The sequence below is a fragment of the Variovorax sp. 01T432 genome, assembly GCF_056398605.1.
Window position 1 is genome coordinate 54,067 of the sequence record NZ_JBFTPS010000007.1, and the last position, 54,399, is coordinate 108,465.

The window sequence follows — 54,399 nt, forward strand, 5'->3', positions numbered from 1 at the left end:
CGCCGCGCGCACCTTCGTCGTGCCGGCGGTGGTGTGCGCGGTCTCGGCCTGGGCCGGACCGCGCAACTTCCCGCTGATGGTCCAGGCGCTGCTCACCCTGTGCATCGTCACGGCCTATGGCCCGCTGGTCTACCGCGTGGCCTACCAGTCGCTCGCGGGCGCCAGCTCGCTGGTGCTGCTGATCGTCTCGGTCGGCGTGCATTTCGCGATGACCGGGCTCGGCCTGCTCTTCTTCGGCGCCGAGGGCTTTCGCAACCCGCCCTTCTGGGACGAGCGCTTTTCGCTCGGCCCGCTCAACCTCAACGGGCAGACGCTGATCATCTTCCTCGCCTCGGCCGCGCTGATCGTGCTGTTGTGGCTGTTCTTCGAGCGCAGCCTGTACGGCAAGGCGCTGCGCGCCACCGCCGTCAACCGGCTGGGCGCGCGGCTGATGGGCATCTCCACGCAGGCGGCGGGCCAGCTCACCTTCGCGATGGCGGCGCTGATCGGCGCGCTCTCGGGTCTGCTGATCGGGCCGACCACCACCGTGTTCTACGACTCCGGCTTCATCATCGGACTCAAAGGTTTCGTAGCGGGCGTGATCGGCGGCTTGGCAAGTTATCCCGGGGCGCTGACCGGCGCGCTGGCGGTCGGCGTGATCGAGTCCTTCGGCTCGTTCTGGGCCAGTTCCTTCAAGGAGGTGATCGTGTTCACCATCATCCTTCCCGTGCTGTTGTGGCGTTCGCTGCTCGCCGGCCCTTCGGAGGAGCACTGATGATGGACGCACTGCTGAATCCCTCCGCCGCTTCAATGGCCGCCGCGCCGGGCAAGAAGAGCGCGCTGCGCGCCTGGGGCCCGCTCGCGCTGGTCGTGCTGATCGCGGTCCTGCCGCTTCTGCCGCTGCCCGATTTCTGGATCATCCAGCTCAACTACATCGGCCTCTACACGCTGCCGGTGCTGGGCCTGGTGCTGCTCACCGGCGTCGGCGGGCTCACCTCCTTCGGGCAGGCGGCGTTCGTGGGCATCGGTGCCTACACCACCGCCTATCTCACCGTGAACTTCGGCCTCTCGCCCTGGCTCACGCTCTTCATCGGCCTGGCGCTCACCGGCGTGAGCGCGGCGGTCATCGGCGCCATCACGCTGCGCATGTCGGGCCACTACCTGCCGCTCGCCACCATCGCGTGGGCGCTCTCGCTCTATTACCTGATGGGCAACCTCGACGCGCTCGGCAAGTACGACGGCATCCTGGGCGTCAGGGGGCTGACGCTGTTCGGCCTGGAAGTCGGCCAGCAGCGCATCTTCTACGCGCTGACCTGGGCCTTCGTGCTGGCCGCCGCCCTCGCGGTGATCCGGCTGCTCGACTCGCGCAGCGGCCGCGCCATCCGAGCACTGGCGGGCGGCTCGCAGATGGCCGAGGCGATGGGCGTCGACACCCTGCGTCACAAGGTGGGCATCTTCGTGCTGGCGGCCTTGCTGGCGTCCGTCTCGGGGTGGCTCTTCGCGCATTTCCAGCGCACGGTGAATCCCTCGCCCTTCGGCATCAAGATGGGCATCGAGTACCTCTTCATGGTGGTGCTGGGCGGCGCAGCGCACGTGTGGGGCGCGATCGCCGGCGCGGGCATCGTCAAACTGCTCGAAGACCAGCTCCAGGTGCTGCTGCCCAAGCTGATCGGCACCAGCGGCAACTACGAGCTGATCGTCTTCGGGATCATGATCGTGCTGGTCCTCAAGTACCTGCCCGACGGCGTGTGGGCCTTCGTCGACCGGCGCCTGCCCCGCCCCTGGCGCGCGGTGGACTGGCGCGACGCGGCGGCGCTGCCGGCGCGCGTCAAGCCGGCCGCCGGCGAGGTGGTGCTCGACGTGCGATCCATCCGCAAGACCTTCGGCGGCCTGGTGGCGGTGAACGACATCAGCTTCCAGACCCGGGCCGGGCAGATCGTCGGCCTGATCGGCCCCAACGGCGCCGGCAAGTCGACCACCTTCAACCTCGTCACCGGCGTGCTGGCCCTGTCGGGCGGCGCGGTGAACTTCCGCGGCAAGCCCATCGGTGGGCTGAAGTCGCGCGCGATTGCCGAGCGCGGCGTCTCGCGCACCTTCCAGCACGTGAAGATGGTGCCCGACATGACCGTGCTGGAGAACGTGGCGCTCGGCGCCCACCTGCGCGGGCGCAAGGGCGCGATCGCGGCGATGCTGCGCACCGACCGCGGCGAGGAGCGCCAGCTCCTGCGCGAAGCCGAGCGCCAGTTGCAGCGCGTGGGCATGGGCGACTACCTGCACGAACCCGCAGGCAACCTGGCGATGGGCCAGCAGCGCCTGCTCGAAATCGCCCGCGCGCTGTGCGCCGACCCCGCGCTGCTGCTGCTCGACGAGCCGGCCGCGGGCCTGCGTCACAAGGAGAAACAGGCCCTGGCCGAGGTGCTGCGCACCCTGCGCGGCGAGGGCATGAGCATCCTACTGGTCGAGCACGACATGGGCCTGGTGATGGACATCTGCGACCACATCGTGGTGATGGAGTTCGGCACCCACCTGATGGAGGGCACGCCCTCCGAGGTGCAGCGCAGCGACAAGGTCCGCGCGGCCTACCTGGGCACGGAGCATTGACGCGATGAAAGCCACTTCCACCCCCCTGCTTCGCATCCGCGGCCTGCACGCCGGCTACGGCCGCGCCGAAGTGCTGCATGGCATCGACCTCGAAGCCGGCGAAGGCAGCGTCGTGACCGTGATCGGCCCCAACGGCGCCGGCAAGTCGACCCTGCTGAACGCGCTCATGGGCGTGCTGCCGTCCAGGGGCGCGATCGAATTCCAGGGCCTGGCGATCGACGCGCTCTCGCTCGAGGAGCGCGTGATGCTCGGGATTGCGCTGGTGCCCGAGAAGCGCGAACTCTTCACCACCATGCCGGTGGAGGACAACCTCGTGCTAGGCGCCTTTCGCCAGGTGCGCCTGCGCAACAAGGAGTGGCGCGACCAGATCGAGCAGGTCTACACGCTCTTCCCGCGCCTCAGGGAACGCCGCACCCAGCTCGCCGGCACGCTTTCGGGCGGCGAACGGCAGATGCTCGCGGTCGGCCGCGCGCTGATGTCGCGGCCCAGGCTGCTGATGCTCGACGAGCCGAGCCTGGGCTTGGCGCCCCTGGTGGTGCAGGAGATCTTCCGCACCGTGAGCGCCCTGCGCGCGACCGGCGTGACCATCCTGCTGGTCGAGCAGAACGCGAAGGCGGCGCTCGACGTTGCGGACCACGGCTACGTGCTGGAGATGGGCAGCGTGAGCGCCGAGGGCGCGGCGCGCGAACTCGCGGACGACCCGCGCGTGATCGACACCTACCTCGGCGCGGCGCGCGCCTGACAAGCCGGCATCCGTCACCAGGGAGCAGACACGATGAACAAGGTAAATGCAGCCAGACGCGCGCCGGCTTGTGCCGTGGGCCTGGCCCTCGCGGCACTGCTCGCGGCCTGTGCCGGCGCGAACCGCTCGGCGGGCACGCCGCCGCGGCTCGCGCCGGCGCACCCCGGCGCGCTGCTCTCCTGCACGGACCTCGCGGCCAAGGCTGCGCTGGCCGGCACTGTCTACACGAACGTCGCCTCGGTACCCGCGGGCATCGTCATGGTCGGCAATGCGAGTGTGCCGGCGCCGGCCCACTGCCTGGTGCAGGGCCGCATCAACGAACGCGTCAGCGCGGTGGACGGCAACCGCTATGCCATCGGCTTCGAGATGCGGCTGCCGCTCGCATGGAATGGCCGCTTCTTCTACCAGGCCAACGGCGGCCTCGATGGTGTCGTGGTCCCGGCCGTGGGCGGCATCGGTGGCGGCGGCCCCGCGAGCAGCGCGCTGCGGATGGGCTTCGCCGTCATCAGTTCCGACGCCGGGCACGCCGGCTCGCTCGGGCCACGCTTCGGCATCGATCCGCAGGCGCGCCTGGACTACGGTTACAACGCGGTCGCGCAGCTCACGCCGATGGCGAAGAACCTGATCGCCAAGGCCTACGGCCGCGCGCCGGACCGGTCCTACTTCGGCGGCTGCTCCAACGGCGGGCGCCACGCCATGGTGGCGGCGGCACGCGCGGCCGGCGACTACGACGGCATCATCGCCGGCGACCCGGGCTACAACCTGCCGCGCGCCGCGGTGGCGCAGCTCTACGGGGCGCAGCAGTACGCCAAGGTCGCGACGGCGAACACCCCGGCCGGCCTGCCCGATATCCAGACCGCATTCACGCCCGCCGAGATGAAGCTGGTCGCCGACCGGGTGCTCGCGCGCTGCGATGCGCTGGACGGCCTGGCGGACGGCATCGTCGCGGATGTCCGGGCCTGCAAGACGCGCTTCCACCTGGACACCGACGTGCCCACCTGCACCGGCGCGCGCGATGGCCGCTGCCTGAGCGCACCGCAGAAGACGGCGCTCGCCAACGTGTTCGCCGGTGCGCGCAACAGCGCCGGCAAGCCGATCTACAGCGGCTTCCCCTTCGATGCCGGCATCGCCGGCAGCAACTGGCGCGACTGGAAGTTCGCGAGTCCGCCGACGCGCGATGCTGGCGCGGTGGGCTTCATCTTCACCACGCCGCCGCTCGGCGAGCGCCCTGGCGGCCTGGCCTTCGCGCTCGGCTTCGACATGGACCGTGACGCGCCGCTGATCGATGCCGCGAGCGGCATCTACCGCGAGTCGGCGATGGCCTTCATGGCGCCGCCCGACGCCGCGAACCTCGCCAGGCTGCGGGACCGGGGCGCGAAGATGATTGTCTACCACGGCACCAGCGACCCGGTGTTCTCGTCGGACGACACGGCCGCGTGGTACGAGCGTCTGCAGGCGGCCAACGACGGCGACGCCTCCTCCTTCGCGCGCTACTTCCCGGTGCCAGGCATGAACCATTGCGCGGGCGGACCGGCCACTGACCAGTTCGACATGCTGACGGCACTCGTCGCCTGGGTCGAACAAGGCCAGGCGCCGCAGTCGGTGACGGCGAGCGCGCGCGGCCCGGGCAGCGCGGTGGTCAACCCTGAGGTGCCAACCACGTGGTCGGCCAGCCGCACGCGCCCCCTGTGCCCCTATCCACGCGTCGCGGTCTACACCGGCGGCGATCCCGAGAGCGCCGCCAGCTTCTCATGCCGCGTCAACACACCCTGAGTCCTTCGGATCGATGAACTACCGGCCCCGCCCCGACGATGTCCGCTTCCTGTTGAACGCCGTGCTCGACGCGACACCGCGCCTGCGCGCGCTGGCGCCCTTCGCGGAAGTGGACGACGCGCTGCAGGCGCAAGTGCTCGACGAAGCGGCCAGGTTCGTGGCCGAGGTGGTCGCCCCGCCGAACCGCGATGGCGACGAGATAGGCTGCCGCTTCGTCGACGGCAGCGTCACCACGCCGCCGGGATTTCGCGAGGCCTACCGTGCCTTCGTCGACGGCGGCTGGCCCGCGCTCTCCGCCGCCCCCGAAGACGGCGGCCAGGGCTTGCCCGCCGTGCTCGATGCCATCCTGTACGAGTGGCTGAGCGCCGCCAACCACAGCCTCACGATGGCGCCCGGCCTGCTCCATGGCGCTTACGAGTGCATCAGGCACCACGGCAGCGACGCCCTCAAGCAGCGCTACCTGCCGAAGATCGCCAGCGGCGAATGGCTCGCCACCATGTGCCTGACCGAAGCCCACGCCGGCAGCGACCTGGGCCAGGTGCGCACGCGCGCCACGGCGCAGGCGGACGGCAGCTTCCGCGTGGCGGGCGGCAAGATCTTCATCTCCGGCGGCGACCACGACCTGACGGACAACATCGTCCACCTCGTGCTGTGCCGGCTGCCGGATGCGCCCGCCGGCCTCAAGGGCCTGTCCCTGGTGCTCGTGCCCAAGTGGCTTCCCGACGGATCGCGCAACGCGGTGCACTGCGAACGCATCGAGGAAAAGATGGGCCTGCACGGCAGCTCCACCTGCGTCATGCGCTTCGACGACGCGACCGGGTGGCTGATCGGCGAAGCGAACCGCGGGCTGGCCGCGATGTTCGTGATGATGAACGCGGCGCGGCTGCATGTGGCGCTGCAGGGCATCGGGCTGCTGGACGCCGCCTGGCAGAAGGCCGACGCCTATGCCCGCGAGCGGCGGCAGATGCGCGCGCCCGGTCCGGCACGCGCCAGCCGCGCCGGCGAAGCCGCCGACCTGATCGCCGAACACCCCGCCATCCGGCGGATCCTCGACACGCAGCGAGCCTGGATCGAAGGCGCACGGCTGATCGCCTACCGGACCGCCCTTCAACTCGACGTCGCCAGGCACGACGGCGACGCCAGGACCCGGGAACGCGCGCAACGCTGGTGCGCGCTCGTCACCCCCGTGCTCAAGGCCGCCGCCACCCAGCAGGCCTTTCATGGCGCCAGCGAGTGCCTGCAGGTCTTCGGCGGCCACGGCTACATCCGCGAATGGGGCATCGAACAAGTGGTGCGCGATGCGCGCGTGACCATGATCTACGAGGGCACCAACGAGATCCAGGCCATCGACCTGCTGGTGCGCAAGGTGCTGGCGGACGGCGGCAGCGGCATGTCGGCGCTGCTGGTCGAGTTGCGCGACGAGCTCGAAGCCTCGCGCGACAACGAGGCCGAGGTGCAACGCCGCCTCGCGCAACTGCGCTACCTCACCACCACGGTCGTCATGGCGGCACAGGCCGACGCCGCGCTGCCTTTCGAGGTCGCCGACGACTACCTGCGCGTCGTCATGCTGGCATTGATGGCTTGGGCCTGGGCCCGCATCGAACGCGCGGCGCCGCGGGAAGCTCGCTGGTCCGCGCCCGCGGCTGCCTTCCACCGCTGGGTGCTGCCCGAGTTCGAGATGCGACTGGGCATCGTCAAGCGCGCCTGCGAGGCCGCCGGCTCGGCTCCGTCCGCCGCCTGAGCCACACGCCGGGCCGCGAGCCAGTTACCCTTGGGGCATGGCAGACTCCCGCAAGAAATCCACCCCCGCGACCGGCGCGCAGCCCCTCCGCTCCGACCGGCTCGATACGCACGTGCTCGAAGGCCTCGTCGGTTACAACGCGCGCCGCGCCTGGCTCACCATCAGCGAGGTGTTCTCGGAGCGCATGACGGCCTACGGACTCAAGCAGGTCGACTTCTCCGTGCTGTCCCTGCTCGCGCACAACCCCGGCGCCACTTCGCGACAGCTTTGCACGACGCTCGACATCCTGCCGCCCAACCTCGTGAGCCTGATCGCCGCGATGGATGCCCGCGGGCTGATCGAGCGGCGGCCGCATCCGCACGATGGCCGCGCCATCGGCCTCCACCTGACGCCGGCCGGTGAAGAACTGGTGCGGGAAGCCGAGCGGACCGTGATCCAGCTGGAAGCCGACGCGAGCGCGCGTCTTACCCCCCGCGAGCGCGAGACACTCATCCGATTGCTGCAGAAGATCTACCAGTAGCTCAGAAGCGCTCGGTCAGCACCAGCAGCGCATGCGCGGCACCGGACACCTCGACGGGGTTCGGATAGTAGAGCTCCCCGTCCAGCTCGCTGCGGGCGACGGCGGCGCGGGCCTCCAGGTAGCGAGAGCGCGTGGCCTCGAACACCTGCCGACGCCAGGTCGGCTGCGCTGCCTCGAGCCGCGCCCAATGCGCGGCCGTCAACGTCGGACCCAGCGGAATGGGCGCCGCGCGTTCCTGCAACAGCAACTCACGCGCTTCGAGCGTGATCGCGTCGAAGCTGAAGGATCTGTCGCGCCGACGCGCAATGAAGTTGGAAAGAAAGGTCGCTGCGAAGAGACTGAGCAGCGCAAGAGCGATCGGGAAGTCCATCGGGGGATCACCAGAATTTCCACCATGGTGCCACCACCGGCGGGTGCTCGGGCGGAAGCGCCAGCAGGCCGGTGTCGCGGATCCGCCGGCGCTGCTCGGCTTCGAGCGCCTGGGCCATGCGATGGGCGAGCTGGTCGCCTTGCATGGCGCGGATTCGCCACTGCGCCGCGAGACTCTGGAGCTCTTCGTCCTGAAGCGCGGCGGGCGTGGTCATCGGTTGAGCCATCGTGAAATTCTGCACACGCCCAGCGGGCTCGGCAACGTAGAGGAAAGACTACATTGGGCATGCGCGCAACACCACCTCGCCACGAACCCCCATGAAGAACCTCGACGCCGACGACACCCGCGCCCACCTCGACTTCGCGCGCCTCGTCCCGGCCTTGCGCGAAGCCTTCGCCGGCGATGCCACGGTGCCGCCGCGCCATGTGCACGCGGTCGAGGCGGGCGCTGACCGTGGCACGGTCCTGATCATGCCGGCATGGAGCGACGCGGGCTATCTCGGCATCAAGACCATCAACATCTTTCCGGGCAACGGTGCGCGCGGCCTGCCCGGCCTGCACGCCACCTATGTGCTGTACGACGCCCACACCGGCGTGCCGCTGGCCTCGATCGACGGCAACGTGATCACGGCGCATCGCACGGCGGCGGCGGCCGCCCTCGCTGCCTCGTTCCTGGCGCGAGCCGACGCCCGGCGCCTGCTGGTCCTCGGCACGGGCCGCGTCGCGCGCCTGCTGCCGGCGGCGCATGCCAGCGTGCGCGGGATCGAAGAGATCGTGGTCTGGAACCATCGGCCCGAGAGCGCGCAGGCACTGGCCGCGCAGTGGCGAAACGAAGGCTGGAACGCACATGCCGCGGGGTCGCTCGAAGCGGCGGTGCGCCAAGCCGACATCGTGAGCTGCGCCACCCTTTCCACCGCCGCGCTGGTGAAGGGCGAGTGGCTCGCGCCGGGATCGCACCTGGACCTGATCGGCAGCTTCACACCCACGATGAAGGAGGCGGATGCGGCCTGCTTCGCCGGTGCGCGCGTGTTCGTCGACACCGAGGAGGCGCTGGCGAAGGCAGGCGATGTGCTCGACGCGATCGCCGCCGGCGCGCTGGGGCCGGGCGAGATCCAGGCGACGCTGGCTCAGCTCTGCAAGGGCGAGCGCGCGGGGCGCGCCAGCGAGAGCGAGCGCACGGTGTTCAAGGCCGTGGGAAGCGCCCTCGAAGATCTCGCGGCCGCCACACTGGCATGGGAGAGCAACCTGGGGACCAGGCCGCAGGCCTCAATCGGGCGTGGCGCCTGAGACCTTCACGATCTCGGCCCATTTCGCGCTCTCCCTGGCGATCAGCGAGGCGTAGTCCGCCGAACCGCCGAGCAGCGGCACGGCGCCTTCCACATCCAGCCGCGACTGGAACTCGGGTGTCGCCGCCACCTTGAGCATCTGCGCCGACAGCTCCTTCACGAACGCATCGGGCGTGCCGCGCGGCGCAAGGATGCCGTAGGTGAGGGTGCTCTCGAAGTCCGCGAGGGCGGGAACGCCGGACTCGGCGACCGTCGGCACTTCGGGCAGCGATGGCAGCCGCCTGGCGCCGGTCACGGCGATGGCGCGCAGCCTGCCACCCTTGACCAGTGCCAGCGCCGGAGGAATGACGCTGAACATCATCTGCACCTGGCCGCCGGCGAGATCGGTGAGCGCCGGGCTCGTGCCCTTGTACGGGATGTGGTCCATCTTCACGCCCGTTCGCTGCGCGAAGAGTTCGCCCGTCAGGTGGCCGCCCGTGCCGCTACCGCTGGAGGCGTAGTTGAACGCGCCCGGCTGGGCCTTCGCCGCCGCCACCAGGTCGGCGACCGTGCGGACCTTCGAGGAGGCCGGCACCACGAGCACCAGCGCCGAGGAGGCGAACATCGCCACCGGCACCAGGTCCTTGCGCGCATCGAACTTCAATCCCTTGTAGAGCACCGGATTGATCGAGACCGTGCCCGTGTGACCCAGCAGCAGCGTGCTGCCATCCGGCACGCTGCGCGCCACCTGCTCGCTGCCGACATTGCCTCCCGCGCCGGGGCGGTTGTCCACGATGACGCTCTGCTTGCGCAGTTCGCCGAGGCTCCTGGCCATCTGGCGCGCGAACACGTCGTTGCCGCCGCCCGGCGCGAAGGGCACGACGATCCGGATCGGCCTGGCATCGGCCTGTGCCCAGGCCGGCGCGCTGGCCGCGGCCAGCGAACCCAGGAGCAGAAGGCGCCGCGTGGCGCCCATCAGACGCGTTCCAGGATGACGGCGATGCCCTGGCCCACGCCGATGCACATGGTGCACAGCGCGTAGCGTCCACCGCCCCTGTGCAGCTGGTTGATGGCCGTGGTCGCGAGGCGCGCGCCGCTGGCGCCCAGCGGGTGACCCAGCGCAATCGCGCCCCCGTTGATGTTGACGCGCGCGTCGTCGTCCTTCAGGCCCAACAGGCGCAGCACGGCCAGGCCCTGGGCGGCGAAAGCCTCGTTGAGTTCGATCACGTCGATCTGGTCGAGCCTGAGGCCGGTGAGCTTGAGCACCTTCTCGGTCGCCGGCGCGGGGCCGATGCCCATCACGCGCGGCGGCACGCCGGCCGTGGCCATGCCGACCACGCGGGCGCGCGGCGTGAGGCCGTACTTGGCAGCGCTCGCCTCGTCGGCCAGGAGCAGGGCGGCGGCGCCGTCGTTCACGCCGCTGGCATTGCCGGCCGTCACGGTGCCGTCGGGACGCACCACGCCCTTGAGCTTGGCGAGCGCCTCGAGGCTGGTGTCGCGCGGATGCTCGTCCTTGCCGACGACGATCGCCTCACCCTTCTTCTGCGGCACGGACACCGGCACGATCTCGGCGTCGAAGAAGCCCGACTTCTGCGACGCCACGGCGCGCTGCTGCGAGGCGAGCGCCATGCGGTCCTGGGCTTCGCGCTCGATCTTGTAGTCGGTGGCCACGTTCTCGGCCGTCTCGGGCATCGAGTCGACGCCGTACTGCGCCTTCATCAGCTTGTTGACGAAGCGCCAGCCGATGGTGGTGTCGTAAACGGCGTTGGCGCGGCTGAAGGCGCTCTCGGCCTTGGGCATGACGAAAGGCGCGCGGCTCATGCTCTCGACGCCGCCCGCGATCATCAGGCCGGCCTCGCCGGCCTTGATGGCGCGCGCCGCGCTGCCGACGGCATCCAGCCCCGAACCGCACAGGCGGTTGATGGTGGCGCCGCCCAGTTCGAGCGGCAGGCCCGCCAGCAGCGCCGACATTCGCGCCACGTTGCGGTTGTCCTCGCCGGCCTGGTTGGCGCAGCCATAGAGCACGTCGCCAACGGCCTGCCAGTCGACGTTCTTGTTGCGTTCCATCAGCGCGCGCAGCGGGATGGCGCCGAGGTCGTCGGCGCGCACGCTCGCAAGGGCGCCGCCGTAGCGGCCGAAGGGAGTGCGGATGGCGTCGCAGATGAAGGCTTGATTCGTCATGGTGTGTCTCTCAGTCGATGATTCAGAGGGCGATCGGCAGGCCGACCAGCTTTTCGAGTTCGCCATGCGCGAGGCCTTCGACCTTGTCGATCAGCTTCAGGCCCGAGGGCGTGCATTCGAGGGTGGCAAGGTCCGAGTAGACCCGCTTCACGCAGCCGATGCCGGTCAGCGGGTAGCTGCATTCCGTGACGATCTTGCTCTCGCCCTTCTTGGTCAGCAGGTCCATCATGACCCAGGTCTGCTTGGCGCCGATGGCCAGGTCCATCGCGCCGCCTACCGCGGGGATGGCGCCCTCCTCGCCCGTGCTCCAGTTCGCGAGATCGCCGGTGGCGGAGACCTGGAAGGCGCCGAGCACGCAGATGTCCAGGTGGCCGCCGCGCATCATCGCGAAGCTGTCGGCATGGTGAAAGTACGCGCCGCCGGGCAGCAGCGTCACCGGCTGCTTGCCGGCGTTGATGAGGTCGTAGTCCTCGCTGCCCGCGGCGGGCGCGGGGCCCATGCCGAGAATGCCGTTCTCGCTGTGCAGGATGACCTCCCGGCCGGCGGGCAGGTGGTTGGCAACCAGCGTCGGCTGGCCGATGCCGAGATTGACGACAGCGCCGTCGAAGATGTCCTGGGCGACCCGGGCGGCGAGCTGGTCCTTGGTGCGACGTTGATAAGTCATGTTCATGCTGCCTTCTTGAAGCCGCCTGCCTGGGTGGCGACGCGGTCGATCTTGACGATCTGGTGAACGAAGATGCCGGGCGTGACGATGGCTTCGGGGTCCATCTCGCCGAGCTCGACGATCTCGTGCACGGTCGCGATGGTCCGCGAGGACGCCATGGCCATCACGGGCCCGAAGTTGCGCGCGGCCTTGCGGTAGACCAGATTGCCCCAGCGGTCGCCCCGCTCGGCCTTGATCAGCGCCACGTCGCCGTGGATCGGGTACTCCAGCACGTATTCCTTGCCGTCGATCTCGCGCGTCTCGCGGTCGCCGGCTAATTGCGTGCCGAAGCCCGTCGGGCAGAAGAAGGCGCCGATGCCGGCGCCGGCGGCGCGGATGCGCTCCGCCAGATTGCCCTGGGGCACGAGTTCGAGCTCGAGCTTGCCGGAGCGGTAGAGGCCGTCGAACACCTGGCTGTCGGCCTGGCGCGGAAAGCTGCAGATGATCTTGCGCACGCGGCCCGCCATGAGCAGCGCCGCGAGCCCGGTCTCGCCGTTGCCGGCATTGTTGTTGACGACCGTGAGGTCCTTGGCGCCCTGTTCGATGAGGCCGTCGATGAGCTCGTTGGGAATGCCGGCGGTGCCGAAGCCGCCGATGAGAACCGTGGCGCCATCCTGGATGCCGGCCATGGCATCGGCGACCGAGCGCGCGATCTTGTTGATCATGGAATCTGTCTCCGGGGAATGAGAGGAAGCAAGGAACTGACTGGACGCCTCGGCTCGCGCCTTGGCAAGAGGATTTCCGGGTATCGAAAATGTTCGTATATCGAACAATTGTTCGTATAATGAATTCTAGAGAAAATCACGCCCCATGGCAACCCAAGACATGCAACCCGTTTCCCCGGCCCCCGGCGACAGCTACGTGCAGTCCTTCGCCCGCGGGCTCCAGGTGATCCGTTCCTTCAGCGCGAGCGCGCCGCGGCAGACGCTCAGCGAGGTCGCGGCAGCCAGCGGGCTCACGCGGGCCGGCGCGCGCCGCATCCTGCTCACGCTGCAGACGCTCGGCTATGTCGAGACGGACGGCAAGCTCTTCAGCCTGACCCCGCGCATCCTCGATCTCGGCTTTGCCTACCTGTCCTCGATGCCGATCTGGAACCGCGCCGAGCCCGTCATGGAGGCGCTGGTGCGGGAGGTGCAGGAATCCTGCTCTGCCGCCGTTCTTGACGCGACCGACATCGTCTACGTCATGCGCGTGCCCACGCACAAGATCATGCGCATCAGCCTGGGCGTCGGCTCGCGCCTGCCGGCCTATTGCACTTCGCTGGGCCGCCTGCTGCTGGCCGGCCTGGACGACGCCGAGGTGCGCGCCCGGCTCGAAGCCTCGGCACCGCAGGCCTTGACGCGCCACACCGTGACCGACATCGATGCGCTCCTCGCCAAGGTCGTGCAGGCACGGCGCCAGGGCTGGTGCCTGGTCAACCAGGAACTGGAAGAAGGCCTGACCTCCATCGCCGCGCCGATCGTCGACCGGGCCGGCCGCACCATCGCGGCGCTGAACATCAGCGGGCAGACGAACCGCACGAGCGCGAAAGTGATGCAGGACACCATGCTCCCGCCGCTCCTGGCGGCCGCGCGGGAGATCTCGCGCCTGCTCTGAGCGCGCTGGGCTCAGGCCTCGGACTGGATGCCGCGCATCAGGATGACGCCGCCCAGCTGCGAGGTGTCGCTTCGCATGCGATAGGCCAGTTGCTGCGGCGTGCCGGCCCGGGCCTGCCAGCCGGCGGCGAGCAGGCCGCGTTGCACTTCGGCCGAGCCGAGGACATCCACCAGGGCCGCGTTGAGCTTGGCCACCGCCGTCGGCGGCAGGCTGGCCGGCGCCGCGATCGCCGTCCAGATCTCGAGGTCGGCTCCCCGCACATTGGCTTCGCGCAGCGTGGGCAGTTCGGCGTACAGCGGGCTGCGCTCGGGCGAGGTGACGCCCACGGCCTTGAGCTTGCCTGAATTGACATGCGGCCGGGCCAGCCCGGGCGGCAGCAGCGCCAGCTGGATCTCGCCCTTGAGCATCGCGGCGATGACCTGCGGATTGCCGGTGAAGGGAACGTGCCTGGCAGTGATGTTGGTGCGGCTCTTGAGCAACTCCATGCCGAGATGGCCGACCGTGCCGACGCCCGGCGTGCCGTACTTGCCCTTGTCGCTGAGGTTGCGCGCCCAGAGCAGCAGTTCGACGGGGCTCGAGCCGACGGCATCGGGCGTGACCGCCAGCACCAGCGGCGCGGTGCCGACCATGCTGATCGGCGCGAAGTCCTTCTCGGGGTCGAAGGGCGTCTTCGGATTGAGCAGCTTCGCGATCGTGAGGTTGCCGTTGATCAGCGCGCCGATGGTGTGATCGTCCTGGGCCTTGGCCACCTGGTCGGCCGCGAGGTTGCCGCTCGCGCCCGGCCGGTTCTCGACCAGGACCGGCTGGCCGAGCAGCCTGGAAAGCGGCTCGGCGATGGCGCGGGCCGCGAGGTCCGGCGATGCGCCGGCCGGAAAGCCGACGAGCAGGCGCACCGGCTTGCTCGGCCAATTGGCGGACCCGGCACCGCCGGCGGTGCGGGTGGATCTGGTGTTCCCGGCGGGTATGGCCTGTTGAGCCCACGCGGCCGGCGCGCAAAGTGTCGCGGCGAAGGTTTCGAGCAGGCGGCGTTTGGTGATCATCAAGGCGCAAGAGGGGTGAAATAAGTTACATGACGTTACGCGTCGGGCCCGGCGCGCGCAAGTCAACGAAAGGCTTCGTTCACTCCCCTCGGCGAGCCACCTTCGCGCTCATCATTTCGGAGTAGACCGTACCAATGGCTAGTAGACGCACGCCGCGGCCGACCCAGAGAATTCATTCACTGAGTTCCGGGAGTCGTCCATGCAACCTGCAGTCGAAATCACCAAGCGCGGAGAGCGAAACTTCAATTCCTACGTGGGCATCGGCGACGGCACGCGGTGCTACGAGCGCGAGGGCCTGCCGTCGATCGCCGAGTGCCTTCAGGACGCCGCCGCTGCGCTCGGCTCCGAGTTCTGCTACGCCACCATCACCTACGACAGCATGATGATCGGCAGCTATCCGGTCGCCGTGATGGGGCATCGGGCGATCGAGGTCGCCGATGAACTGATGCTGAGGCGTTCCAACCGCAGGGCGTACGCTTGAGAACCGCGAGCCGTCTTTCGCCGGCAAAAGGAAGACTTTTTACTTCTTTTCGGGACCCATTCCTACCTCTGCGGCCGGGCGTGCGACGCAGTCTCACCTCCCTGACAAAGTCCAGGGAGGTCCAAATGCCATCGATGGGGGTGTCTGTCGACGCCCGGGCGCCGACAGATCTTGAATCTGCGGACCGCAAACGAAATGCGTTTGTCCGGTCGGCACGTTTTCGCCAATGGTTCGCGGGAAGCCACGTGACGCACGATGGTGCACCCACGGGCAGGCCGATCATGGTCTTTCGCGGCTGCCCCGTCGACGATGACCTCCGCCGGGAGGCGATCTTCTGGTTGACCAGTTCGCGGCTGAACGCCAGCTTCTTCGAGGACGGCGAGTTGCAGAATGTCTTCGTCCGGCTCACCCGGCCGCTCATCATCACCGAGTCGGAATTCCGGCAGAGCCGCACGAGCACCGGACGCATCGCGCAGGACGCATGCCGCCAGGTGGGCATGGGCCTGGCCAACTGGGACGGTGTGATCTTCGAGGACATCGTCGACGGCTCGCATCCATCCACCGTCTATGCCGTCTTCCCGCGCGAGGGCTCCGTGGCGCACGCGGTGCTCGTGGTCGGACGCACCACCTATGGCGAGGACGGCATGCCCTGCTTCACCGGCCTGCAGCCCGGCGCCGCGCCGGTGAGTTTCGGCCGCTTCGACGAAATCGGGCGCAACGCGGCACGGTCGCGGGCGCCTCGCGGCGGGTCGAGGCCGATCGCGCTGGACACTGGGCTCTCGGAGGGTAGACTTTCCTAGCCCTTGGAGACCCCCTTGGCCGTTGCCCCCCGCGCCCAACCTGAAGATTTCTTCACTGCCGACGAATGGGCCGGGCTGACAGCGCGCTCCTCCTGGAAGGGCTTGTGGCTGGTGGCGCATTGCTGGCTGGTCATCGGAGCGGCAATGGTCGTGGGCGTGCTTTGGCCGGTGACGATTCCGCTGGCGGTGGTGATCATTGGCACGCGTCAGCTGGGACTCTTCGTGCTGATGCACGACGCGGCGCACGCCGGCCTGCATCGCCACCGCGGGATCAACGACTGGGTCGCCACATGGCTGTGCTCCTCGACGCTGCGCGACTACCGCCCCTACCATCTCCAGCATCACCGCTTCGTGCAGCAGTCCGAAGACCCGGACCTCGTTCTGTCCGCGCCCTTTCCCATCACGCGCGCCTCGTTGCGGCGCAAGGTGTTGCGCGACTTGAGCGGACGGACATTTCTCAAGCAGCGCTTCGGCCACGTCGGCGAGCGGATCAAGGCGCGCGCCGACGGCGAATCCGCGGTCGCGCTGTTCGCACAGGAGCTCTGGAAGGAGCGCCGCTTCCTGGCGGGCAATGCGCTCGGCTTCCTGCTCTTCGCGGCGGCCGGCTTCTGGTGGGTCTGGCTCCTGATGTGGTTGCTGCCGATGGTGACCTGGCTGCCCCTGGTCAGCCGCGTGCGCAACATCGCGGAGCACGCCCTGGTGGCGCAGAACGAGCCCGACCCGCTGCGTCAGGCCCGCACGACACATGCCAACCCGCTGGAACGTCTGCTGGTCGCGCCCTACTGGGTGAACTACCACTGCGAACACCACATGTTCACCAGCCTGCCGTGCTGGAGTCTGCCCAAGGCCCATGCGCTGCTGCGCCGCAACGGCACCGTCGCACGCATGGAAACCCAAGCGGGCTATGTAAGCCTGCTGCGGCGAGCCGCGGGGGCGTGAAGCCGATGCCGCAAGCGCGGTTTCAGGCGCCGAGGCCCTTCATGCCTTCTTCGGTGTAGCGTTCGCCGGCCGCAATGCCGAGCGGAAGCGCTACCGCGATCCGGCGCAAGTCCTGCGGGCCGAGCGTCACGCTCAACGCGCCGAGGTTGTCGTCCAGGCAGCGGATACGCTTGGTGCCGGGGATGGGGATCACGCCCTCGCCCTGGGCCGGAAGCCAGGCCAGCGCCAACGGGGCCGGCGTGCATGACTTCTCCGCCGCGAGGGCCCGCACGCTGTCCACGATGCGCATGTTGGCCCACAGGTTGGCCTCGGCAAAGCGCGGGTTCGAGCGGCGGAAGTCCTTGGCATCGAGCGCCTCACCCTGCTCCTGGCCAGTGAGAAAGCCCCGGCCCAGCGGGCTGTAGGCGCAGAACGATGCGCCGACCTCGCGCACCTTGCCCTCGCGAACCAGCTCGGCCAGCGTGCCGATCGACTCCTCCAGCGGCGTCTTGGGGTTGAGGCGGTGCGCGTAGTACAGGTCAATGGTCTCGACGCCCAGGCGGCGCAGTGAGGCTTCGCACGCGCTGCGGATGTAGGCCGCCGAGTCCGGTCTCGCCATAGAACTCCGACATGCCCATGCAGCCGAAGCCGAGCGCTCCGACCGTCAGTCCACGGGTTCCGATGGGACCTTGCTTCAAGGTGATCGCTCGTGCATGCGCGTCGCCATAGGTACGCACGAGATGCACGGCCACGCAAGGCCTCGGCCGAGCTTCGCTCCTTGTAGGTCATCGTCATGGCTCCGTCTCGCGGGGCCATCCTATGCGGTCTCGGCAACGGCGATGCCGACCTCCCCAATGCGGGGGAAGCGCCGCGAAGCGCCGCACGCCACACTGCGCCCGATTCCCCCCTTCACGAGGAGAAGCCACGAACAAGAAGAAGACGGGCGGTCCCCTCTCCCTCCGGAGAGAGAGGGGACCGGCTACTTCACCTGCGCAGCCGGCTCCAGCACGAAGTCGAAGTTCAAGCTGTGGAAGGGCTTCGACTGCTCGCTGCCATCGGGCGCCCTGCCCGCCGGGTGCGACACGAAGTCGCCGATCAGCGAGCTGCGCACGCCGAAGACCGCGTCGCTGTCGAGATAGACGTCGCCATCGCGAAACACGTGCGTGATGAGCGTCTCGTAGCCCGGCGCCTGGATCATGAAATGCACATGCGCCGGCCGCCAGGGGTGGCGCTTCGTCGCCCTGAGCATCTGGCCCACCGGCCCGTCCGTCGGGATCGGATAGGCCACCGGCATCACGCCCCGGAACCACAGCCGGCCCTGAGCGTCGGTGCGGAACACAGCGCGGCCCTGCGCCCGCTCCAGTCCTGCGCGCTGCACGTCATAGAAGCCTTCGGCATCGGCCTCCCAGACATCGACCTCCGCATCCGCAACGGGCTCGCCGTCGCGCCCGCGCACGGTGGCGTTGACAAACAGGACTTCGCCCTTGGCGCCGCCCGAGATGTCATCGCCGAGCGCGAGGCGCGGCGCGCCTTGCACATGGAAGGGGCCGAACACCGTGGCCTCGGTGGCCTGCGCGCTCTTCGCATGGTTGAGCGCGACGGTCAGCATCGACAGGCCCAGCGTGTCCGACAGCAGGATGAACTCCTGCCGCTTGGCGTCGCACTTCTGGCCCGTGGCCGTGAGGAACTCGATGCCCGCGGCCCACTCGGCCTCGGTCAGGCGCACCTCGCGGGCGAAGTCGTGCAGGTGGCGCACCAGGGCCGACAGGACCTCTTTCAGGCGCGGGTTGTCGCAATCCGCCATGCGTTCGAGCACGGCGCCGGTGATGGTGTCTTCATTGATGTTTCGCATGGGGATGGAGTTCCAGTTCGGGGTGGTAGGGCACGGGCGACGAACGTTTCAGGGCCGCGCCATCGCGCGGTACCAGGCGGCGCTGCGTGGGAAACAGCGACCAGCCCCAGCGCTGCTGCGCGTAGCCCCACAGCCCTTGCTTGAAGAAGATGGTCGTGAGGATAGCGAGCATTCCGAGTCCGAGCAGATACCAGGTCCCGTAGTCGCTCAGGAACTTGTTGAGCGCCCAGAAGATGAGCGCGCCCACCAGCGGTCCCTCGATCCGGCCGATGCCGCCGATCACCACCATGAAGATCGCGAAGGCCGTCCAGTTCACGCTGAAGGCGGCGTCGGGGCTGATGCGCAGGTTGCCGACGAAGTACAGCGCACCGGCCAGCCCGGCGCCGAAGGCCGCGACCACGTACACCGCGAGCTTCATGCGCGCGACGGGCACGCCCTGCGATTCGGCCGCCACCTCGTTGTCGCGGATCGCCAGCAGCGCCAGGCCGCGCTTGCTGCGCAGGAACAGGTAGACCAGCGCGATCGCCGCGATCACGCAGGCCAGCGCCATCCAGTAGGTGACGCTCTCGCGCGTCGCCTTGTCGATGCCGCGCAGCGCCGTCAGCGTGGTGCCCGAGCCGCCGCCCACCGCCGACACGTTCGCGAAGCTCAGGCGGAACACTTCGGCGATCACCCAGGTGCCGATCGCGAAATAGCCGCCCGACAGGCGAAAGGCCACGAAGGACACCGGCACCGCGATCGCCCCGGCGGCCAGCGCGCCCAGCGGAATCGCAAGGAAGGGATTGAGGCCCGCGAAGTTGCCCAGCATCAGCATCACGTAGCCGCCGAAGCCGAAGAAGGCCTGCTGCCCGATGCTCACCATGCCGCCGTAGCCCGCGAGCAGGTTCCACATCATCGCGAAGATGAAGTAGCAGGCGATCTCGACGAACTCGCGCATCCAGCTCGATTCGCCCCACAGCGGCAGGCTGCCCGCCAGCACGGCGAGCGCGAGCGCCACCAGCAGCGCGGCGCGGCTCGCGGCCGTGCCGCGCACCACGTCGAATGTCGCCGGGATCATGAGCGTGTCTTTCAGGGTTGCCATGGTTGGGACCTCAGCCTCGCGTCTTCGGAAAAAGGCCCTGCGGCCGCAGCACCAGCACGACCAGGAACACGATGTGCCCCACCCAGATGCCCCAGCCCGGATCGAGCCGAAAGCCGATCTGCTGCGTGATGCCCAGGATCATCGCGCCCGCCAGCGTGCCCCAGAAGGAGCCCATGCCGCCGATGATCACGGCCTCGAAGGCGAAGAGCAACAGCAGCGGGCCGTCCGACGGCGACACCGTCGTGCGCATGCCCTGCAGCGCGCCCGCCACGGCGATCAGCACGAAGGCAATGGCCGTGGCCAGCGCATAGACCTTCTTCGCATTCAGACCCATGAGCTCGGCGATCTCGCGATCGTCCGAGACCGCGCGAAAGGAGCGGCCGAGCGCCGTGTTCGCGAACAGCCACTGCAGCGCCGCCGTCGCCGCCAGCGCGATCGCCAGCACGATGAGCGGCAGCACGCCGAGGGAGAGCGAGTCGCCGATGCGCAGCCCCTGCGTGTTGAGCCCGCCGGTCTCGATCGAGCGCGGATCGGCCGAGAACACTTCGAGCAGCAGGTTCTGGATGACGATCGACAGTCCGAAGGTCACGACCAGTGAAGGCAGCGGGTCCTTGCCTAGCGTGCCGTTGAGCACATAGCGCTGCAGCGCGTAGCCGAAGGCGAAGGCCACCGGCAGCACGGCGAGCGCGATCAGCAGCGGCGCGTCGCCGAAGAGCGTGGTACCCGCGACCACCGCGAAGGCGCCGAGGATGATGAAGTCGCCCTGCGCCGTGTTGGTCAGGCGCATGACGCCGAACATCAGCGACTGGCCCAGCGCGAAGAGGGTGTAGAGGCCGCCGAGCAGGATGCCCTGGAGAATCGTTTCGAGCATGGGTCTTCCCTTGGCTCACAGGCCGAAGTAGGCCTGCGAGATCTGCTCCCGCGTGAGCGAATCCGAGCGCCCCTGCAAGGACACCCGGCCCTCCTGCAGGCAGTAGATGCGCTGCGAGACGCGCTGCGCCATCGTCACGTCCTGTTCGACGATCACCACCGTCATGCCCTCGCCGGTGATGGCGGGCATGGCCGCGTAGATCTCGCGGATCACGATGGGCGCGAGCCCGAGCGAGAGTTCGTCGCACAGCAGCACCTCCGGGTTGCTCATGAGCGCGCGGCCCAGCGCCACCATCTGCTGCTGGCCGCCCGAAAGCGAGGTGCCGGGATCGTGGCGCTTGTCGGCCAGGATGGGGAAGAGCGTGTAGAGGCGCTGCAGGTTCCACGGCCCCTTGCGTCGGGTGAGGCCGCCGATCTGCAGGTTCTCCTCGACGCTCAGGCTGGGGAAGAGGCGCCGGCCTTCCGGCACCATCGCCAGGCCACGCTTGACGATATCGCCCGGCGGCAGCCCGCCGATGGCCTCGCCCTTGAAATGCACGGCGCCGCGCGGCGCCTTCACCAGGCCCGTCAGGCACTTGAGCAGGGTGGACTTGCCGGCGCCGTTGGAGCCGATGATCGCGACCAGTTCACCCTGTGCGAGCGAGACGTCGATGCCGAAGAGCGCCTGGGCGTCGCCATAGAAGGCCTCCAGGCCCTGGGCCGCGAGCAGCGCGGTCATGCTTCCATCCCCATGTACACCCGCCGCACTTCCGGATCGTTCATCACCGCCCGCGGCTCGCCCTCGGCCAGCCTCTGCCCGAAGTTGATGACGAAAAGCCTGTCGGCCAGCGAGAGCAGCGCATGCACCACGTGCTCGATCCAGATCATGGTCACCCCGCGCGCCTTGATGTGCTGCAGTTCCTCCACCAGCTGCTTCGCCTCGGGCTCGGTCAGGCCGCCCGCGATCTCGTCGAGCAGCAGGAGCTTCGGCCTCGTCGCCAGCGCGCGCGCGAGTTCCAACCGCTTGCGGTCCAGCAGCGTGAGCCCGCCCGCCGGCTTGTTCGCCTGCGACATCAGGCCCGTCTGCGCGAGCACCTCGTAGGCCGTCTGCCACGCCTCCTGCTCGCGCTCCCGCGCGCCGAAGCAGGCCGCGGTGACGAGGTTCTCGAACACGCTCATGTTGCCGAAGGGCTGCGGCACCTGGTAGCTGCGCCCGATGCCGGCATGGCAACGCTGGTGCGGCTTGAGCGAGGTCACGTCCTGGCCTTCGTATTCCACGCGGCCCGCGTCCACCCGCACGTCGCCCGAGATCAGATTGAAGAGCGTGGTCTTGCCCGCGCCGTTCGGCCCGAGGATGCCCAGCGTCTCGCCCTGCGTCACCGCGAGCGTGATGCCGTCGGTGACCTTGAGCGCGCCGTAGGACTTGCTGACCGCATGCAAGGCAAGCAGGCTCATCGCTTCAACCCGGCATCGGCCTGAGCGAACCGCCGGCCGGAATGTTCTTCGCCGCCTCGTCGTTGACGATGACGAGTTCGTACTTGTACTTCGTGCCCTTGCCCCACTGCCCGAGCACGAGCGGCGTCTTGCTGACGTTCTTGAAGGGCCCCTGCCCGCCCCACTTCACCGGCCCGACCACCGAGTTGATCGAGGTCGCCGCCACCGCGTCCCGCACGTCCGAAGCCTTCTCCGACCTGGCGCGCGAGAGCGCATCGGCGGCCACTTCGAACAGCGCATGCGCGAAGCCGATCGGCTGCGTCCATTGCTTCTTCGTGCCCACCTCGTAGGCATCGGCGAGCGCCCTGGCGCTCTGCTTCGTCAGGCTGGAGGTGAAGGGATGCGAGGGGCTCCACCACACTTCCGTCGACAGTCCCTCGCCCAGGTCGCCGAGCGCCTCGATGGCGCCGGGGAAGAGCAATGCCTTGCCCAGCGTGATGACCTTGGGCCTGAAGCCCTGCTGCCGCGCCTGCGTCAGGAAGGTCTTGGCATCCGGCGGAATCACCACGCCGGTGACGATCTCCACGCCGTCGCGCTTGAAGGCCGCGATCTGCGCGCTGAAGTCCTGCGTGCCGTTCTGGAAGCGTCCCGGATCGGTGAGCGTGAAGCCCATCTGCGCCAGCGGCTTCGGAAAGCCCAGCTCCTTGTCGCCCCACGCATTGCCGTCGCCGTCGTTCGGGAACAGGCCGCCGACCTTCTTGTTGGTGCTGAGCGTCTTCCAGCCGTTGGTGTAGTTGGCGATGACGTCTTCCAGGCCCCAGAACATGTGGTACGTCCAGTTGAAGCCCTTGGCCGGATCGCCCTTGCGGCCGAAGAACCACGGCTGCCACGGCACCACACTGGAGATGCAGGGCACCTCGTTGAGTTCGCAGGCGTCGCTCACGGGGTTGGCGGTCTCGGGAGTGCCCGCGGTGAGCACCAGCGCGACTTTGTCCTTGAGGATCAGGTCATTGGCCACCTCGCCCGCGCGGTTGGGATTGGACTGGCTGTCCTTGAGCACGATCTGCACCGCGTACTTCCTGCCGCCGATGCCGATGCCGTCCTTGAAGGCGGTCTTCATCTGGTCGATGACCCACTTGTCGGCCTCGCCGAATGGCGCCAGCGGCCCCGTCTGCGGCGACACGTAGCCGATCTTGAGGGTGTCGGCCGCAAAGGCCAGCGGCGCGACGCCGGTTGCGGCCAGGGCGGCCGCGGCCTGGGTGAACTGTCTGCGACTGAATGTCATGCTTGTCTCCTTCTCTTTGTCTTCTTGCTGAAAAAATCGGCAGGCGTCGCGGCCGCGGCCCGCTTCGTCAACGCGGCGGATCGCCGTCGTAGGCCCGCTGCAGCAGCGCCCGGATGGCGTCGCGCTCGGCGGGGCCGAAAGGCCTCGGGTTCCAGTACGGGTTGCTCACTGCCAGGTCGGCGGCGCGATCGAGGTCGGCCGCGCGCATGCCGATGTCCTTGAGCGCCACCGGAGCGCCGTTGCGCCTGGCGAGTTCGTACAGGCCCTGTGCGGCGTTGTCCGCGCCCAGCGCCCGCGCGATGCGCAGCATGGCCTGCGGCGCGGCTTCGGCGTTGAAGGCGATCGCATGCGGCAGCACCACGGTGTGCACCTCGGCATGCGGCAGGTTGAAGCTGCCGCCCAGCGTGTGGCAAAGCTTGTGGTGCAGCGCCATGCCGACGCCGCCGAGCACGCTGCCGCACAGCCAGGCGCCGTAGAGGGCATCAGCGCGCGCGTCGATGTCGTCGGGCTGGCGGACGATGGCAGGCAACGCGCGCGCCAGGGCGGCGATGCCCTCCTCGGCCATCAGGTCCATCACGGGATTGCTGTCCTGCGCGTAGAGGCCCTCGGCGGCGTGCGCGATGGCGTTGATGCCGCTCGTCACGCTCAGGCCCACGGGCAGCGTGCGCGAGAGCTCGGGGTCGTAGATCACCGTGCGCGGCAGCACGCGCGGGTCCTTGCCGGTCTTCTTCAGGCCGCCTTCGGTGAGGCCGTAGATCGGCGTCATCTCGCTGCCCGCGTAGGTCGTCGGGATGGCGAGGATCGGAAGCCCCGAATCCAGCGCGATCGCCTTGCCCAGGCCCGTGGTGGAGCCGCCGCCGATGGCGATGGCGCAGTCCGCGTCGAGCTTGCGGGCCAGTTCCCGCGCTTCGCGCGCGGTCTCGATGGGCACGTGCATCACGGCGCGGTCGAAGATGCCGGCCGCCTGCGCGCCGAGCATGTCGGCCACACGCTGCGCCTGCGCGCGCTGCTCGGGCGTGGAGAGCACGATGGCGCGCCGGGCGCCCAGGGCGTCGATCTCCCGGGCGAGGTGTTTCAGCGATCCCGCGCCGAACACCACGCGCTGCGGGTGGGTGGTGTGGATGAAGTCGCGCATGGCGAAGAGCTTTCCTTGAGTTTCAACGCACGAAGTGTGGCGGGATCTGGGCGTCGACGTTCACCCACACACTCTTGACCTGCGTGTACTCGCGCATCGCATCGAAGCCCATCTCGCGTCCATAGCCGCTCTGGCCCACGCCGCCGAAGGGCGAGCCCGGGTTCACGCGCTTGTAGCTGTTGATCCAGACCATGCCCGCGTGCAGGTCGCGCGCCACGCGGTGGGCGCGCTGCAGGTCGGTGGTCCACAGGCCGCTGCCCAGGCCGTAGTCGGTGCCGTTGGCGATCTCCATCGCCTCTTCGTCGCTCCTGAAGGTGAGCACGGTGACGAAGGGGCCGAAGACTTCCTCCTGGGCGATGCGGTCGCGGTAGGACCGCGCGCGCACCACGGTCGGCTGGACGTAGCAGCCGTTGGCCAGTTCGCCGCCGGGCGATCCGCCCCCCGCCAGCACCTCGCCGCCCTGCTCCTTCGCCACCTCGACGTAGCTCAGCACGCGCTCGCGATGCAGCGCGCTCGTGAGCGGGCCCATCTCGGTGGCCTCGTCGAGCGGGTTGCCGAGCCGGATCGACTGCGCGAGCGGTATGAACTTCTCCAGGAAGGCATCGGCGATCTTCTCGTGCAGCATCAGGCGCGAGCCCGCGATGCAGGCCTGGCCCTGGTTGTGGAAGATGGCCCAGGCGCTGCCGTTGACGGCGGCCGGGAGCACAGCGTCCTCGAACACCATGTTCGCGCCCTTGCCGCCCAGTTCGAGTTGCACCTTCTTGAGATTGCCCGCGCTCGCCTGCACGACGCGGCGACCGGTGGCGGTGCTGCCGGTGAAGGCGATCTTGGCGATGCCGGGATGCTCGGCCATGTACTGGCCCACGACCTGGCCCAGGCCCGGCACCATGTTGACCACGCCGGCGGGCATGCCCGCCTCGGCCATGAGCTCGACGATCTTGAGCGAGCTGAGCGGCGTGATCTCGGAGGGCTTCATCACGATGCAGTTGCCGGCCGCGAGCGCGGGCGCCATCTTCCAGCTCGTGAACATGAGCGGGAAGTTCCACGGCACGATCTGGCCGACCACCCCGACGGGCTCGCGCAAGGTGTAGTTCAGGAAGCCGGCCTCCACCGGTATGGTTTCGCCCTGGAACTTGTCGGCCATGCCGCCGAAGTAGCGGAAGCATGCGGCCGTGCGCGGCACGTCGAGCCGGCGCGAGTCGCGCACCGGGTGGCCGGTGTCGAGCGATTCGAGGCGCGCCAGCTCTTCCGTGTGGGCCTCGATCAGGTCGGCGAGCCTGAGCAGGATCTGGCCGCGGTCGGCCGCGGGCATGCGGCTCCAGGCCGGGAAGGCGCGCGTCGCGGCGGCCACGGCCTTGTCCACGTCGGCCTTGCCGGCGAGCGCGACGTCGGCAATGGTCGAGTTGTCATGCGGGTTGAGCGTGGCGAGCGTCTCGCCGGACTCGGCGTTGACGAAACGCCCGTCGATGAAGAGCTGGTGGCGGATGGGCGTCTTCAGGCCGGCGGCCCGCTGGATGTCTGTCAGGTTCATAAGGGAAGCCCCCTGGGATCTCGTTTCGGTTGTCGTGTCAGGCGGAGTTGGTCTTGCCGGCCAGCCACGGGTAGCGCGCCGTGTCCTTGCCGGCGTAGTCGGGGTCGAGGTAGATGAAGCAGCGCTGGATCAGCCAGTCGCGAACCTCGAAGACGTCGCACCAGCGGCCCGCGCCCCACTCGGGCACGCCCGCGCGCCAGGGTCCGTCGACATGCTCGCCGTGGCTGGTGCCTTCGCACACGAAGAGGTCGGTGCCGGAGAAGATCCAGACGAAGCTCGCGTAGTGGTGCTGGATGGAGCGTCCCCGGCTGCCGAGATCGCCGAACATCTGGCCGATCTGCGCCTTGCCGGTGGCCAGGCCCCATTTGGGAAAGTAGACCTGCGCGTCCTCCGCGAACAGGTCGAGGATCGAGCCGCCGGTCGAGGTGACGCCGCCGTTGTCGTAGGCCTTGAGGTATTCGAGCGCCACCGACTTGCGTTGCTCGTCGGTCATGGTTTGACGGGTGAGTGCCATGGTGTGTCTCCTTCTTTCACTTGAGTGACTGCAAGTACGCGATCAGCGCCTCGCGCTTCTTCGGGTCGTCCTGGAAATAGACCATCGCGTTGCCCGGCGCGACCGCCTGGGTGTCGGTGAGCCAGCGATCGAGCAGCGCGCGGTCCCAGGTCTTGCCCTTCATCGCTTCGACGTATTGCCTGGAGAACGTGAAGCCGGGGGCGCTCGCGGCGGGCCGGCCGAGCAGGCCGAACAGGTTCGGCCCGACGCCGTGCGGGTCGCCCTTGCCGAAGGTGTGGCATTGGGTGCAGCTGTTCTGCGCGAGACGCTCGCCGGGGGTTTGGGCATGCGCAAGGGCCGCGCCCAGGCCCATCAGCGCCAGCGCGAGGATCGACGGGGCCTTCATGCCTCGCTCCTGCTTTCGGCATGCGCCGCGTTTGCCGCGCGGTAGGCGAAGGCGATGATCGGACCCAGCGTCGCGCCGCCCGCCCAGTAGGCGCGCCCCGAGGCCGAGGCCACGCAGTTGCCGACGCCGTAGAGCCCGGGAATCGGCTGCTCCCGGCCGTCGAGCACGCGGCCGTGCGTGTCGGTCTTCGGCCCGCCCTTGGTGTCGAGCGTGCCGGCGACGACCAGCGCCGCGTAGTACGACCCCGTGTCCGACAGCGGCCACATCGTGGGATTCTTTCGGCCCGGCTCTTCCTTCACGTCGCCATTGAAGAGCTGTTCCACCACACGGTCGCCGCGATGGAAGTCGAGATCCTTGCCGGCCTTCGCGAAGCCGTTGAAGCGCGCGATCGAGGCCTGCAGGTTCGGCATGAAATCCGCCGACAGCCGGGCTCCTCCGATCACGGCAGCGTACCTGGCGAGGCGCTCGTCGATGGCGCGGGCCAGCTCCGCCAGCGTCGCGCCCTTGATCACATGCCGGTCGTCCACGCCGGGCGGCACGATCAGCCGGCCGTACTCGGCGCTGGCCGAATGCTCCTGCGCGCGCTGGTCCCACACCGCGATGCGCACGAGATTCGGATATTCGGCCCTCGCGCCGTCCCACTCGAAGAAGGTCTGGGCCAGTTCGTTGTACTGCAGCTTCTCGTTGACGTTGCGGCGGCCGTACTTGTTGACGAAGAGCATCGAGTCGCCGGCCACCGAGAACATGCCCGACATCGACCGGTCCTTGGCGACAGCCTTCTCCAGCGGGATGGGGCAGCTCCACGCGTAATTCATGTTGCGCAGCTGCGCGCCCAGGGGGCCGGCCATCTGCACGAAGTCGCCTTCGTTGCTGGGCGCCGCGCAGCCGCCGTAGATCGGCCCGCTGAGGAAGTTCTTGCGCAGTTCCACGTTGTGCGTGAAGCCCCCGGTCGCGAAGATCACCGCCTTCCTGGCGCGCAGCCGAACGGTGGCGCCGAGTTCGTCTTCCGCCTCGACACCGATCACGCGACCTTCGGGGTTCTGCAGGATCTTCTTCACCCGGATGCCGGTGCGGATCGGGATGCCCTCCTGGCGCGCCTTGGTGGACATGGTCCGCACCGCCACCAGGCCGCCGTCGGCCATGCTGGGGATCGCCTCGGCCGGCACCAGCACGCGGCCCTTCGGCGCCTTGTCTTCCGGCAGTTCGGCGAAGTAGTCCGGCACGTCGGGCACATGGCGGTAGGGCAGCGCGCCCTTCGCCGCCAGCAGCTCCGCGGCCGGCGAGGCGCTGTCATAGATCGCCTCGCACATGTCGTATTCCCACTGCGTGAGGCCGAAGCGCGGGTGGGCGGCGTCATAGCCCTGCGGATTCGTCAGCCGCGCGACGTACTTGAGGAAGTCGGGCTTCGGGTCGGCGATGCCGGCCTTCCTCATGGCCTCGTTGTTCGGCACCCAGTACCAGAACGCGGCCTTCGAAGTGGTGCCGCCGATGCTGCCGGCCTTCTCGAGAATCACCGCCGTGTTGCCTTGCCAGCGCGCGAACAATGCGGAGGCGAGCCCGCCGCAGCCGCTGCCGCAGACGACGACGTCGTAGGTGGCGTCGAAGGCGGCCGTGGCGGCCTTCGCCTGCTGTGTGCCGAGGCCGAGGGTGGCGGCGGCCACGGCCGCGGAGCCTGCGCCAGCCTGCTGGATGAAACGGCGGCGCGAAGCTGCGCCGGCACCGGACCGGATGCGGTCTGCCATGGTTGTGTCTCCTGTGATTGGAGGGTGGCGCCGCCACGCGGCGGCGCCACCCGGACCTTCAGAACTGAACCGGGATCTCCGGGCTCTCGCCCTTCTGGATCTCGTAGACCAGGCTCGGCGAGCCGTTCTCCCAGACCAGGAGCATCGAGCGCTTGGGGCTGAAGCCCTGGTGGCGGCAGTAGGCGGGCATGGCGGCCATGTCGCCGGCCTTCATGATCACGCGCGCCATCGGCTTGCCGGTGTTCTTGTCGCCGCAGTCCCAATGGATCTCGTCGGTCATCTGGAAGAACCACTCGACGCGGTCGTTGCCGTGGATGATCGGCAGGATGTGTTCCTCGGTCGTCGGGCACATGAAGCTGTGCTTCACGACCGAGGTGAAGCTCGGGTTCCAGGTGACCTGCGAGCGCGAGAGAAAGCCGAAGAGATTGAAGGCATGCACCTCGTTCTCGAAGCCCGGCTCGGGATGCAGTTCGGGCTGGCCCTGCGGCACGTCGGCGAAGGCGCGGTTGACCGGCGCCCCGCTGGCGTCGCTGCGCAGGTTGAGGTCGCCCTTCAGGCCGACGCAGCGCGTGGCCAGTTCGCGCGCCCGGGTGATCTTGGCGGTGTTGTTGCCGTTCTTTCGTCCGTAGGGCGAGCCGGTTTCCTGCGGGGCCGAGAAGGGGTCGAAGCTCTCGTTGGTCCAGTCGTCGAGCATCGCCTCGAAGGTCGCGCGGATCTGGGCGGTCGGGAAGTTCTCGAGCAGGTCGATGCCGGCGGCCTTCATGGTGCCGTTGTAGCTGCCGGCGTAGAGGTCGACCGACTGGTAGTGGTTGACGGTGCCGAACACGTCGTCGAAATTCACCCAGCCGTAGAAGAAGCCCCAGGCCACGTCGCGCATCAGCGCGCGCAGGTAGTTGCCGGCATCCATGGTGTGGCTCATCGGCCGGCCGTCGCGGGTCTTCCAGGTGATGTGGACGAAGTATTCGTCGCGGCGGAAGCCGAAGCTGCCGAGCGAGAAGTCCTTGTAGCCGAGCGTGGCGTCGGGCTGCGACGCGATCACCTTGGCGAGTTCTGCGGGTGCGTTCATGGCGTGTTCCTCGGTGTGGCGTTGAAACTCAGTGGGTCTGGCAGATGTCCGCCCACTTCTCGACGGAGAGCTCGCCCTTGCAGGTCTGCAGCACGATCACCCCGGGCGCGCCGGCGGTGCGGAACTGGTAGGCAGTGTTCTTCGGCAGCAGGGCCTGGTGGCCGCGCGAGAGCTTCATCCATCCCATCCTGGGGCCCTTGGGCTCGCCCTTGACGAGCACGGCGCCGTTCTTGTCCGCGTCGGCGATGGTCTGGCCGGCGTCGAGCTTGACCAGGTGCACTTCGACCTCGCCGTCCATCACCAGGGCGAACTCGTCGTGCGCGCTGGTGTACCAGGGCGAGCTGCCTTCGGCGCGCAGCGTCTCCAGCACGTAGATCTGGTTCTGGCCGAAGACGACCTTCTCATAGGGCTTGCTCTTGCTCGCGATCTCGAAACAATTCGAGAAGGCGTAGTGGCGAACATCGTCGTCGATGGGCTCGACGTGGCCCTTCTCGTAGTGGGCGAGGGACCCGAAGCGGGTCTGGTAGGCGGCGGCTGTCATGGCTTGTCTCCTCGGTGTCGTCAATGCAGCAGGGGCTGCGGTGCATGCACTTTAGGAGGCGGGGGTGGCCTTCGGTAGGCCCTGAATACGGGCCGCATTGTTCGGAGATCGCGATCAATCCGCAGGGTTTACCCGGAATCGCCGACCGTCCGAAGTCGGGCTCAGTCCGCGATCAGCTCCGGGGGGAGCAAGCCCCTCTCGACCATGGCGGCGTCCCACGGCGCGACGCGCGCAAAGGCCGCCGTGACGTGTTCGATGAAGAGCCGCAGCTTGAACGCATTGCGCGAAGTTCCCGCATAAACGGCGCTCAGGGAGAACGACGACAGCTGGTGCTCAGGCAGGACGATCTGGAGCTCGCCGCGCAGAATGGCATCGCCCGCCACCAGCGTCGGCAGGCAGACGATGCCGGCATGCTCCAGCGCGTACTCGCGCAGCAGGTGGACGCTGTTGGTCAGGAGCGAGGCGGTCATGTAGAGCGTGACCTGCTCGCCTGCGTGGTGGAAGGTCCAGCGGTCGCGCGTGGGGTAGCCCGAATAGAGGCCGAGCGCATGCTTGTGCAGGTCGCGCGGGCTCTCCGGCATGCCGTGCGCGCGCAGGTATTCGGGCGTGGCGCAGAACACGCGACGCACGGGAAAGAGCGGGCGCGACACCAGATCGGTGGAGGCGGCCGGAAAGATCTGCAACGCGCAATCGACGCCCGCCTTCACCGGGTCCACCACCGCATCGCTGACGATCAGTTCGAGGCGAATGTCGGGATAGCTGACCTGGAAGGCGCGCAGCAAGGCAGCGAAGTGGCCCAGCACAAAGCCGGTCAGCGCATGGATGCGCAGGACGCCGGTGGGCCCGGCACGCGCGTCGCGCATCTGGTCGAGGATGTCGTTGGCGCGGCCGACGAGCTCGGTGCAATCCCGCAGATAGGCCTGGCCCACGTCGCTCAGCCGCACCACCCGCGTGCTGCGGTGAAAGAGCGGCGCGCCCACATGCTCTTCGAGCTGCTTCACGCGGCTGGTGACCACCGACTTGGCCACGCGCAACTGCCGGGCGGCCTCGGCGAAGCTCTGGGTGCGCGCGACGCGAACGAATGTCTCGATGTTTTCCAGGCGGTCCATGGCTCCCGAATGTAGCGGCGGGGCGCCTGATCCGGCGCCGGCGGCAGTGCTAATCTTGGCGAATGTTCAATCCCTCTCAAGAGGAAGTACGTCGTTTCTTCTGCGACGTCTTCGCCAAGAGCCGCCGCGGCGAGCCGATGGAAGCGCTCGAGATCATCGCCAGCCGGTGGATCGACGAGCACCCCGAATACCACGCCGACCTCGCCGATGCCGACGCCGCGGTGGCGCGCATCTACGACGGCAAGGACGGGCGCGAGAACCCCTTCCTTCACCTCTCCATGCATCTGTCGATCAGCGAGCAGTGCTCCATCGACCAGCCCAGGGGCATCCGCCAGGCGGTCGAGCTGCTCGCAGCGCGCCGCGACTCGCTGCTGGATGCGCACCATGAGGCGATGGAATGCCTCGGCCAGATGATGTGGGAGAGCCAGCGCGCCGGCCGCCCGCCCGATGGCGATGCCTATATCGCCTGCGTCCAGCGACGCGCCACGCGCGACTGAGCGGGCAAGGCGAAGGGGCGACGCCGAGGGCCGGGTCGCTCACGCCGGGCGCCGGCCGGGTCGCGCCCGGCTCGGGCGCCCCGCCTCGCGCAGCAGGGCGATCAGCACCTGCCGCGCCGTGGAGGGCTCGGCATCGGTGCGCAGCAGCAGCCCCACCGGTTCGTCGGTGCCGGCCGTATCGATCGCCAGCTGCACCAGATGGCCGGCCGCGAGGTCGTCGTGCGCGGCGCCGATGGGCGTGAACCACACGGCGTCGGAGCGGACCAGCAGCGCGCGGGCCACCGACAGGTCCAGCGTCTGCGTCACATGCATCGGCAGGCGCAGGCCCAGGCCGGAGAGAAAGCTCTCGGTGTTGTGCCGTGGGATGGTGCCTTCGCCGTAGATCACGAGCGGAAAGCGAAGCACATCCTGCACCGAGGGCGCGCCGCCGGCCAGCGGGTGGCCGGGCCGCGCCACGATGGCGAGCGGCTCGGTGTAGAGCAGCTCGAAAGTCAGGCCGGCCATCAGTTGCGGATCGCTCATGCGGCCGGCGACCAGGTCGAGGTCGCCGGCGCGCAGGGCGTCGAGCAGTGCCGCGTTGGCGCCCGTCTGCACCTGCACCTGGAGCGTGGGCAGTCGCTCGCGCAGGAGGACCAGCGCCGGCGGCAGCAGCGAAGGGCCGACGCTGGGCAGCGCGCCGATTCGAAGCCGCTGGGGCCGCGTGCCGGACGCCGGCATCATCGCCATCGCGCTGGCGTCCAATGCTTCCAGCACGCGCAGCGCGTGCGCCAGCAACTGCTCCCCGGCGACCGTGAAGCCCTGGATCCCGCGCCGCCCGGCATTGCCGCGCTCCACCAGCCGGGCGCCGGCCATGGTTTCGAGTTCGGCCAGCGTCTTGGACACCGCGGGCTGGCTCAGCGCCAGCCGCTCGGCCGCGCGCGCGAGGTGGCGCTCCTGCGCGACCGCGACCAGACAGCGCAGGTGGCGCAGTTGAACGCCACGAACAAAGTCTTCGGCGCTAGAGGCCATTTAATTACTACCGATTATGAAAAAACGTCAATTCGTCAATTTACATCAGCAGTGCGCATGAATAAAGTTCGGCTTCCCCCATCACGGAGACAAACATGTCCTCTTCCAGCACTGGCACCGCCGCGCTGCCCACGTTGACGCCACGCGATTGGTCCAGCCATCCGTCGTACCTCGATTCCGGCTACAAGTCGACCATCAAGCGCGGGCCGCACCAGCCGCTCATTCCGCTCAAGGCTTCAATGGGCGAGTTGCGCCAGCCGGTGTACGGCCACAGCATCATCGGCGAGCTGGACCATGACCTCACCCGCAATGCCCGCAGGAACGGCGAGCCGCTCGGCGAACGCATGATCCTGACGGGCCAGGTGCTCGACGAACGCCGCCGCCCGGTGCGCAACACGCTGATCGAACTCTGGCAGGCCAACGCGGCCGGCCGCTACGTCCACAAGGTCGACCAGCACGACGCGCCGCTGGACCCCAACTTCCTGGGCGCGGGCCGCTGCATGACCGACAACGAAGGCCGCTACCGCTTTCTCACCATCAAGCCCGGCGCCTACCCGTGGGGCAATCATCCCAACGCATGGCGCCCGCAGCACATCCACCTCTCGTTGTTCGGCGAGCACTTCGGAAGCCGGTTGGTGACGCAGATGTACTTCCCCGGCGACCCACTGCTGCCTTTCGACCCGATCATGGCCGGCACACCCGAGAAGACGCGCAAGCGCCTCGTCTCCGATTTCAGCCTCGACGTCACGGAAGAGGGCTACGCGCTCGGCTACGTGTTCGACATCGTGCTGCGCGGCGCCGATGAGACGCCCTTTGAAAACCGCTGAGGAGACACCGATCATGATGAGTTCACTCGAAACCAACTTCGGCCAGACCCCCTCGCAGACGGTGGGGCCCTACTTCGCGTACGGTCTCACGGCCACGCAGTACGGCTATGACTTCACTCAAGCCTTCGACGCCGTGCTGGCGCTCGACAGCGCGCGCGGCGAACGCATCCGGCTCGAAGGCCAGGTGATCGATGGCGACGGCAAGCCCATCAACGACGCGCTGGTCGAGATCAGTCAGCTCGACGGCACCGGCGCGTATCCGAAGTCGGTCGACGATGCGCAGGCCATGGGCTTTCGCGGATTCGGCCGCGCGGGCACGGGCATCGATGCGCAGAACCGCTTCATCTTCCACACGGTCAAGCCCGCCGCCGAAAGCAAGGGCGAGGCGCCGCACATCAACGTGATCGTGCTGATGCGCGGCATGCTGCTGCACGCCTTCACGCGCATCTACTTCAGCGATGAAGCCGAGGCCAATGCCAAGGACGCGGTGCTCAACAGCGTGCCGGCCCAGCGCCGCAACACGCTGATCGCCAAGCGCAGCGAAAACGGCGGTGCCGTGACCTACCGCTTCGACATCCACATGCAGGGCGACGCGGAGACGGTGTTCTTCGACGTCTGAGCGAGGACCGGCCCGGAAACGACAAAGCCCGCACTCGGCGGGCTTTGTCGCTGGAAGGCCGAGCCTTCGGCTTGTCTACTTCTCGTGATGGAAGCGGGACTCGGGCACCGTCTTCACTTCGCCCGGCAGCGAGCTGATGTAGCTCGCGAGTTCCTTGAGTTCGGCATTGGTGTAACGCTTGGCCTGCGTCCCCATGACGCCGTTCGAACGGCCGATCTTCGCGTTGTTCGTGGTCTTGTAGGACTTCAGTGCGACGTAGAGATAGTCGGCGTTCTGGCCGGCGAGCTTGGCGACCGTGCCGTCGTTGGGCGTATTGAAGTTGGCACCGTGGCACTTGGTGCAGGCGTTGTCCTTGTCGCGCGAGATGAGGGCCTGCACGCTTTCGCTGGGCGCCTTGCCGGCTGCCGGCGGCGGGGCATCGCCTTCCTTCAGGCCGAGCTGGCTGTAGTAGGCGGCGAGGTCGGCGATGTCCTGCTCGGAGAGCGAGTCCGCGATCGCGTGCATCGTCGGATGCTTGCGATCGCCGGCCTTGTACTGGGTGAGCGCCGAGACGATGTACGTCTCGCTCTGGCCCGCGATCATCGGGACCTTGTAGATTTCAGGGAAGCTCGCCTGGTAGCCGATGATGCCGTGGCAACCCACGCACATCGCCGTCTTCTTCGCACCGTTTTCAGCGCTGCCCGTGACTTTCTGGGCCTGGGCCGAGACCGTCACGCAAGCGACAGCAAGGGCAAACATCATGGTCAACAACTTGTTCATTTTGCGCGCACAATCTCGTGGAGAAACAGTTTTCAGATCAACATTTGATTATATGCGGGGGCTCTTGGCGGTCCCGGGCCAGTCTCGGACACGTTGCAGTTCGGCATTGCGCAACGCAGATCAATGATGCGTCTTTTCATCCACCCTGCTCAATGCCATCCATGAAATTCAAGGGTTCAGACAACTACGTCGCCACACAGGATCTGATGCTCGCGGTCAACGCCGCCATCACGCTCAAGCGCCCGCTGCTCGTCAAGGGCGAACCGGGCACCGGCAAGACGATGCTCGCGGAAGAAGTGGCGCAGGCGCTCGAGCTGCCGCTGCTCCAGTGGCACATCAAGTCGACCACCAAGGCTCAGCAAGGCCTCTATGAATACGACGCCGTGAGCCGCCTGCGCGATTCGCAGCTCTCGGATGTCGACGGTGGCGAGCGGGTGAAGGACATCCACAACTACATCGTCAAGGGCGTGCTCTGGCAGGCCTTCACCGCCGACCGGCCCGTGGCGCTTCTGATCGACGAGATCGACAAGGCGGACATCGAGTTTCCGAACGACCTGCTGCGCGAGATCGACCGCATGGAGTTCTACTGCTACGAGACGCGCGAGCTGATCCGGGCGAAGCACCGGCCGGTCGTCTTCATCACCTCGAACAACGAGAAGGAACTGCCTGACGCCTTCCTGCGCCGCTGCTTCTTCCACTACATCAAGTTCCCCGACGCGGACACGATGAAGAGCATCGTGGCGGTCCACTTCCCCGGCCTCAAGCAGCAGTTGCTGAGTGCGGCAATGAAGACCTTCTACGACGTGCGCAACCTGCCCGGGCTCAAGAAGAAGCCATCGACCTCCGAACTGCTCGACTGGCTCAAGCTGCTGGTGGCCGAGGACATTCCGCTGGAGGCGCTGCAGAGCAAAGACGACAAGGTCGCGGTGCCGCCGCTGGTCGGCGCGCTGCTCAAGAATGAACAGGACGTGACCTTGTTCGAGAAGCTTGTCTTCATGCAAAGGAACAATCGATGACCCCCGGGCTTCGCGCACTTCGTGTCGCTTCGCCTTCCCCCTTGAAGGGGGCAACACCGGCGGACCGGCAAAGCCGGATCCGCGGTGTTTCTGGATCGGGGCGCACTGCGCGGCGGGGTTGAGGAAATGGCTTTCGTCGAACCCGTCACCATGAAGGCGCGCGGCATCGCGCTGGTGCCGCTCTCGCTGGACCATGAAGAGGGTCTGCGCGCCGCGGCCGCCGACGGCGAGCTGTGGAAGATCCGCGTGACCTCCGTGCCCGAGCCGCAGGACACACGCGGCTACATCGAAACCGCGCTGCAGATGCGGGAAGCCGGCCATCGTTTCGCCTTCGCCGTGACCGACGAGGCGAGCGGCGCAGTGCTGGGCAGCACCAGCTTCCACGACATCCTGCCGGCGGTCAAGCGCGTCGAGATCGGCTACACATGGTACGCCAGGCGCTGCCAGCGCACGCACATCAACACCACCTGCAAGCTGCTGATGCTCACCCACGCCTTCGATGCGCTCGGCTGCAACGTGGTGGGCTGGCGCACCGACAACTTCAACCACGCATCGCAGCGCGCCATCGAGCGCCTGGGCGCGCGGAAGGACGGCGTGATCCGCGGGCACGCGCTGCGCCGCGACGGCACCATCCGCGACACCGTGATGTACAGCCTGCGCTCGGGCGAGTGGCCCGAGGTGCGGGCGCAATTGCTCTATCTGCTGGACAAACCGCGTCCCGCCAACGAGCCCAAGGAGTGATTCGCCATGCTGATCGACTTCTTCTACACGCTGCGCTCGGCCAAGCTGCCGGTTTCCGTCAAGGAATACCTCACGCTGCTGGAGGCGCTGGAGGCCGACGTGGTCGGGCCCAACTCCGACGGCGCCTTCGGCCTCGACGACTTCTACTACCTCTCCCGCACCGCGCTGGTCAAGGACGAGAAGCACTACGACAAGTTCGACCGCGCCTTCGCGGCCTACTTCAAGGGCGTGGAGATGCTGGCCGACTTCACCAAGGAAGTGCCGCTCGACTGGCTGCGCAAGACCCTCGAGCGCGAGTTCACCGCCGAGGAAAAGGCCAAGATCGAGAAGATGGGCTGGGACGAGCTCATGGAAACGCTGAAGAAGCGCTTCGAGGAGCAGAAGGAACGCCACGAGGGCGGCAGCAAGTGGATCGGCACCGGCGGCACCTCGCCCTTCGGCCATGGCGGCTACAACCCGCAGGGCATCCGCATCGGCGGCACGGGCAAGAACAAGAGCGCGGTCAAGGTGTGGGACCAGCGCGCCTACAAGGACTACGACGACGGCCAGGAGCTCGGCACACGCAACATCAAGGTCGCGCTGCGCCGGCTACGCAAGTTCGCGCGGGAAGGCCATGAGGAAGAGCTCGACCTCGACGAGACCATCCACTCGACCGCGGCCAATGCGGGCTACCTCGACATCAAGATGCGGCCCGAGCGCCACAACAACGTCAAGGTGCTGCTGCTGATGGACGTGGGCGGCACGATGGACGAGCACATCCAGCGCGTCGAGGAGCTGTTCTCGGCCGTCAAGACCGAGTTCAAGCACCTGGAGTTCTATTACTTCCACAACTGCGTCTACGACTTCATGTGGAAGAACAACCGCCGCCGTTTCTCGGAGAAGTTCGCGACCTGGGACATCATCCGCAAGTACAACAAGGACTACAAACTCATCTTCGTGGGCGACGCGACCATGAGCCCCTACGAGATCCTGCAGCCCGGCGGCAGCGTCGAATACAACAACGAAGAGCCCGGCGCCGAGTGGATGCAGCGCCTGACGCATGCCTTTCCCAAGTTCGCGTGGATCAACCCCGAACCTCAGGGCGTCTGGCAATACCGCCAGAGCATCGCGGTGATGCAGCAGTTGGTCTCGCACCGGATGTATCCGCTCACGCTGCGGGGCCTGGAAGACGCGATGCGCATGCTGTCGAAATAGCGGAATCGGCCTCCCGGCTCGCCCGCCGAGGCATCTCCATCGGGCGACGGATCTTTCTCAAAAAAATTGTCACAGGATCGAAGCTTTACGTTACAGTTAAAACTTAAGGATTCAAGTGAGCCATATCCGTGCCACCGAATCCGAGGAGGAGTTGCCATGTCTGCTCAGCTTTCCTTTGAGAACGAACCGCCGGTTCGCGAGCAGTGTCTGGCTGGAGGATCGTCCGTGGCACTCATCAAGCCGTCCGAGGACTTCATCAGCATCCGGGGTGTGCGGCTTCCACTGGGCGATCTCGTCAACCGCGCCCTTCTTTCCGCGGAACGACGCGAAGGCCTGCGAGAGCAAATGCTCGCCGCCAGCCCGTTTCCGCACCTGGTGCTGGAGAACATCTTCCACCCGGCCTTGCTGGAACTGATCATCGAGGAATTCGATGCCCCGGGCACCGAATGGTCCGACGTGAAGAGCCGCTACGAATCGACCCGGCGCTCCGAACTCGGAACGAAGCTCGGCCAGGCCTCGCAGATCTACTTCGACATCCTCAATTCGGGCTGGTTTACCGAGATACTCTCGTCGATCACCGGTGTGCCCTACCTCCTGCCGGACCCGAAGCTGTTCGGCGGCGGCCTGCATGAAAGCAGACAGGGCGCGACCTTCGCCGTGCACCGCGACTTCGGCCGTCACCGCCACCTGGGGCTGAAGAACGAGATGGTCTTCATCACCTACCTCAACAAGGGATGGGACCCCGACTGGGGCTCGGCGCTCGAACTCTGGGACAAGAAGGCCGACCGCTGCGTGACCTGCGTGCAACCCGAGTTCGGCCGCACCATCCTGCTGCCCCATGGCCCGATCAGCTACCACGGGCATACCAAGCCGCTGAACACACCGGACGGACGCCCCCGCCGCTCGATCGCCGCATACTTCTACACCAGCCCGCTGGCCGGCAAGCAGCACGGCGACGAGTCCGCTTCGATCTTCATGAAGACGCACAGGGTCGACAAGGTCAAGGCCTTCGCCCGGTCGCTGACACCCCCGATCGTCTGGTCCCTGGCGCGCAAGATCACCGGCCGCTGAAGGCCCTTCGGCCGGCCGGCGGCACGGAAGCCGCCACGCATGCTGTCAAAATGGCCGCATGTTCAGGGTGGTCCCCTCTCTCGCGCCGGCGTGGATGCCGGCGTTTCTGTTTTCAGGCGTCCTTCTTCTGCAAGGCTGCAGCTTGCTGCCGAAGGCGCAGCCGCCGGAGAAGGACGCGGCAGCCAGTCCCGTCGCCGGCGAGACGCACAGGGCGCAAGGCGAGGCCTTCACCGTCGAGGTTCGAGCGCCCGACACGGTGCGCGACTACCTCGTGCACAACCTCGAAATCCAGCGCTATCGCCAGCTCGAAGACCTCGGCGCCGCCGAAATCTCGCGCTTGATGGTCGCCGCCGAAGGCAATGCCCGCGAGCTCCTTGGCACCCTCGGCTACTTCACGCCCACCCTTGCCCTGGACCTGAACGAGACGCCCGGCGGCAAGGCGCCCCGCCAAGTGGTGATCACGGTCGAGCCCGGTGAACTCACCCACGTGAGCAGCGTGCAGATCGGCTTCAACGGCCCCATTGCGGACGACCCGACCGCCCAGGCGCAACGCGATGCGATCCGCACAGCCTGGTCGCTGCGCCCGGGCCAGCCCTTTACCCAGCTCGGCTGGGACAACGCCAAGACGGTCGGCCTGCGCAGCCTGACGGCCAAGCGCTTTCCCACCGGAAGCATCGTCACCAGCCGCGCCGAGATCGATGCCGACCGCAGTGAAGCCCGGCTGGGCGTCACCTACCAGTCCGGTCCCGCCTATCGCTTCGGCGCGATGCAGCTGCATGGGGCCGAGCGCTACGATGCCGACGGCGCGCGCCGCATCGCGCGGGTGCCGACCGGCACCGACTACGACCAGCAGAAGCTGCTCGACGCCCAGCAGCGGCTGGCGAGCAGCGGCTATTACGACTCCGTCTTCCTCACGCTGGACACCGAAGGCACCGACCCGCAGGCGAGCCCGGTCATTGCCCAGGTGCGCGAGGCCCCCTACCAGAAGGTCGTGTTCGGCGCCGGCTTCACCACGGACAGCGGAGCGCGCCTGTCCGTCGATCACATCCACAACCAGATGCCGCTGCTGGGATGGCGCGCCGTGTCCAAGCTCTCCGTCGACCGGAAGACCCAGTCGCTCGGCACCGAATGGAATGCCATCCCCGACGATGGCGGCTGGCGCAACTTCGGCTCGGGCCTGCTGAAAAGCGAAGACTCCGGCAGCTACACAGTGGACAGCGGCCGCTTGCGCGGCGGCCGCAGCAAGTCCGGCGACCACATCGACTTCAACTATTTCCTCCAGTACGACTATGCGCAGAACCACGGCCTCGACGCGCCGCCGTCGGCCTCGGCGCTGAGCGCGAACTGGGGCTGGACCGGACGCTACTTCGACAACGCCGGCGAGCCGGCGCGCGGGCATGGGCTGGCCCTGGAGCTGGGCGTGGGCAGCACACTCACCGGCGGGAATTACCCCTTCACGCGCCTCTACGCGCGCTGGCTCGGCCTCGTGCCGGTCGGCACCGTGCGAAGCGACGACGGGGCGCAAACGCGCAGCGGGCGCATCCAGATGCGCGCCGAGGCCGGCGCCGTGGTGGCCCAGGACCGCGCGCAGATCCCGGCCACGCTCATGTTCCTGACGGGCGGCGACACAACCGTGCGCGGCTACAGCTACCGCCAGATCGGCACCGTGCGCCCGGACGGCCAGATCGCCGCCGGCCGCTACCTGGGCGTCGCGAGCGTCGAATGGCAACGGCCCGTCGTCTACCGCGGGAAGATCACCGACTGGGAGAGCGCGGTGTTCGTCGACGCCGGCGCGGTGGCCGATACGCCCGGCCAGCTCGACGCCAAGGTCGGCGTGGGCGTGGGTGCGCGCTGGCGCAGCCCCGTGGGCCCGCTGCAGGCCGACGTGGCCTATGGTGTCGACACCCGCAAATTCCGGCTGCACTTCCGCCTCGGGTTCAGCTTCTAGGATGAAACACCCCCGAAGCGCCTGCGGCGCCTCCCCCTCAAGGGGCCGAAACCGGCGGCCCGGCAAAGCCGGTTCCGCGGTATCCCCAGCGTCGGGCCGCGCCGGTTTCAGGCGTCGCGGGTCACGCGATCGCGTGGTGGTGAACTGAGATGCGCGAGACGATGCCCGACGCCGAGACGCCCCAGGGCCCGCCGATGCCGCGGCCGCGGCGTTCGCGCGCGCGCCGTGCGTTGAAGGCCCTGGCCTGGAGCTTCGCCGGCATGCTCGCCCTCGTGCTGCTGCTGACCGCCGGCGCCTGGTGGTGGCTGGGCTCGAACCAGTCGCTGGCCTTCGCGCTCGCCAAGGCCGCGCGCTACCTGCCCGCCGGCCAGACGCTGGAAAGCCGCGACGTGGTCGGCTCCGTGCGCGCGGGCGGCAACATCGGCTTCCTGCGCTGGCAGAGCGAGCACCTCGCGGTCGAAGTGCATGACGCGCGCGTCGGCTGGCTGCTCGAGCCGCTGTTGAGGCGCAAGGTGCAGCTGGGCGTCGTGCATGCCGCGCAGGTGACGATCGAACGGCGCGGGCCCGTGGAGGACAAGCCGCTCGAGCCGCTGGAGCAGATCGCCTTGCCCGTCGAGGTCGAACTGCCCTTCAGCATCGACGAGTTGCGCTGGACCGGGCCGCCGGCGCTGCAGGCGACCCATCTCGCCGGCAGCTACCGCTATGCCGATGCGCACCATGCGCTGGAGGTGACCGGCGTGGACATCGCCGAGGGCCACTACAGCGCGCGCGTCAAGCTGCAGGGCCCGGCCCCCATGGCCATCGACGCCGCGCTCGACGGCCGCGTGCGCGCCCCGCTCGCGCAGGGCCGGGGCATCGACGTGCTGGCCGATGCCACCTTGCGGGGCACGCTCTCCGGCGCGGCCGCGCGGCTCGCGATCGCGGCGCGACTCCAGCCCGTCGAAGAGAGCGCCGAGGCGCCGATGCAGGCGCAACTGGAGGCGAACATCGCGCCCTGGATGACGCAACCCGTGATCGACGCCAAGGCGGCGCTGCACAACGTCGACCTCGCGCGCCTGTGGCCGGAAGCGCCCACAACACTGCTGAGCGGCGAGGTCGAGGCCGGGCCCGCCGCCGGCGCCCCCCAGGTCTGGCAGGCCACCGCCGACATCCGCAACGCATCGCCCGGCCCCTGGGACGATGCCAGGCTGCCCGTCGAGCAGATCCAGGCGCGGCTCAGCTTCGACGGCACGACATGGACGTTCCCCGAAGCCACCGTGCGCGCGGGCGGCGGCCGCATCCAGGCCGAGGGCCGCTGGAGCCCCGCGCCCGCGCCATGGCAGGTGCGCGCGACGGTGCGCGGCGTGCAACCGGGAGCGCTCCACACGGAGCTGGCCGGCGCCGCGGTCAGCGGCCGGATCAGCGCCGAGCAGCACGACCAGGCCCTGGCCTTCGATCTCGCGCTGCAAGCCGAGGGCGGCGCGGGCAGCACGGCGCTGCAAGGCCTGCGGCTCGATCGCGCCATCGCCAAGGGCCAATGGCAATGGCACGACCAGGTGCTGGACCTGCAGACCCTGCGCATCGAAGCGGCGAACGCCAGCGTCGAAGGCGGGCTCCAGGTGCGCGTGGCCGACCAGGCCGGCGGCGGCGATCTCAAGCTGGTGCTGCCCGGCGGCAGCGCGCAGTTGCAGGGCCGCATCGCGCCGTCGACCGGCGGCGGCGCCATCAAAGTGCAGGTGCGGGACGCGAGCGCCGTGCAGCGCTGGGTCGAAGCCCTGCCAGGCCTCTCCAAGGTCTTCGCCGGCGCCACGGCACAAGGCAACGCGCAGCTCGATGCCAGCTGGCAAGGCGGATGGCAGGCCGTCCAACGGCGGCTGGCGAACGCGAGCCAACCCGCCGCCCGCGGCGCGGCCGAGCCGACCGTGAAGGCCGCGCTGTCGGCACCGCGCCTGGATCTCCGCCTGCCACCCGCGCCCACCGCCGCCCCCACCACCGTGCTGCTGCGCGGCGTGCGAGCGGAGCTGTCCGGCAGCCTGGCCCAGGCGACGCTGAACCTGCAGGGCGAGGCCAGCACGGGCACGCGCAAGCTCACGCTCGACACGCGCGCCACTGGCGGCCTGGAGCGCGCGAACCAATGGCGCGTCGCGCTCGCCAGCCTGCGCCTGCAGGCCCAGGACAGCACCCAGCCCGGGCCCTGGACGGTGGAATTGAGCCGGGCCCTCACCGCCACCCTGCGCACCGGCGCCGATCGGCTGGAGCTGGAGGCCTCCGCCGCCGCCGCCACCCTGCGCGGCCCGGTGCCGGGCACGGTGCTCGTCGACTGGCAGCCCCTGCGCTTCAGCCAGAGCGGCGCGGCGCCCGACCGGCTCTTCCGCCTCCAATCGCAGGGCCGGCTCCAGGGCCTGCCGATGGCCTGGGCCGAGGCGCTGGGCGGCAGTTCCGCGCTGGCCGAGGTCGGCGTCAGCGGTGACCTGCTGTTCGACGGTGAATGGGACATCGACGCCGGCGATGCCATGCGCGCGAAGGTCCGGCTCATGCGGCGAAGCGGCGACATCCGCGTGCAGGCCGGCGAGGCCGCGCTCGTGACCCGCATCACCAGCCGCGGCACCGGCACGGCGAGCGAACGCACCATGAACGCAGCCGGCGACGGTCCCAGCACGCCTGCTGGCGTGCGCCAGGCGGAACTGCACCTGGACACCGAGGGCGAGGCGGTGCGCGCGAACCTGGTCTGGGACAGCGAAAGGGCCGGCGAAATCCGTGCCGAGGTCGGCACGCGCGTGCTGCATCGCGCGGGCGGCTGGCAGTGGGCGGCCGATGCGCCGCTCACCGGCCGCGTCACGGCGCGGCTGCCCAACCTCGGCGTCTGGTCGATGCTGGCGCCCCCGGGCTGGCGCATGGCGGGCACGCTCGAAGCCGATGCCGCGCTCTCGGGCACCCGCGCCGCCCCGCGCTGGAATGGCAGCCTCGGCGCCGACCAGCTCGCGCTGCGTGCCCTGATCGAGGGACTGGACCTGCGCGACGGCCGGCTGCGGGCGACGCTCTCCGGCGAACGCGTCGAGATCACCGAGTTCACGCTCAAGGGCGGCGCCGGCAGCACGGCGCGCATCCCCGGCCAGAGCGGCAACCGCAGCACCGCGTCCAGCCAGGCCGCGACCGATGGCGGCACGCTCTCGGCGACCGGTGAGCTTTCCTGGGGGCCCGCGCCTTCCGGGCCCGGCGCGGCAGGCGCGACGAACTCGGGCATCCGCATGGCCCTGCAAGCTCGGCTGCGCGCGCTGCGCGTGCTGGTGCGAAGCGATCGGCAGATCACGCTGTCCGGGGACGTGCAGGCGCGGCTCGATGCCGGCCAGTTCAGCGTTCGCGGCAAGCTGAAGACCGACCGCGCGGTCATCATCCTGCCGGAGGAGAGCGCGCCCAGCCTGGGCAGCGACGTGGTGGTCCATTCGGCCGCGAAGGATCGCGAGGCCATGGAGGCGGGCCAGCGCGAAGAAGCCCGCAGCGAGGCCCGCGCCGCCAGGGCGCAGACCTCGAAGCCGCCGGACATCGCCATCGCCTTCGACCTGGGCGACGATTTCGCGGTGCAGGGACGCGGCCTGACCACGCGGCTGGAGGGCCAGCTCGACATCCGCGGCAACTCGCTGGGCGCCCCGCCGCGAATCACGGGCGAGGTCAAGACCGTCCAGGGCCAGTACCGCGCCTACAACCAGCAGATGACCGTGGAAAGCGGCATCGCACGTTTCAACGGCCCCTTCGACAATCCGGCGCTGGACATCCTGGCGATCCGGCCCAACATCACGCAGCGCGCGGGCGTGCAGATCACCGGCACCGCGCAGTCGCCGCGCGTGAAGCTGTATTCCGAGCCGGCGCTCTCGGACGCGGAGGCGCTGTCATGGGTGGTTCTGGGCCGCGCATCGGCGGCCAGCGGCGGGGAGTCGATCCTGCTGCAGCAGGCCGCGCTGGCGGTGCTGGGCGGCCTCGGCAAGGGGAGCAGCACCGGCGGCGGCCTCGCGAGCCGCTTCGGGCTCGACGAAATGGGCTTCAAGGGGCCGGGCACCGGCGGCGACCTGAAGGAATCGGCCGTGACCCTGGGCAAGCGCATCTCCAAGGATTTCTACGTGACCTACGAGCGCAGCCTGTCGGGCACCTTCGGCACGCTCTTCGTCTTCTACGACCTGACCCGGCAGCTGACGCTGCGCGGGCAGGCCGGCCAGCAAAGCGCTGTCGATCTGATCTACACCCTGAAGTACGACTGAGCGAACTGGTAAAGTCGCATCCGCCTTCGTCCTCGTAGTTCAATGGATAGAACGGGGTCCTCCTAAGACTCAGATACAGGTTCGATTCCTGTCGAGGGCACCATGCGATCCCCTGCTGACTCCTGCCCCGCGCCGCTTCTCAGCGATCGGTCTCGCGATACCAGTAGGTTCTCTGCCTCCTCATCTTGAGGGGAATGCTCGGCTTCTGCGCGCCGAGACCCGACTTGCCGTCGGGACCGAGACCGCCGCCACCGCCGATCAGGAAGGGCAGCTCACGATCCGCGCCGCCCACCTTGACCGTGACGATGCCGAAGACCGGCGACGGCGCCAGTCCGCCGCCGTCGAGCACACTGAAGGTCGAGGCGCCGGTCAGGAAGTTCACCGCGTAGCTGCGCGCCGTTCCCAGGTTGGCCTGGCAGACGTTGCTGCTCGGAACGATGGGCTGATTGGTGCCGAAGTAGACCTGGCCGCCCACGGTCGTCGGCGCATTGACGCCCTTTTCTCCGGCCCCGGCCAGTGTCACGTAGAAGCCGCTCAGCGAGCCGTCGTAGGGCGTCGCCGCAGTGACGTCGAACAGCGCCGTGGGCACGGCGTTGGCGGTGCTGCTCGTGTCATCGTGCACCGCCGTCCAGCCGGTCGAACTCATGCCGACCTTGGTGTCCTTGATCATGTAGAACCGGTTCACGACGCCCGTGGCCTGCTGGGTCAACAGCGGATGCTCCCGATCGCCGGTGATGTCCAGCACCACGTCGTACGTCTTCGTCAGAACGACGTCCGGCGGGAAGAAGAATTTTCGCCTGGTGCTTCCGCTGCCGCCGAGGGACGCAAGCTGTGTTGCCTGCCAGGTGCTCACATTTCCGCTGCTGGTCGGCTGAAGATCGACGCGCCAGATGTTGCCGCCCGTATCCGCCGCGTAGAGCCGATCGATGAGGCCGTCGAAGTCGCGGTCCACCAGCGTGATGTCGGCCGGGATCGCGTAGTTCATGCCCGCGAGCTTGCAGGGATTGCCCGTGCAGCTGTTGCTGCCGCCCCCCGGCCCCGCCTGCCACAGGACATTGCCCGTGATGGCGTCGACGATGAAGATGCCGCGGCCCATGGTGTCGGCATTCGGTGGCTCGGCGTCCTCGTTGAGGTCATAGCCGGCCCCGAAGATGAGCACCGGATTCGCGTTGCCCTTGATCATGGCCACCTTCGGCTGCGACCAGGTCTGGCCGAGTTCGGCAAAGCCGGGGTCGGCGTTGCTGCGCTTCCACATGAATTTGGGATTGGCGGGATCGCTCACATCCAGCGCGTAGAGCAGGCGCCCGCCACGTCGCGCCGACAGGAAGATATAGGCCTTGCCCGTGGCACTGTCCTGATAGACGCTCGGCGCGCCGTCGAAGAAGTAGGTCTTGCCGGTGGGCGTCGCGTCCAGCGTCAACGCCGGGTTGTTCTGGTAGAGCTGTTGCAGGCCCTTGTAGAACTCCGAGGGCACGAAGCTCCAGAGTTCGCCGCCCGGCGGAACACGGGCGGTGGCGCCGGTGGCGTCCTTCACGCTGATGGCGCAGTCGGATGAAACGGTGCAGTTGCCCAGGGGCTTGCTGGTATCGGAAGGGTTGTTGGGCTGGTTGCCATTGATGGCGCGGAACATGCCGTCGTTGGCGCCGTAGAACACCACCACGCCGGTCGTACCGCCGTAGTTGATCACCGCCGGCCGCGAATGCAGGACATCGCCATGCACCGAGCCGCGGATCGTGATGCTGGCGTCGGGGGGACTGCTTCCTTCCTGGCCGGCCGCCGTGTCGCCGCCCGCATAGGTGTCGTCGCCCCGCGCCCAGTTGATCAGGTTGGCCGCGGTCACCGTGCTCGATGTCACACCCAGCGTCGTGGCCGTGAGGTTCGAATTGCTCACCTTGAATGGCATGGTGCTCAGGGCGGCATTGGCGGTGCAGCCGCTGCCGATGCAGGTGTACACGTTGCGCGCCGTGGTGGCCGTCGTCACGGTCGAAGTTGCCGGATAGGTGTCGGTCAGGTACCTGACGCGGATCCGCTGCCCGACGCCTCCCTTCTCGACCACCTGCCCGTCCGCCGCGTCGTAGCCGTCCTTGGCGCCTTGCGACTTGAAGGCATTGAGCCAGAAGCCGCCCTTGGAATCGGGCAGGGTATTGACGTCCTTGGACGACCAGAAGCTGACGGCGGTCGGCGTGATGAAGCCGGTGCCCGCCGAGCTCAGCGCCTGGTTGCCATTCGAATCGGCCAGGAACAGCTGCGGCGCGGTCGGATCGGTGGCGTCCACGCCGAACTGGTACTGCTTCAGGTTGCCCATCCAGCGCGGATTGCTGCTGCCGTCAGGCCTGAACATGCCCATGTAGACCTGGTTGACATAGGTGCCCTGGGTGTTGGCGCTCACGGGCAGCACGGGCGCCGCGAACACGCTGTTGACCGCCTGCACTTCGCTGAACACCTGGCCGATGGCCTTTGCCAGTCCGCTGACATCGCCGAGTTGCACCACGAAGTACTTGCCGCCGCCCTGGTTGGCCATGCTGACCATGAGCTGTTCGTAGTTGGGGTTGCTGCCATCGCTCAGGATGATCGTGTAGGTCGTGATGCCCGGGTAAGTGTTGGTCAGGTTGGGCGACGTGCCCGTGTACATGAAGTTGGCCCACTCGTCCGCGTAGTCGCTCTGGTACTTGCCCGAGGCCACGCTGTTCGGCGAAATCGGCGACTTCCAGTTCGGCAGCTTCAACTGGGCAGGAGAAGAGGTCAGCGCTTCGGCGGTCTGCAAGGCCGAACCGCCCACATTGCCGCTGTCCTGCGGCTTCTGGTTGTTGGTGGCGAGCGTGATGTAGAGGACGAAGTTCCTGGTGCACGCCTGCTGACTCGTCAAACCGGGGTACCTGGTGCCCGAGAGTCCGGTCTTGCCCTGGTAGAAGGCCCAGGCCTCCTGCATCGTCTGGGCGATCTGGTTGTTGTTGCTCTTGTCCTTGCTCAGGCTCAGCGCCGCAACTCGGGTGAGCATCTGGTTGACGCCCTTGCCGTCGGAGCCGTTCCCATCCATGAGCAAGAGCGAGCCGGGCGCGGGCGACGGCTTGGGCAGGACGAAGGTGCCCCCATTGGTTCCCCCCGTGGGGAAGTACATCAGGCCGAGGTTGATGTTGCCATTGAGCGCCGCATCGGTGCCGATGCTGTTCACGGCGCTGTAGAGGCCGCATTGCTCGAAACCCAGGTTCTTGCCCGGATCGTTCACCGTCAGGGACGAGCAGGTGAAGCTCGTACTCGCGTCGGCGGCCGCCGAGTTGTCCAGAATGATCAGCATGTTGGGTGCTGTACCACCGGCCGTGCCCTGGTAGATCTGGATGTCCTCGGCGTGGGCGGCCAAGGTGACCAGCGCCAGCAGGGCCAGCGCGCCAATCCGCGGGAGATGGGAAAGCCTTGTCATTTCATTCCTTGTGGATCAGCACGCGGCACCGACGGCCACGCGCACCGCGATCCCCTGGTGAAGAGTGGGGGCCACCGCGGCACTCGTTCCGGCGGGTGGCGTCACCGTGGCATTGACTTCCCAGTTCGAGTTGGAGCACAACGAGTTGCCGGAGCCTCCGGAGCCCACGATCCCCGTGTTCTGCGAGGCGCCGCTGGCGAAGCAGGGCTGGTCGGCCGTGTTGCTGGCGTCCAGTTCGCTCGACTTGATCGGCTTGACGCCCGAGCAGATCGGCGCCGGCACGAGCACCGTGTACGCCGAACCCGCCCGGCCGCTGTCATTGATGTCGACGATGGTCGTGCTGGGCGTCGGCAGCGAGGTGAAGTCGGTGCTGATCATCGCTTCGATGGCATGCATCGCGGCAGCGTCGGCTTCTTTCTCGATCTGCATGTTGCCGACTACCTTGGCATTGACGTTGGAGACCTTGATGGCCGAGACGACGATGAGCGTGAGCACCACCAGAAAGATCATCGAGACCAGCAAGGTGGCGCCCGATTGAGTACGGGCTGGGGCGGCATGCCTGGAGCGGCTCATGGGGTCTCCCTCTGGCCTGAGGTGTTGTACAGGCGGGCGACCGTGCTGTAGACGTGTCGCTTGATCTGGTCCTTGAACGGCCCTGCCACCGGCACGGCCAGGCCCATGTCGTACGTTCTCGTATCAGTCCAGCCGCCACTGGCCTCGGTGTTGCGCGCGAGCACGTGAATCCGCACCGCCATGACGTTCGCCCAGTTGGCCGCGGCGGACGTCCAGTCGTACGCCGGCGTGGTCTGCGGGCACACGGCAACCGCGACTTCAGTGCTGGGCGGCGAGCTCGGGTTGCTGGTGTAGCAAGCGGGCGAGCCGTTGCCGTCCATGTCGATGCCGTAGTCGAACTGCAGGTCCTCGATGCCTTCGACCAGCGGGGTGATCGTCATCGCGCCGTTCACGTATTCGGCCATCTTGAGCGTCGGCGTGGTGTCGGTGCCGCACACGTTGCAGGTGCTCAGGTAGTAGACGTGCTGCACGACCTTGCGCAGGGGCGCCAGGTTGCTCGACAGGCAGTCCTTCTGCATCAGGTTGAAGCTCGACGTGGAGGCGCCGCCGGCCAGCGCAAAGGGCAGCGTGTCGCTGGAACAGGTGGAGACCTGCAGGTAGGTTTCGCCCGCGGCTGCCGACGCCAGCTTCACGCTGCTGGTGCTCACACGTGTCACGACCAGCATCGCGGTGCCCGTCTTCACGTTGGCGATGCAACTGGGCACGGCGCTGAGTGCATAGACCGGCATGGGCACGTTGGATGTACCCGGGCTCGTGGTTGCCGAGTAGCCCAGGTCGGCGAGGGTCGCGGGACAGGCGACCGGCGCCACAGGCGCGAATGCGGTGCTGGGCGCAGCGCCGACAAAGCCCGCGAGGTGGATGTCTTCGCTGAGCACCTGGAGCGCGTAGCGGCCGTTCTCGATCTGGCGCGAAGACTTGTCGAGCTCGGTGCGCGAGGTCACCGTCGAGACGATCAGGCTGATCAAGCCGATCATCAGGAACAGGCTCAGCGTGATGGCCACCATCAGCTCGACCAGGGTGAAGCCACGGCTGTGGCTGCGCCGGCCGGAGCGCTGGAGCGCCCTCATGACAGCACCCCGATCCGGACCTTGGTCGTGACCACGCGATGGAGCTTCTCGTCGCCATAGGCCCCGCTGCCGCATGGAAACGCGGTGGTCCCGTCCGCCAGCGTCGGCGCCGCGGTCTTGGCCAGGCCCTGCCAGGACACGGCGATCAAATAGACATTGTTGGCGGCGTCGTCGAGGGTCACGCAGCCGACGGCGCCGATCATGGCGCCGACGACCTTGGTCGCCTTGGCGGGGTCGGTTTCGGCCTGGCCCTGGATCAGGTTGCCCCAGGCCGTCAGATCGGCAGCGGCCTGCGTCTGCTGCTGGATGTTGCCCGCGGTGCAGATCGGGATGGTGGTGCTGCTCGAGCTCAATTGAAGTCCCGCGGTGCCGTTCGAATAGCAGCTCGCGACCTTGCGGTTCGCATTGAGGCGATCGGCCATGTCCTGCACGAGTTGCAGGGCCTGGATCCGCTGGTAGGACTCCATCTCGGCGAGGTTCGCGCGGCTGCTCACGCCGGCCAGCCCGAGCAGGCCGAACAGCAGGATGACAAGCGAGACCAGCACTTCGATCAGCGCGATTCCGCCTTCGCGCGAAGCCATGCGGACGGGACGCATCGGTGGCCGGGCCGTCATCTAGCACGCCCCCACGCTGCTGCTTGGCACGCCGCTCAGGCCGATGGAGACGCAGCGGGAGCTGACACCGGAGATCGTGGTCGACGGTGCGATCGTGAACCTGGTGCTCGTCGTCAGGGCTCGGCCGTCCTTGCCATAGGTGATGCTGTCAAGGGCGGCCGAATCGGTGATCGTGAGGTTCTTGAGGGCTTCCTGGTTCTGGATCGGCTGCGTCGTGCCGGCGGCCAGCACATTCCAACCCTTGTCCCACGCGGTGCCTGCAGTGGCTTTCGCCAAACTGACGTTGACATTGCGGGTCACGGCCTCGCTTCGAGCCAGCGTGAGCGCGGCCATCAGGTCGAAGGACGCGCTGCGGAGTCGCTGGTTGGCAACGAACTCGCGAAAGGACGGGAGCGCCAGACCCGCAAGAATCGCCATCACCGTGATGGCCGTTACCAGTTCGATCAGTGTGAAGCCCTGTGCGCGGCGCCGCCGGGGTCTGTGGCTTACCAGCATCCCGCAACTCCGCTGGTGCCCGACGCGGTCTTGGTTCCCGCTTCGTCGATGGTGAGCGTCGCGCACGCGGTGTCCCTGCTGGCCTGGCTGTTCTGCGGGGTGGCCGTGACCGTGAAGCCGGGTGGCGTGGCGCCGGCCTTGGGCGCGGTCGTGATCAGGTAGTTTGGAGACACATTCGAAGGTGCCGTCATGTTCAGCGTCGGAAGGTCTGCGGCGTACTGCCGCGCATCCAGCAGGTAGCGCTGCTGCACATTGCTGACCTCCAGCATGTAGCCCTGGGCCGCCGAGCGATTGGATCGCACGATGTATGCCGTGTAAGACGGATAGGCGATCGCCGCGAGGATGGCCACGATCGCGACCGTGACCATCAGCTCGATCAGGGTGAAGCCTCGCGCCTGATGGCTCCTGCCTCGTCGGGCGGTCGCATGGGCCGGCGCCATGGGGGCCTTCTTCAATACCTGATGCATCGGTCCATGTCCTTCACTCACTTCACGCGCAGAAAGTCGACCGGAAACATGCTTGCGCGATTCGTTTCCAAATGTGACGATTGATTATGATATGTGAATATGTCACATCTCGCACACGGGTACGAAACCGCCGCGTTTCAGTGAAAAAATCGACACATCGGCGGGAAATCGCCACGGGCGCACCTTGCCTGCGCCCGAAATGAATGCTTGGGACTTACATCCCACAACACGGGCTGCTCTTCGTCGGAAGTGGAAAAATGGCCCGATGACTGACAGACTCAAGGAACAGGTCCGCGGCCTCGGGAGATCACGGTGACAAACCTGCCCAAGCCCCCGGCGCCGCCACGCCCGCGCGAAACCCAGGCCCAGGAGAGCGCGCCGCCCCCCACCACGGAGACGCCTCTGCCGCTCGAATGGCTCGGCTGGGTTGCCGAACAGCATCTGCGCGGCTGCACACCGGAATCCATGCTCGCGGTCATGACCGGCGCTGGCTTCGATTCCGCGACCGCCGCCTCGGTGATCGAGCTCGTGCCCGGCAACCCGATCTACATCGCGGCCGAGCGCCAGGCCCAGCTGCTGCGCAAGCTCGAATCGACGGTGGCCAACCTGCAACTGCTGTGGGAACTCGACCCGACCTATGGCACCGTGGACAAGCGCGCCGTCGTCTCCGACGACGAATTCATCAACCGCTACGTCCGCGGCTGCCGCCCCGTGGTCCTCACCGGCCACACGCGGGACTGGCCGGCGATGCGGCGATGGTCGCCGTCCGACCTGAAGGCACGATTCGGCCATCTCGACGTCGAGATCCAGGCGGAACGCCAGGCCAACCCGCGCTACGAGGAAGACAAGCTGTCGCACCGGCGCTCGACCCGGCTGGCCGATTTCGTCGACCAGGTGGTGGCCGGCGGCGAGACCAACGACTACTACCTCACGGCCAACAACGAGATGCTGCGGCGCCCCGAGTTCTCGCCCCTGCTGCGGGACATCGGCAGCTTGCCGCCCTGCTGCAACCGCGCGGAGCTGGCCGAGCGTTCCTCGTTCTGGTTCGGACCGGCGGGAACCGTGACGAGCCTGCACCACGACACGCTGATGCTCTTCCACACGCAGGTCGTCGGGCGCAAGCGCTGGCGCTTCATCTCGCCCTTGCAGGGACCGCACCTCTACAACACGAACGGTGTCTTCAGCCCCATCGACCTGGATGCGATCGACCTGAAGCGCTTTCCCTTGTTCGAGGGCGCGCGCGTGCTCGAAGTCGTCGTCGAGCCGGGCGAGACGATGTTCCTGCCGCTGGGCTGGTGGCACCAGGTACGGGCCCTGGACCTCAGCATGTCCTTCTCGTACTCGAACCTCGCCCTGCCGATTCCGAACCAGTTCACGTACGTCAATCCGACGCCGCGCTAGAGGTCCTGAAATCCGCTTTCGCCGGCGTGGCTGCGCGAGGCCCATTCGTCGATGAAGTCCTTCGCCTTCGCCTCCAGGGCGGCGCGCGCGCTGGCCACACCGTGGTGGGGGCTCGCCAACGCCATCCGGCACTTGTAATGTCCGTCGTAGCGCAGGTCAGCGCGCCCCGTGATCACTTCACCCGAGCCGGTGATTTCGAGGCGCACCAGCCAGCCGCGGTATTCGAAGTCGCCTGAATGCTTGCTTCCCATGGACGGTCCCCCTCGCAGGGTGTACTCCAAACCTCAACGTTGGGCCGCGTTGCGTTTCTCCGCGTTCGCGCCTTCGCAAGTCTGGAGTCTGCGGGAAATCTTCATCAAGGCGTCCGCCGCGCCTGGCTCGCGCTGTCGCAGCGCCTCGATGCCGGTCTCATACGCCAGTGACAGCGCCTGCCAGTCACTGAAGGCCGAGCCCATTTCGCCTGTGCTGGTTGCCATTGATTACTCCGGCGGCGCACGTTCCGCGCAAAGCGAACTGCCTCATCACGCGCGCACCGCCGACGTTCTCCATGCGTGCATCGTGCGCCAGGACGAGACATTGCGCCAAGGCCCGGAGGCCGTCTGGCCGTCAGGGAATGCGCTGACCCTCACCTGACCCCCCCGCGAGAAACCGCAGACCGCAGGGATCGGCCGAAAAAGTCGCGCCGCCGCGAACTAGTCATCCTCGGCCGCGTTTCGGAACTCGAGCTTCGCGATCTCCGCGGGGTCGCGCTCCTTGTGGACAGGCCATACCGAGAAAGCCCAATCCAACATATCCGTATAAACCGCCCGCCCTTCCGCGAGACGCAACATCTCGGCGGCAAATTTCTCGGCCCGCTCAATCATCGACACTCCCAAACGCTGCGCGGCATCATGCCGAAAGGACGCCGTGCGCCGCATGGGCGGGGTTATCGGGGAAATTGCCGGAATTCAGCGTCTGGTCAGCTTGGATAGACGGCATGGCTCGGCGAAGTTCTCCACCGAAGCGGTGGACAACTTTGTGGAGAACCCCACTCCTATCGCCATGAATCGTTGACCAGCGGGCGCTGCCGCTGAACGCCCACGAAAGAAGCATGGTGCTCAGCGAGCCGTTGTGGAGAAGTTCGGCCAGGCCTCGCTGCTGCGACCCATGATTCGCGTCAAGAGCCGGTAACAGACTGTTGCTCCAATCCGCATGGCGAATTTGCCAACTTCCAGTCTTC

At 67.9% G+C, this 54,399-nt stretch carries 55 protein-coding genes and 1 tRNA gene (1 of these 56 only partly in view); 23 read left to right on the forward strand and 33 right to left on the reverse strand.

Annotated elements, in window-relative coordinates; genetic code table 11:
• The 6 genes in view from AC1DNF_RS08015 to AC1DNF_RS08040 are tightly spaced (at most 37 nt apart) and all read left to right on the forward strand, a layout consistent with a single transcriptional unit that may run on beyond the window.
• On the forward strand, positions 1 to 754 hold the 3' portion of the coding sequence (locus AC1DNF_RS08015; protein WP_478148038.1) for a branched-chain amino acid ABC transporter permease. Its footprint begins 284 nt before the window's first position; only the last 754 of its 1,038 coding nucleotides appear in the window; the start codon falls outside the window, past its left edge; it ends in the stop codon at positions 752 to 754.
• A 2-nt stretch (positions 755 to 756) separates the two neighbouring features.
• Positions 757 to 2,580, forward strand: a complete 1,824-nt coding sequence (locus AC1DNF_RS08020; RefSeq protein ID WP_478148039.1) for a branched-chain amino acid ABC transporter ATP-binding protein/permease — start codon at positions 757 to 759, stop codon at positions 2,578 to 2,580.
• Between the two features lie 4 nt (positions 2,581 to 2,584).
• Positions 2,585 to 3,322, forward strand: coding sequence for an ABC transporter ATP-binding protein (locus AC1DNF_RS08025; RefSeq protein ID WP_478148040.1), 738 nt, complete (start codon positions 2,585 to 2,587; stop codon positions 3,320 to 3,322).
• 33 nt (positions 3,323 to 3,355) lie between these two features.
• A complete protein-coding gene (locus AC1DNF_RS08030; RefSeq protein WP_478148041.1) occupies positions 3,356 to 5,095 on the forward strand; it encodes a tannase/feruloyl esterase family alpha/beta hydrolase in 1,740 nt (579 codons plus the stop codon).
• Between the two features lie 13 nt (positions 5,096 to 5,108).
• Positions 5,109 to 6,836: an acyl-CoA dehydrogenase family protein gene (locus AC1DNF_RS08035; RefSeq protein WP_478148042.1), complete on the forward strand. Its 1,728-nt coding sequence runs from the start codon at positions 5,109 to 5,111 to the stop codon at positions 6,834 to 6,836.
• Positions 6,837 to 6,873: 37 nt separating this feature from the next.
• Positions 6,874 to 7,356 (forward strand): MarR family winged helix-turn-helix transcriptional regulator, encoded by a 483-nt coding sequence (locus tag AC1DNF_RS08040; protein ID WP_478148043.1) that lies wholly within the window; start codon positions 6,874 to 6,876, stop codon positions 7,354 to 7,356.
• Position 7,357: 1 nt separating this feature from the next.
• Here the strand turns inward: AC1DNF_RS08040 and AC1DNF_RS08045 are convergent, their stop codons facing one another.
• Entirely contained in the window at positions 7,358 to 7,726 is a 369-nt protein-coding gene (locus tag AC1DNF_RS08045; RefSeq protein ID WP_478148044.1) for a hypothetical protein, read from the reverse strand.
• A 7-nt stretch (positions 7,727 to 7,733) separates the two neighbouring features.
• The gene (locus AC1DNF_RS08050; RefSeq protein WP_478148045.1) at positions 7,734 to 7,940 is read right to left on the reverse strand and encodes a hypothetical protein; all 207 of its coding nucleotides are present in this window, start codon (positions 7,938 to 7,940) and stop codon (positions 7,734 to 7,736) included.
• A gap of 103 nt (positions 7,941 to 8,043) precedes the next feature.
• Between AC1DNF_RS08050 and lhpI the strand changes: the two genes are divergently transcribed.
• The gene (lhpI, locus tag AC1DNF_RS08055) at positions 8,044 to 9,012 is read left to right on the forward strand and encodes a bifunctional Delta(1)-pyrroline-2-carboxylate/Delta(1)-piperideine-2-carboxylate reductase (protein WP_478148046.1); all 969 of its coding nucleotides are present in this window, start codon (positions 8,044 to 8,046) and stop codon (positions 9,010 to 9,012) included.
• Here the strand turns inward: lhpI and AC1DNF_RS08060 are convergent.
• From AC1DNF_RS08060 to AC1DNF_RS08075, 4 genes are read right to left on the reverse strand one after another with little or no spacing between them, the layout of a single operon-like run.
• Entirely contained in the window at positions 8,992 to 9,966 is a 975-nt protein-coding gene (locus tag AC1DNF_RS08060; protein ID WP_478148047.1) for a Bug family tripartite tricarboxylate transporter substrate binding protein, read from the reverse strand. The two genes, lhpI and AC1DNF_RS08060, sit on opposite strands and share 21 nt — an antisense overlap.
• Entirely contained in the window at positions 9,966 to 11,171 is a 1,206-nt protein-coding gene (pcaF, locus tag AC1DNF_RS08065) for a 3-oxoadipyl-CoA thiolase (RefSeq protein WP_478148048.1), read from the reverse strand. The genes AC1DNF_RS08060 and pcaF overlap by 1 nt, the downstream gene beginning before the upstream one ends.
• A gap of 22 nt (positions 11,172 to 11,193) precedes the next feature.
• Positions 11,194 to 11,835: a 3-oxoacid CoA-transferase subunit B gene (locus tag AC1DNF_RS08070; protein ID WP_478148049.1), complete on the reverse strand. Its 642-nt coding sequence runs from the start codon at positions 11,833 to 11,835 to the stop codon at positions 11,194 to 11,196.
• A 2-nt stretch (positions 11,836 to 11,837) separates the two neighbouring features.
• Positions 11,838 to 12,539, reverse strand: coding sequence for a 3-oxoacid CoA-transferase subunit A (locus AC1DNF_RS08075; protein WP_478148050.1), 702 nt, complete (start codon positions 12,537 to 12,539; stop codon positions 11,838 to 11,840).
• Between the two features lie 145 nt (positions 12,540 to 12,684).
• Between AC1DNF_RS08075 and AC1DNF_RS08080 the strand changes: the two genes are divergently transcribed.
• Positions 12,685 to 13,470: an IclR family transcriptional regulator gene (locus tag AC1DNF_RS08080; protein WP_478148051.1), complete on the forward strand. Its 786-nt coding sequence runs from the start codon at positions 12,685 to 12,687 to the stop codon at positions 13,468 to 13,470.
• An 11-nt stretch (positions 13,471 to 13,481) separates the two neighbouring features.
• Here the strand turns inward: AC1DNF_RS08080 and AC1DNF_RS08085 are convergent, their stop codons facing one another.
• A complete protein-coding gene (locus AC1DNF_RS08085; RefSeq protein ID WP_478148052.1) occupies positions 13,482 to 14,513 on the reverse strand; it encodes a Bug family tripartite tricarboxylate transporter substrate binding protein in 1,032 nt (343 codons plus the stop codon).
• Between the two features lie 196 nt (positions 14,514 to 14,709).
• Between AC1DNF_RS08085 and AC1DNF_RS08090 the strand changes: the two genes are divergently transcribed.
• From AC1DNF_RS08090 to AC1DNF_RS08100, 3 genes are all read left to right on the forward strand, one after another.
• Positions 14,710 to 14,991 carry a hypothetical protein gene (locus AC1DNF_RS08090; RefSeq protein ID WP_478148053.1) on the forward strand — a complete coding sequence of 94 codons (282 nt, stop codon included), beginning with the start codon at positions 14,710 to 14,712 and terminating at the stop codon, positions 14,989 to 14,991.
• A gap of 245 nt (positions 14,992 to 15,236) precedes the next feature.
• Positions 15,237 to 15,791 (forward strand): hypothetical protein, encoded by a 555-nt coding sequence (locus tag AC1DNF_RS08095; protein WP_478148054.1) that lies wholly within the window; start codon positions 15,237 to 15,239, stop codon positions 15,789 to 15,791.
• A gap of 15 nt (positions 15,792 to 15,806) precedes the next feature.
• Positions 15,807 to 16,730, forward strand: coding sequence for a fatty acid desaturase family protein (locus AC1DNF_RS08100; RefSeq protein ID WP_478148055.1), 924 nt, complete (start codon positions 15,807 to 15,809; stop codon positions 16,728 to 16,730).
• A 22-nt stretch (positions 16,731 to 16,752) separates the two neighbouring features.
• Here the strand turns inward: AC1DNF_RS08100 and AC1DNF_RS08105 are convergent, their stop codons facing one another.
• The 15 genes from AC1DNF_RS08105 to AC1DNF_RS08175 form a co-directional block, all read right to left on the reverse strand.
• Entirely contained in the window at positions 16,753 to 17,328 is a 576-nt protein-coding gene (locus tag AC1DNF_RS08105; RefSeq protein WP_478148056.1) for an aldo/keto reductase, read from the reverse strand.
• Positions 17,329 to 17,688: 360 nt separating this feature from the next.
• On the reverse strand, positions 17,689 to 18,561 hold the full coding sequence (locus AC1DNF_RS08110) for an intradiol ring-cleavage dioxygenase (protein ID WP_478148057.1): 873 nt from the start codon (positions 18,559 to 18,561) through the stop codon (positions 17,689 to 17,691).
• Positions 18,545 to 19,642, reverse strand: a complete 1,098-nt coding sequence (locus AC1DNF_RS08115; protein WP_478148058.1) for a branched-chain amino acid ABC transporter permease — start codon at positions 19,640 to 19,642, stop codon at positions 18,545 to 18,547. The genes AC1DNF_RS08110 and AC1DNF_RS08115 overlap by 17 nt, the downstream gene beginning before the upstream one ends.
• Before the next feature lie 10 nt (positions 19,643 to 19,652).
• Complete coding sequence (locus AC1DNF_RS08120) at positions 19,653 to 20,513, reverse strand: branched-chain amino acid ABC transporter permease (protein WP_478148059.1); 861 nt, start codon at positions 20,511 to 20,513, stop codon at positions 19,653 to 19,655.
• A 15-nt stretch (positions 20,514 to 20,528) separates the two neighbouring features.
• Positions 20,529 to 21,230, reverse strand: a complete 702-nt coding sequence (locus AC1DNF_RS08125; protein WP_478148060.1) for an ABC transporter ATP-binding protein — start codon at positions 21,228 to 21,230, stop codon at positions 20,529 to 20,531.
• Entirely contained in the window at positions 21,227 to 21,946 is a 720-nt protein-coding gene (locus AC1DNF_RS08130; RefSeq protein ID WP_478148061.1) for an ABC transporter ATP-binding protein, read from the reverse strand. The genes AC1DNF_RS08125 and AC1DNF_RS08130 overlap by 4 nt, the downstream gene beginning before the upstream one ends.
• A gap of 4 nt (positions 21,947 to 21,950) precedes the next feature.
• A complete protein-coding gene (locus AC1DNF_RS08135; RefSeq protein WP_478148062.1) occupies positions 21,951 to 23,210 on the reverse strand; it encodes an ABC transporter substrate-binding protein in 1,260 nt (419 codons plus the stop codon).
• Between the two features lie 67 nt (positions 23,211 to 23,277).
• Positions 23,278 to 24,345, reverse strand: coding sequence for a maleylacetate reductase (locus tag AC1DNF_RS08140; RefSeq protein ID WP_478148063.1), 1,068 nt, complete (start codon positions 24,343 to 24,345; stop codon positions 23,278 to 23,280).
• A 22-nt stretch (positions 24,346 to 24,367) separates the two neighbouring features.
• Positions 24,368 to 25,831: an aldehyde dehydrogenase family protein gene (locus AC1DNF_RS08145; protein WP_478148155.1), complete on the reverse strand. Its 1,464-nt coding sequence runs from the start codon at positions 25,829 to 25,831 to the stop codon at positions 24,368 to 24,370.
• An 82-nt stretch (positions 25,832 to 25,913) separates the two neighbouring features.
• Positions 25,914 to 26,390: a nuclear transport factor 2 family protein gene (locus AC1DNF_RS08150; RefSeq protein ID WP_478148064.1), complete on the reverse strand. Its 477-nt coding sequence runs from the start codon at positions 26,388 to 26,390 to the stop codon at positions 25,914 to 25,916.
• A 16-nt stretch (positions 26,391 to 26,406) separates the two neighbouring features.
• Positions 26,407 to 26,775 (reverse strand): c-type cytochrome, encoded by a 369-nt coding sequence (locus AC1DNF_RS08155; RefSeq protein WP_478148065.1) that lies wholly within the window; start codon positions 26,773 to 26,775, stop codon positions 26,407 to 26,409.
• Complete coding sequence (locus tag AC1DNF_RS08160) at positions 26,772 to 28,517, reverse strand: FAD-dependent oxidoreductase (protein WP_478148066.1); 1,746 nt, start codon at positions 28,515 to 28,517, stop codon at positions 26,772 to 26,774. The genes AC1DNF_RS08155 and AC1DNF_RS08160 overlap by 4 nt, the downstream gene beginning before the upstream one ends.
• Positions 28,518 to 28,575: 58 nt before the next feature.
• On the reverse strand, positions 28,576 to 29,583 hold the full coding sequence (locus AC1DNF_RS08165; protein ID WP_478148067.1) for a hydroxyquinol 1,2-dioxygenase: 1,008 nt from the start codon (positions 29,581 to 29,583) through the stop codon (positions 28,576 to 28,578).
• 28 nt (positions 29,584 to 29,611) lie between these two features.
• On the reverse strand, positions 29,612 to 30,124 hold the full coding sequence (locus AC1DNF_RS08170; protein ID WP_478148068.1) for a cupin domain-containing protein: 513 nt from the start codon (positions 30,122 to 30,124) through the stop codon (positions 29,612 to 29,614).
• Positions 30,125 to 30,285: 161 nt separating this feature from the next.
• Positions 30,286 to 31,233 carry a LysR family transcriptional regulator gene (locus tag AC1DNF_RS08175; protein ID WP_478148069.1) on the reverse strand — a complete coding sequence of 316 codons (948 nt, stop codon included), beginning with the start codon at positions 31,231 to 31,233 and terminating at the stop codon, positions 30,286 to 30,288.
• A gap of 62 nt (positions 31,234 to 31,295) precedes the next feature.
• On the opposite strand from AC1DNF_RS08175, the gene AC1DNF_RS08180 reads away from it, so the two are divergent.
• Positions 31,296 to 31,730: a DUF1841 family protein gene (locus AC1DNF_RS08180; protein WP_478148070.1), complete on the forward strand. Its 435-nt coding sequence runs from the start codon at positions 31,296 to 31,298 to the stop codon at positions 31,728 to 31,730.
• Positions 31,731 to 31,769: 39 nt separating this feature from the next.
• Here AC1DNF_RS08180 and AC1DNF_RS08185 read toward each other — a convergent pair whose 3' ends face one another.
• Positions 31,770 to 32,738 (reverse strand): LysR substrate-binding domain-containing protein, encoded by a 969-nt coding sequence (locus tag AC1DNF_RS08185; protein WP_478148071.1) that lies wholly within the window; start codon positions 32,736 to 32,738, stop codon positions 31,770 to 31,772.
• 95 nt (positions 32,739 to 32,833) lie between these two features.
• On the opposite strand from AC1DNF_RS08185, the gene pcaH reads away from it, so the two are divergent.
• Positions 32,834 to 33,565, forward strand: a complete 732-nt coding sequence (pcaH, locus tag AC1DNF_RS08190; protein WP_478148072.1) for a protocatechuate 3,4-dioxygenase subunit beta — start codon at positions 32,834 to 32,836, stop codon at positions 33,563 to 33,565.
• Between the two features lie 13 nt (positions 33,566 to 33,578).
• Positions 33,579 to 34,184 carry a protocatechuate 3,4-dioxygenase subunit alpha gene (gene pcaG, locus AC1DNF_RS08195; protein ID WP_478148073.1) on the forward strand — a complete coding sequence of 202 codons (606 nt, stop codon included), beginning with the start codon at positions 33,579 to 33,581 and terminating at the stop codon, positions 34,182 to 34,184.
• 75 nt (positions 34,185 to 34,259) lie between these two features.
• Here the strand turns inward: pcaG and AC1DNF_RS08200 are convergent, their stop codons facing one another.
• Positions 34,260 to 34,943, reverse strand: coding sequence for a c-type cytochrome (locus AC1DNF_RS08200; RefSeq protein WP_478148074.1), 684 nt, complete (start codon positions 34,941 to 34,943; stop codon positions 34,260 to 34,262).
• A 161-nt stretch (positions 34,944 to 35,104) separates the two neighbouring features.
• Here AC1DNF_RS08200 and AC1DNF_RS08205 point away from each other — a divergent pair, with 161 nt between their 5' ends.
• From AC1DNF_RS08205 to AC1DNF_RS08225, 5 genes are all read left to right on the forward strand, one after another.
• Positions 35,105 to 35,959: an AAA family ATPase gene (locus tag AC1DNF_RS08205; protein WP_478148075.1), complete on the forward strand. Its 855-nt coding sequence runs from the start codon at positions 35,105 to 35,107 to the stop codon at positions 35,957 to 35,959.
• A 126-nt stretch (positions 35,960 to 36,085) separates the two neighbouring features.
• Positions 36,086 to 36,700, forward strand: coding sequence for a GNAT family N-acetyltransferase (locus AC1DNF_RS08210; protein ID WP_478148076.1), 615 nt, complete (start codon positions 36,086 to 36,088; stop codon positions 36,698 to 36,700).
• Positions 36,701 to 36,706: 6 nt separating this feature from the next.
• A complete protein-coding gene (locus AC1DNF_RS08215) occupies positions 36,707 to 37,894 on the forward strand; it encodes a vWA domain-containing protein (protein ID WP_478148077.1) in 1,188 nt (395 codons plus the stop codon).
• Positions 37,895 to 38,119: 225 nt separating this feature from the next.
• Positions 38,120 to 38,965: a 2OG-Fe(II) oxygenase gene (locus AC1DNF_RS08220; RefSeq protein WP_478148078.1), complete on the forward strand. Its 846-nt coding sequence runs from the start codon at positions 38,120 to 38,122 to the stop codon at positions 38,963 to 38,965.
• A gap of 58 nt (positions 38,966 to 39,023) precedes the next feature.
• Positions 39,024 to 40,913, forward strand: coding sequence for an autotransporter assembly complex protein TamA (locus tag AC1DNF_RS08225; protein ID WP_478148079.1), 1,890 nt, complete (start codon positions 39,024 to 39,026; stop codon positions 40,911 to 40,913).
• Between the two features lie 121 nt (positions 40,914 to 41,034).
• Here AC1DNF_RS08225 and AC1DNF_RS08230 read toward each other — a convergent pair whose 3' ends face one another.
• Entirely contained in the window at positions 41,035 to 41,175 is a 141-nt protein-coding gene (locus AC1DNF_RS08230; RefSeq protein ID WP_478148159.1) for a hypothetical protein, read from the reverse strand.
• Between AC1DNF_RS08230 and AC1DNF_RS08235 the strand changes: the two genes are divergently transcribed.
• Together AC1DNF_RS08235 and AC1DNF_RS08240 are read left to right on the forward strand one after the other, a co-directional pair.
• Entirely contained in the window at positions 41,108 to 45,145 is a 4,038-nt protein-coding gene (locus tag AC1DNF_RS08235; protein ID WP_478148156.1) for a translocation/assembly module TamB domain-containing protein, read from the forward strand. The two genes, AC1DNF_RS08230 and AC1DNF_RS08235, sit on opposite strands and share 68 nt — an antisense overlap.
• 28 nt (positions 45,146 to 45,173) lie before the next feature.
• A tRNA-Arg gene (locus AC1DNF_RS08240) sits at positions 45,174 to 45,248 on the forward strand.
• Between the two features lie 36 nt (positions 45,249 to 45,284).
• Here AC1DNF_RS08240 and AC1DNF_RS08245 read toward each other — a convergent pair.
• The 6 genes from AC1DNF_RS08245 to AC1DNF_RS08270 are packed head-to-tail and all read right to left on the reverse strand — an operon-like array spanning position 45,285 to position 51,779.
• Positions 45,285 to 48,563 carry a pilus assembly protein gene (locus AC1DNF_RS08245; RefSeq protein ID WP_478148080.1) on the reverse strand — a complete coding sequence of 1,093 codons (3,279 nt, stop codon included), beginning with the start codon at positions 48,561 to 48,563 and terminating at the stop codon, positions 45,285 to 45,287.
• A 15-nt stretch (positions 48,564 to 48,578) separates the two neighbouring features.
• Positions 48,579 to 49,136 carry a pilus assembly PilX family protein gene (locus AC1DNF_RS08250; protein ID WP_478148081.1) on the reverse strand — a complete coding sequence of 186 codons (558 nt, stop codon included), beginning with the start codon at positions 49,134 to 49,136 and terminating at the stop codon, positions 48,579 to 48,581.
• Positions 49,133 to 50,203 carry a PilW family protein gene (locus AC1DNF_RS08255; RefSeq protein ID WP_478148082.1) on the reverse strand — a complete coding sequence of 357 codons (1,071 nt, stop codon included), beginning with the start codon at positions 50,201 to 50,203 and terminating at the stop codon, positions 49,133 to 49,135. The genes AC1DNF_RS08250 and AC1DNF_RS08255 overlap by 4 nt, the downstream gene beginning before the upstream one ends.
• Complete coding sequence (gene pilV, locus AC1DNF_RS08260) at positions 50,200 to 50,784, reverse strand: type IV pilus modification protein PilV (RefSeq protein WP_478148083.1); 585 nt, start codon at positions 50,782 to 50,784, stop codon at positions 50,200 to 50,202. The genes AC1DNF_RS08255 and pilV overlap by 4 nt, the downstream gene beginning before the upstream one ends.
• A gap of 33 nt (positions 50,785 to 50,817) precedes the next feature.
• Positions 50,818 to 51,312, reverse strand: a complete 495-nt coding sequence (locus tag AC1DNF_RS08265) for a GspH/FimT family pseudopilin (RefSeq protein ID WP_478148084.1) — start codon at positions 51,310 to 51,312, stop codon at positions 50,818 to 50,820.
• Entirely contained in the window at positions 51,303 to 51,779 is a 477-nt protein-coding gene (locus AC1DNF_RS08270; protein ID WP_478148085.1) for a type IV pilin protein, read from the reverse strand. Before AC1DNF_RS08270 ends, AC1DNF_RS08265 begins: the two co-directional genes overlap by 10 nt.
• 312 nt (positions 51,780 to 52,091) lie before the next feature.
• Here AC1DNF_RS08270 and AC1DNF_RS08275 point away from each other — a divergent pair, with 312 nt between their 5' ends.
• Positions 52,092 to 53,180, forward strand: a complete 1,089-nt coding sequence (locus AC1DNF_RS08275; protein WP_478148086.1) for a cupin-like domain-containing protein — start codon at positions 52,092 to 52,094, stop codon at positions 53,178 to 53,180.
• Here AC1DNF_RS08275 and AC1DNF_RS08280 read toward each other — a convergent pair.
• Complete coding sequence (locus AC1DNF_RS08280; RefSeq protein ID WP_478148087.1) at positions 53,177 to 53,431, reverse strand: hypothetical protein; 255 nt, start codon at positions 53,429 to 53,431, stop codon at positions 53,177 to 53,179. The two genes, AC1DNF_RS08275 and AC1DNF_RS08280, sit on opposite strands and share 4 nt — an antisense overlap.
• Positions 53,432 to 53,480: 49 nt before the next feature.
• On the opposite strand from AC1DNF_RS08280, the gene AC1DNF_RS08285 reads away from it, so the two are divergent.
• Entirely contained in the window at positions 53,481 to 53,813 is a 333-nt protein-coding gene (locus AC1DNF_RS08285) for a hypothetical protein (protein WP_478148088.1), read from the forward strand.
• Positions 53,814 to 53,872: 59 nt separating this feature from the next.
• Here AC1DNF_RS08285 and AC1DNF_RS08290 read toward each other — a convergent pair whose 3' ends face one another.
• A complete protein-coding gene (locus AC1DNF_RS08290; RefSeq protein ID WP_478148089.1) occupies positions 53,873 to 54,043 on the reverse strand; it encodes a hypothetical protein in 171 nt (56 codons plus the stop codon).
• Positions 54,044 to 54,399 lie beyond the last annotated feature (356 nt).

What these genes read in the sequence shown, in the direction of transcription:
- AC1DNF_RS08020 (WP_478148039.1), top strand. Translation starts at nt 757, where the DNA reads ATGGACGCACTGCTGAATCCCTCCGCCGCTTCAATGGCCGCCGCGCCG.
- AC1DNF_RS08025 (WP_478148040.1), top strand. Translation starts at nt 2,585, where the DNA reads ATGAAAGCCACTTCCACCCCCCTGCTTCGCATCCGCGGCCTGCACGCC.
- AC1DNF_RS08030 (WP_478148041.1), top strand. Translation starts at nt 3,356, where the DNA reads ATGAACAAGGTAAATGCAGCCAGACGCGCGCCGGCTTGTGCCGTGGGC.
- AC1DNF_RS08035 (WP_478148042.1), top strand. Translation starts at nt 5,109, where the DNA reads ATGAACTACCGGCCCCGCCCCGACGATGTCCGCTTCCTGTTGAACGCC.
- AC1DNF_RS08040 (WP_478148043.1), top strand. Translation starts at nt 6,874, where the DNA reads ATGGCAGACTCCCGCAAGAAATCCACCCCCGCGACCGGCGCGCAGCCC.
- AC1DNF_RS08045 (WP_478148044.1), bottom strand. Translation starts at nt 7,726, where the DNA reads ATGGACTTCCCGATCGCTCTTGCGCTGCTCAGTCTCTTCGCAGCGACC.
- AC1DNF_RS08050 (WP_478148045.1), bottom strand. Translation starts at nt 7,940, where the DNA reads ATGACCACGCCCGCCGCGCTTCAGGACGAAGAGCTCCAGAGTCTCGCG.
- lhpI (WP_478148046.1), top strand. Translation starts at nt 8,044, where the DNA reads ATGAAGAACCTCGACGCCGACGACACCCGCGCCCACCTCGACTTCGCG.
- AC1DNF_RS08060 (WP_478148047.1), bottom strand. Translation starts at nt 9,966, where the DNA reads ATGGGCGCCACGCGGCGCCTTCTGCTCCTGGGTTCGCTGGCCGCGGCC.
- pcaF (WP_478148048.1), bottom strand. Translation starts at nt 11,171, where the DNA reads ATGACGAATCAAGCCTTCATCTGCGACGCCATCCGCACTCCCTTCGGC.
- AC1DNF_RS08070 (WP_478148049.1), bottom strand. Translation starts at nt 11,835, where the DNA reads ATGACTTATCAACGTCGCACCAAGGACCAGCTCGCCGCCCGGGTCGCC.
- AC1DNF_RS08075 (WP_478148050.1), bottom strand. Translation starts at nt 12,539, where the DNA reads ATGATCAACAAGATCGCGCGCTCGGTCGCCGATGCCATGGCCGGCATC.
- AC1DNF_RS08080 (WP_478148051.1), top strand. Translation starts at nt 12,685, where the DNA reads ATGGCAACCCAAGACATGCAACCCGTTTCCCCGGCCCCCGGCGACAGC.
- AC1DNF_RS08090 (WP_478148053.1), top strand. Translation starts at nt 14,710, where the DNA reads ATGCAACCTGCAGTCGAAATCACCAAGCGCGGAGAGCGAAACTTCAAT.
- AC1DNF_RS08105 (WP_478148056.1), bottom strand. Translation starts at nt 17,328, where the DNA reads ATGGCGAGACCGGACTCGGCGGCCTACATCCGCAGCGCGTGCGAAGCC.
- AC1DNF_RS08110 (WP_478148057.1), bottom strand. Translation starts at nt 18,561, where the DNA reads ATGCGAAACATCAATGAAGACACCATCACCGGCGCCGTGCTCGAACGC.
- AC1DNF_RS08115 (WP_478148058.1), bottom strand. Translation starts at nt 19,642, where the DNA reads ATGGCAACCCTGAAAGACACGCTCATGATCCCGGCGACATTCGACGTG.
- AC1DNF_RS08120 (WP_478148059.1), bottom strand. Translation starts at nt 20,513, where the DNA reads ATGCTCGAAACGATTCTCCAGGGCATCCTGCTCGGCGGCCTCTACACC.
- AC1DNF_RS08125 (WP_478148060.1), bottom strand. Translation starts at nt 21,230, where the DNA reads ATGACCGCGCTGCTCGCGGCCCAGGGCCTGGAGGCCTTCTATGGCGAC.
- AC1DNF_RS08130 (WP_478148061.1), bottom strand. Translation starts at nt 21,946, where the DNA reads ATGAGCCTGCTTGCCTTGCATGCGGTCAGCAAGTCCTACGGCGCGCTC.
- AC1DNF_RS08135 (WP_478148062.1), bottom strand. Translation starts at nt 23,210, where the DNA reads ATGACATTCAGTCGCAGACAGTTCACCCAGGCCGCGGCCGCCCTGGCC.
- AC1DNF_RS08140 (WP_478148063.1), bottom strand. Translation starts at nt 24,345, where the DNA reads ATGCGCGACTTCATCCACACCACCCACCCGCAGCGCGTGGTGTTCGGC.
- AC1DNF_RS08150 (WP_478148064.1), bottom strand. Translation starts at nt 26,390, where the DNA reads ATGGCACTCACCCGTCAAACCATGACCGACGAGCAACGCAAGTCGGTG.
- AC1DNF_RS08155 (WP_478148065.1), bottom strand. Translation starts at nt 26,775, where the DNA reads ATGAAGGCCCCGTCGATCCTCGCGCTGGCGCTGATGGGCCTGGGCGCG.
- AC1DNF_RS08160 (WP_478148066.1), bottom strand. Translation starts at nt 28,517, where the DNA reads ATGGCAGACCGCATCCGGTCCGGTGCCGGCGCAGCTTCGCGCCGCCGT.
- AC1DNF_RS08165 (WP_478148067.1), bottom strand. Translation starts at nt 29,583, where the DNA reads ATGAACGCACCCGCAGAACTCGCCAAGGTGATCGCGTCGCAGCCCGAC.
- AC1DNF_RS08170 (WP_478148068.1), bottom strand. Translation starts at nt 30,124, where the DNA reads ATGACAGCCGCCGCCTACCAGACCCGCTTCGGGTCCCTCGCCCACTAC.
- AC1DNF_RS08175 (WP_478148069.1), bottom strand. Translation starts at nt 31,233, where the DNA reads ATGGACCGCCTGGAAAACATCGAGACATTCGTTCGCGTCGCGCGCACC.
- AC1DNF_RS08180 (WP_478148070.1), top strand. Translation starts at nt 31,296, where the DNA reads ATGTTCAATCCCTCTCAAGAGGAAGTACGTCGTTTCTTCTGCGACGTC.
- AC1DNF_RS08185 (WP_478148071.1), bottom strand. Translation starts at nt 32,738, where the DNA reads ATGGCCTCTAGCGCCGAAGACTTTGTTCGTGGCGTTCAACTGCGCCAC.
- pcaH (WP_478148072.1), top strand. Translation starts at nt 32,834, where the DNA reads ATGTCCTCTTCCAGCACTGGCACCGCCGCGCTGCCCACGTTGACGCCA.
- pcaG (WP_478148073.1), top strand. Translation starts at nt 33,579, where the DNA reads ATGATGAGTTCACTCGAAACCAACTTCGGCCAGACCCCCTCGCAGACG.
- AC1DNF_RS08200 (WP_478148074.1), bottom strand. Translation starts at nt 34,943, where the DNA reads ATGAACAAGTTGTTGACCATGATGTTTGCCCTTGCTGTCGCTTGCGTG.
- AC1DNF_RS08205 (WP_478148075.1), top strand. Translation starts at nt 35,105, where the DNA reads ATGAAATTCAAGGGTTCAGACAACTACGTCGCCACACAGGATCTGATG.
- AC1DNF_RS08210 (WP_478148076.1), top strand. Translation starts at nt 36,086, where the DNA reads ATGGCTTTCGTCGAACCCGTCACCATGAAGGCGCGCGGCATCGCGCTG.
- AC1DNF_RS08215 (WP_478148077.1), top strand. Translation starts at nt 36,707, where the DNA reads ATGCTGATCGACTTCTTCTACACGCTGCGCTCGGCCAAGCTGCCGGTT.
- AC1DNF_RS08225 (WP_478148079.1), top strand. Translation starts at nt 39,024, where the DNA reads ATGTTCAGGGTGGTCCCCTCTCTCGCGCCGGCGTGGATGCCGGCGTTT.
- AC1DNF_RS08235 (WP_478148156.1), top strand. Translation starts at nt 41,108, where the DNA reads ATGCCGCGGCCGCGGCGTTCGCGCGCGCGCCGTGCGTTGAAGGCCCTG.
- AC1DNF_RS08230 (WP_478148159.1), bottom strand. Translation starts at nt 41,175, where the DNA reads ATGCCGGCGAAGCTCCAGGCCAGGGCCTTCAACGCACGGCGCGCGCGC.
- AC1DNF_RS08245 (WP_478148080.1), bottom strand. Translation starts at nt 48,563, where the DNA reads ATGACAAGGCTTTCCCATCTCCCGCGGATTGGCGCGCTGGCCCTGCTG.
- AC1DNF_RS08250 (WP_478148081.1), bottom strand. Translation starts at nt 49,136, where the DNA reads ATGAGCCGCTCCAGGCATGCCGCCCCAGCCCGTACTCAATCGGGCGCC.
- AC1DNF_RS08255 (WP_478148082.1), bottom strand. Translation starts at nt 50,203, where the DNA reads ATGAGGGCGCTCCAGCGCTCCGGCCGGCGCAGCCACAGCCGTGGCTTC.
- pilV (WP_478148083.1), bottom strand. Translation starts at nt 50,784, where the DNA reads ATGGCTTCGCGCGAAGGCGGAATCGCGCTGATCGAAGTGCTGGTCTCG.
- AC1DNF_RS08265 (WP_478148084.1), bottom strand. Translation starts at nt 51,312, where the DNA reads ATGCTGGTAAGCCACAGACCCCGGCGGCGCCGCGCACAGGGCTTCACA.
- AC1DNF_RS08270 (WP_478148085.1), bottom strand. Translation starts at nt 51,779, where the DNA reads ATGCATCAGGTATTGAAGAAGGCCCCCATGGCGCCGGCCCATGCGACC.
- AC1DNF_RS08280 (WP_478148087.1), bottom strand. Translation starts at nt 53,431, where the DNA reads ATGGGAAGCAAGCATTCAGGCGACTTCGAATACCGCGGCTGGCTGGTG.
- AC1DNF_RS08290 (WP_478148089.1), bottom strand. Translation starts at nt 54,043, where the DNA reads ATGATTGAGCGGGCCGAGAAATTTGCCGCCGAGATGTTGCGTCTCGCG.